Below are 57671 nucleotides of genomic sequence, written 5' to 3'. Positions count from 1 at the left end.
TAAAACACGTTTTTATTCAAAATCCAAATCCCACTCGCCGTCTTTTTTCGAAAATTTTAGCAGTTCGCTGCCGCCGTCGAAATGCAATTTTCCGGCATAGACTGGGCTGAATTTTCCTGCGGAATCCGCCGCGTAAAATAGAATGTGAAATGTTCCCACAAAATCTTCTTCGTGCACAAACGAAAGTTCGCCCGGAAGAACGGTATCGGGAACCCAGACGAGAGTATCTTTTTCGCCGATGACGCAAAGTTTTGCAATCGACACATCCGAAAGATTTTTGAGCTGTAAACGCTCCGTGGAATCGACGACCAAATGCGTGCATGCGGTAAGAAAAATGGCGAAAGTTAGAATGAGAAAACTTTTCATTTTGCTTCCTCCATCACGATGCCTTTTGCGGTAATTTCCTTCGGCGCAGACGGTTTCCGCGTTTCTTGGAAAGCTTTTTCCCGTTCTTCGCGGCGCTTCTTTTTCACGTTGCCGTCGGTATCGATTTCACGAGTCATCATCGGCGTCGAACGCGAACCGTTTAAGCCGACGAATTTATCCAAAATTTTTTCGATTCCCAAATGGAATTGGGCGACAAATGTTCCGCGAAGTCCGAATACATTTTCAATATCGTCTGCGTGATTGTACGCGATGCGGAAAAATGGCATCGTAATGCCGCCGCCCCAAATCAAATCGCCGCCGCGTTTGCGGTAACAAGTCACATCGAACGAAACGACTTTCGACGGATCCGGATAATATTTCAATCCCACCGCCCGCAATGATTTATTCGGAAAATACACGAGCGCTTCGGCGTATAAACGCTGCGCAATTAAATTCTGCTCCCAAAAAAGTCGTAGAGAATCTTTGTCACCGTCGCGGTCAAAAAGGGCGACGTCGATGTTCGGCAAATACGTGAGCGGGCCCGAAGATTTTCCGCCGAGGACTTGCTTTGATTCCAAATTGAGAGTCACGCGGACATGCTTAAAATCCGAATGATGAAAACTCGTTTGCGCAGAAATCGGTCCCCAAACGGCAGCCACCCATTCATAAAGTGTATCGACTTCGGGCTCGTAAATTTTTCCGACATGTTCGGGGTTGACATATTGAATTCCGCCCGCAAATCCAAAATTTTCATGCGGACGCGAAAGGGTAAAGCCCGTCGTTTGAACGCTTCGAATGAGAGAAAATTTACTGTAATGCGGGAAGAGGACAAAGTCTTCGCTGTCCCAACCGTGACGTTCCATCCACCAAAGAATGCCGAGTTTCCATCCGCTTTTTCCAAGGGAATCGGCGAAGTAACCCGCAAAATTTTGCCGCAGAATATAGCCTTCATGTTTGCCGTATTCCGTCGTCAATTTCGATTGACTCGGCAGCGGAAAGTAGTAATAATTCGCGCCTAAATAACCGCTTGTCTGCGGATGAAAAACTTGGCCAATTTCTCGCAGTTGCAAATCGCGCGTAGCGCCACCGCCCGCAGAAACTCCCGCCGTTGTAACGTGCCCTGCAAAAGTCGGCGCAGAAAAAATCGCAAAAAACAATGCACATAAAAGAATGCGCATTGTTTGAATTTGCTTTTTGTGAACCGTTTTTTTCACGGAGAATTTAGTCCAAAGTGTGAACCAAAAGACCGTCGCGAAGTTTCGGTTCGAACCATGTGCTCTTCGGCGGCATGATTTCGCCCGCATCCGCAATCGCCATCAACTGATCGAGAGTTGTCGGATACATGGCAAAAGCGCAAGCACATTCGCCCGAGTTCACGCGTTTTTCGAGTTCACCGAGTCCGCGAATTCCGCCGACAAAGTCGATGTTCTTCGCTGTACGCGGATCGTCCACGTTAAAGAGCGGCTTCAAAACGAGCTTTTGAAGAAGGGCAACGTCCAAGCTATCGACCGGGCCCAAATCATTCAAATATTCCGGTTTGAATTCGCAAGCATACCACTTGCCGCCGATATACATGTTCACCACATTTTGCTTTTCCGGATGTTCTGCGCCGGCGAGTTCCGTGATGGTGAAAATCTTTTTGAGTTCGGCGAAAAGTTCTTCTTGTGTGCGACCGTTTAAATCTTTCAAGACGCGGTTGTAATCCAAAATTTTGAGCTGCGTACTCGGGAAGAGAATCGCCAAATAGCGGTTGTATTCTTCGTCGCCCTTGTTGTTTGGATTTTGCGATGCGCGGTAACCAGCTGCGCGAGCGCCCGCTGCACTACGGTGATGACCGTCAGCGATGTAGCTCACCGGAACCGTATCAAAGGCGCGGCAAATTTCTTCGATTTCTTGATCGTTATCGATGACCCAAACCGTGTGACCAAAACCGTCTGCTTCGGTGACGAAATCATAAACCGGATCGCGGGAAATGATTTTCTTCAACAAATTGAATTGACCGTTGTCGCGGTAAGTGAGGAAGACAGGACCCGTATTCGAATTCGTCGCCAAAATGTGGCGAAGGCGATCGTCTTCTTTGTCTTTGCGCGTTAATTCGTGCTTTTTAATGATATTGTCAAAGTAATCCTTCGCCGGAACCGTGCAAACGAGACCGTATTGTTCGCGGCCATTCATCGTCTGCCGATAAATATAAAGGCAATCTTTTTTGTCAAATGCGATGACGCCTTCGGCGATGAACTTATCCAAATTTTCTTTTGCGTGCGCATAGACCTGCGGGTCGTAAGCGTCAACGCTATCGGGAAGTTCGAGTTCTGCACGGGTGATGCGCAGATACGAATGCGGAAGTCCCGCGGCCATCGCTTTTGCTTCTTCGCGATTCATCACGTCATAAGGCAAAGCGGAAATGTCTTTTGCCTGAGCGGGATCGACAGGACGGAGAGCTTTGAACGGATAGATATGCATGTGTTTTCCTTTTTGCTTAGCTTCTTTAATGATAACTTGATCTTCGGAGATGAGCTCGTGAATGTATTTGTTCTTAATCGCGATATGCTTCCGCTTCCGATACGAAACGATAAAGTATGCAGCGATTCCAAAAGCGAGCCCAAAGATAAATGACACAATCGTAATGCCGAGAAGAAAGGCGAGAACGTGCCCCGACGCTTCCGTCCAAAGTTTTGAAACGACTTCGGTACAGTTGCTAAACGAAAGCCCTTCGAGTTCGTGAAGAAAGTCAAATTTGATTTCTTCGGGAGATAAAATTTGTTTGCCGATGTAATATCCCGACGGATAAAATACGCCGAATTGAGTGAGCGGATTCGCAACGAAAGAAGAAACGACGCCCGGAACTTTGGGTAAACGGAAAAGAGCGCAAGCGGCGACCGTCAAAATAATGGCGATGCCAATCGTCGGCATAATCCCGATGAAAACGCCCAAGAAAACAGAAAGCGCCACTTGCAACGCATCCATCCGCTTCGGAAACATCCGATTAAAATAGACGCGGGAAATTCGCGTTGCGCGGGATTTTTCCGATTTCTTTCTTTTGACTGCCATTCAATCACTCCAAAAAAATTTTTGCAAAAGATAGTTTTTTCTAATTCTTCCGATAACTTCCCGTGAATCCGCTCAGCAGTTTTCGTTGCACAATCAAGAAGAGAACGATGACAGGAAGAGTTGAAAGAGTTGCTGCGGCCATCATCAAATCGTAGCGCGAACCGATTTGTCCAAAGAATAATCGCATGCCCACGGGAATCGTCGCCGAAGCCGAATCCATTGAGAAAACCCACGCAAACATGAGTTCATCCCACGCTAAAATGAAAATGTAAATTCCCGTCGCCAAAATTCCGGGAAGAGCTGTCGGCACAATGATGCGGAAAAATGTTGAAATCGGAGAACAGCCGTCGATCATCGCGGCTTCTTCAATTTCACGCGGAACCGCGCGGAAAAAGTTTTGCAAAATCCACGCCGTCGTCGGAAGAAATACCGCCGAATATAAAAGCGTAAGTCCCCATCGCGTATTCAAAATATGAATGGACGAATGCACTTGCAAATAAGAAGCGATAAGAAACGCAGGAATGAGCAAAAGAATATTCGGAATCATTTGACTCCAAACGAGTCCTGCGCTCACCCAAACGCGCATCCGCCGCGAAACGCGCGAAAGTCCGTAGCCCGCAAATGCGCCGAGGAATAAACAAATCAAAACCGTTGAGCCGCAAATCAAAAGCGAATTGACAAAGAACGTGCCAAATGGAATCATCCGAAGCAAATCTTCGTAATTGCGCCAGTGCAAATAAACGCCGCCTTCGGGCAGTTGATGCATTTCTTTTTTCTGAGGATTTTTGAGAGGAATTTTCGCAATGCGTCCGCCTTGCATTCCCGCAAATAAATTCACATCTTGGAAAACTAAACTCGTCGCGGTTCCTTCGGTTTCTATCGTTTTTTGTTCGCGCACTTCGCTGAGCAAATCCCACAAATTCATTTCGACGATGCCGTTTGAAAGTCCAAAGAAAATGCGCCCGTTAACGCTTTTCACCGCCGAAATGTCCGATTGGAAAAGATCCGAATCTGCGTAAAGCCTTTTAATCGCACGCCCTGCGCGGAAATCAAAGAAGACGATTTGCCGCCCGCACGCAAAAAGCATTGCACTCCGGCTCACAATCGAAAGTCGCAAATCGCGTCCGTTGTAATAAGGAAGCCCGCCTTCGCCAAAGAGATAATTCGCTTTCACCCGCTGCGTTTTCACATCGATAAGCGAGAAGCCTTGATCGTGCGCTGCGAGAATTTCTTCGTTCGAAACGCGCAAAAGTCGCTGCACCGAACTCGAAGGCAATCCCGCTTGCGAATTGATCCAAGCAATTTTTCCCGTTTTGCGATTGACAAATGCAATGCCCGGAAATTGTTCCCACCACATGGCGACGCACAAATAATCGCCCGCATTCACAATCGAAACACCGTGATCGCTTGCGGGAACGCGATCGACCCAAATCGGCGTCCACAGAATTTGACGATAAAAAGTGAGCGGCGTCGGCGCAAGTTCTGCTAAGCACCAACGGAAAAGTCGGCGATTATCAAGAGGCGTTCGCTTTTTCTTTTTGAAAAGACGGCGAATCGCTGGGTTTACCCAATCGGATTTTTGCTTCCAAACCGAAAGGACGCTCGCCAATTTTTCTTCGGAATTCAAAATTTTATTCAGCTGAAAAATAATCGAAGAATCGCGCGCAAACGAAATTTGCAAAACATTCGCAAAAGTTTTTGAAGAATTTTCAATGAGCGGAATAGAATCTAACAATGCCCCGAGACGCTGAAATTCGCTCGCGGGCATTTGATTTTTCACATATAAAAATTTGGTAAAATCACTTTGCGAATACGATTCTTCAAACGCATTCATTCCCCAACGATTTTCCACTTTGAATTGATTCGGGTCAATTTGCAAAAGTCCTTCATCGGGAGAAAATGCGTAAAGGTTGGAATCCGCCATCGTATAATTGACAGAAACCGCAAACAAGTCCAATGTGCGGCGCGTTTTTTCGTCAAAATTTCCATTTTCAAAACGATAAATTTGCCCGTGTAATGTCCCCGCAAGCCATTTCCCGCCCGCGATTTTTTCTAAAAAGACGACATCATTCGGATACGGTTCCGGGAAAATTTTTCCTTGCTGAATTTCGCTTGAGCCTAATAGCGAACTCCACACCATCCACAAAAGCGGAAAGAGATTGAGAAGCGCAAATGCCCAAGCAAAATACTTAACCATTTTGCAAATCCTTCGCAAAATTGCGGAACCAAATCGAAACGCAAATAAGCATTAAAAGCATCGTCAATGTGCCAAGGGCTGCGCCTGCGCCAAAATTCCACGTTTGAAATGACATGCGATATAAGAATGTCATTATCAAATCTCCCGATTTTCCGGGGAAGCCAGAACCGTTGCCAAACATCATCGCGACAAGGTTAAAGCTATACATATTGATGACTAAACTTTCGAGAATGACCACTGCAAAAATCGGGCGCAGAAGCGGTAACGTAATATGCAAAAATCGTTCGCGCGAAGAAACGCCGTCAAGCGCTGCGGCTTCGTAAATATCCCGCGGAATAACGGCAATCGCCGACAAGAACATCATCATACAAAACGGCCAATTTCGCCAAATCGATGGCACGATAATCGCCCAAATCGTATTCGGTCCCGTGAGCCAATTCGGTTTAATCAAAGTGCCGTCTGCTGTATATTTCCAAACTGCGCCAAAAAGCCCCGAGATTTTATCCCAATGCAAATAATCGAAGAGAATCATGTTGACAATGCCTTCGTCTTGCTGCCACATAAATCCCCAGAGAAGTCCGACGATATACGTTGGCACAACCCACGAAAGCATCATCAGTCCGCGGACAATTTTTGCCGACGGAAATTTTTGCGTTACCGTCACCGCACCAAAAAGCCCGAAGACTAAACTTCCGCCCGAAACGCAAACCGTATAAATGACCGTATTGCGAATCGCATCGAAAAGTCCAGTTCCTGCGCCCGATGAAACCGCCTGCAAAAAATGGGTGACGCTGAAATTTCCGTGGAAAGCGTTCTGCAAATCCGGTGGGAAAAACGGTAAAATAATTCCAAAGAGAACTGGAATCAAAAGAAATATCGACGCAAAAATGAGCATCGGAAGCACAAACAAATAACGCGTTTTCATTTGCCACGCTCCCGTTCTCGCCGAATGAATCGATTGATTTCACGATCTGCCGAGCGGATTTCTTCTAAAATTTCTTTCGTCGGCCACGCATTTTGCGGACTCGATGTAATCAAATCAAAAATATTTCCGAAGCGGCGAAGCAAAATTTCCGTTTCAATTTCGCCCCAATACGAAACCGCGGGGTAAGCGCGCAAATGCGGAATCATCTGTTGGAAAATGCCGCGATTTTCGTCTTCTTTAAAATACGGATATTCATACGCCGAAAGTAACGTCGGCAAAAATCCTGCGACGCGCGAAAATTCCAACTGCACATCGGGACGCGAAGTAAGATAACGGACAAGCGCCATCGCAGACCGTTTGTGCTCCGTATATTTTGAAACCGCTAAATTCGAACCGCCCGCAAAATAATAAGTTCGTTTGCCCTCGGGCGATGACGGCGGAAGCATCACCGAATAATTTCGCGCCGTCACATTTTTCGATGAACCGCCCAAGAATCGCGGACTATCCAAGTACAAAGTTTTATTTGTTCCGTCAAACCAAAACGCAAGACGTCCTTCATCAAAATCCATACTCACTTGCGTCGTATTTTTTGTCAAATTTTTCCGGCTGTTAAAACCGTCGCGGACAAGGCTCAAATAAAAAAGAATTCCATCGATGCTTTCTTTTGTCGCGAGTCTGCTTTCGCTTCCCGTCGAATCGAGAAAGTCTCCGCCCGCACCCCAAATCCACGGGGCAAAATTATGAATCACATTCCAGTCGTGCTTTCCCGGATATCCAATCGGCGAAATCACTTGGCCTTCAATCGTCAAATTCGCCTGCTGAATTTTTAAAAGCGCTGCCCGAAAATCATTCCAATTTAAAACCGTCTGCGGACTAATTCCCGCTTCCGCAAGCACATCGCGGCGATAAAAAAGCGGCCGCACATCGACAAACCAAGGCACCGAAGTCGCAACCGTTCTTCCAATCGGCCGAGCAAATTTCATCGAAACTTCTGCAAACGCCGAATCGCCGCCCGAAGCGAGAATTAGCGAATCCATCGGCATAAGCGCATCCATCGCAGAAATTGAAGCCGCCCAAGTCGTCGGCATTTGCACCACATCGGGTCCGCTGTGCGTTGACGCTGCCGTCGTAATTTTCGTCCACGCAACGCTCCAATCGAGAACAGTTACGTGCACTTCAATTCCCGGATTTTCCAATTCAAAATTGCGCAGCACATGCAACATATCCGCCGCGGGATCTGGACTATTCGGCATAATCCAAAGCTGCAAAATTTCTTTTTCGTCATCCTCCGAACGGCAGCCCGTCAAAGAAAACAGGCCGAGAAATATCGCTAAAAATAAAAGCGTTATTCGGAGTTTCAAAGAATACATTCTCCCGTTGAAATATCAAAAAGGTGAATGTTTTTTTCGTCGAGAGACAAATAAATTTTTTCGCCCACGGCAAAAGATTCTGTCGGCGGAACGCGTAGCACAAAACTCTGCGCATTGTTCTGCGCATAAATTAACGATTCAAATCCCAAGCGTTCGACCACTTCGACCGTCACCGCAATCGACGAAGGCGAAGCCTGCGAAACGACAAAAAATTCTGGGCGCACGCCGACTCGTAAACGCGGAATTTGCGAAAAGCGATTTCGAAATTCTTCGGACACAGGAAATGTAAACGCTGCCTTTTCAAAAAAGAGACCGTCTTTTGTCCACTGCGCAGCAAAAATATTCATCGGCGGAATTCCGATAAAGCCCGCGACAAATTCATTCGCCGGATGCGTGTACAATTCCATCGGCGTTCCGACTTGCTGAATTTTTCCTTCCGAAAAACAAACGACGCGGTCACCCATCGTCATCGCTTCATTTTGATCGTGAGTCACAAAAACCATCGTCGCTTGCAAGCGCGAATGCAAACGCCCTAATTCCACGCACATCTGATTTTTCATCCGCGCGTCTAAACCCGAAAGCGGTTCATCAAAAAGGAAAATTTTGGGCTTGCGAACAAGAGCGCGTCCGAGCGCAACCCGCTGTTTTTGTCCGCCCGAAAGATGCTTTGGCTTACGATCTAAAATCGTTTCGAGCCCGAGCATTTCCACGGCTTCGCGGATACGTTCTTGAATTTCTTTCGCCGAATAAATGCCGCGGATGCGTAATGCAAATTCCAAATTTTCGCGGACCGTCATGTGCGGATAAAGCGCATGCGTTTGAAAAACCATCGCAATATCGCGATCTTTCGGTTCGAGATTTTCTGCATCGCGTCCGTGCAAAAATATTTTGCCCGCTGTCGGCGTTTCTAAGCCAGCGATCATCCGCAGAACCGAGGATTTTCCGCAGCCCGAAGGCCCCACTAAAACGATAAATTCGCCTTCGCGAATCGAAAGCGAAATATCTTTTACCGCATCTTCTTCGCCCGGATAGGCTTTGGAAACATGCGACAATTCAATCGCTGATTTGGCTTCTGCCATAAATCAGTCCTTGAGATCATCCTCATCAAAAGAATCTTCATCCGATTCGGATTCGGCATCTGTTTCTTCGTCTTCGGCCTTTGGCTTTTCAATTTCGAAAAGTTTGCGAAGCGGTTCGATGCGGTAGCGGTTCCGTTCTTCGGGGAGAGTGAACGGCGCTAAATTGAGTGCCACGAGAATGGAATTCGGATAATTATTGACCTTTTTCACAAATTCCGATTCCGAGCAACCTTCATTGTAAAAATCGACGACAAATGTATCCCACAATTCTTCATCGAGTTTTTGAAGAGCTTCGGCTTCGGTTGCAACGCCTTCGACAAAGGCGCCCGTGAGCAAAGTGGAAATCACTTCCAAGGCGTAATTGCGACGATTTTCGTCCCCTTCCCAAAGAAGAATGCGACGAGAACTGTAATCGCGCGGTTTCATCGCACTTTCAATATTATCTTCATTCGCTTGATCCATCGGAATCGAGCTGAATTCGTCATCATCATCAATACGAGCCATAAAATTGCATTCCTTTATTTTTCAATAATTTAGAAAAATCAAGCCCGCGAAAAGCACGCGCTCAATTCATCAAAACTTTTTAGCGCTTAATTTCTAAAAAATGTCGCCGCATTTTCCGAAAGATTGCAAAGCGCATCCAAGAAATAAAGCTGCATCGTTCCGTTGCCTTTTGCGGTGAGGCCTGCGATTTCGCCCGCAATTCCCATCGCGGTCATTCCAAAATACGCTGCGTCAAATGCATTCTTTTCGACAGCAGCAAACGCAGCCAAAATCGCCGTAGCCGTGCATCCCATTCCGGTGACGCGTCCCATAAGCGGGTGCCCATTCAAAACGCGTTTCACATTTTCACCGTCCGTGATGACATCGACTGCGCCGCTCACGACGACGATTGCGCCCGTTTCTTTCGCTAAAATTTTCGCCGAAGTAATTGCATCGTCCGCCGAATTCGTGCTATCGACGCCTTTCGTCTGCACATTCACCCGAGCAAGGCTCATAATTTCCGAAGCGTTTGCGCGGATAATCGTCGGTTTTACGTGCTGCAAAATTTCTGCCGCTGCCTGCGAACGATACGGCGTAGCACCCACTCCCACGGGATCAAATACGACGGGAATTCCCTTCGCATTTGCCGCTTTCCCTGCGACAATCATCGACTGCACCCAATCATGTTCAAGAGTTCCCATGTTGATGACAAGAGCCGAAGCGATTTTCACCATATCGGCGACTTCTTCAATTGCATGCGCCATCACCGGCGAAGCTCCGATAGCAAGAAGAGCGTTTGCAGTATTATTCATCACCACAAAATTCGTGATATTATGAATAAGCGGAGCTTTTTCGCGGATAAGCTCCAAATCCTTTTGAAAAATTTCTCGTGTTTGCATAGCGCAAAGGTAGAAATTCTTTTGAAAAATCAAGCGCGGGATTTTTCGGAGCGTTTTTTTTTGACAAAACGTTTCATTTTGAAACAAAACATGAAACACTTTTCTTAAAAATTGTAAAATTTCACCATTTTCGCGGGATTTTTCAAATTGGCACGATTCTTGCATAGAAAACGGGCGAAGAAAATCCGCATTTGCGGTAAAAATTTCAACAATGAGGTAACATAGTTATGATTAAGCCACTTGCAGATAGAGTTCTCATCGAACCCGCTCCCGCTGAAGAAAAGACCGAAAGCGGTCTCTATATTCCGGATAATGCAAAAGAAAAGCCGATGCAGGGCAAGGTAATCGCTGTTGGTCCGGGCAAGAAGGACGAAAACGGTAAAGCGATTCCGATGGAAATCAAGGTTGGCGACCAGGTTCTTTACGGCAAGTACAGCGGAACCGAAGTTTCTGTCGAAGGAAAGGATTATTTGATCGTCCGCGAAAGCGATGTTTTCGCAATTCTCTAATCGGAAAAGTTTTAATTAGGAGATTACTAAAATGGCTAAACAGTTGAAGTTTGATGTTGCAGCTCGTGAAAGTTTGATGAAAGGTGTTGACCAACTCGCTAATGCGGTGAAGGTCACGCTCGGACCGAAAGGCCGTAATGTGATGATCGGCAAGTCTTATGGCGCTCCGACTGTCACAAAAGACGGTGTTTCTGTTGCAAAAGAAGTTGAACTTTCGGATACTTACGAAAATCTCGGCGCTCAAATGGCAAAAGAAGTCGCAAGCAAGACTAGCGATACCGCTGGCGACGGCACCACAACAGCAACCGTTCTCGCTCAAGCGATTACCCGCGAAGGCTTGAAGAACGTCGCAGCTGGTGCAAATCCGATGGACATCAAGCGCGGTATGGACGCAGCTGTTGCTGCTGTCATCGAAAAGCTCGGCAAGATGGCTGTCAAGATTAACGGCAAGGAACACATCGCTCAGGTCGCAACCATTTCTGCGAATAACGATTCCGAAATCGGCGATCTTTTGGCAGATGCGATGGAAAAAGTCGGTAAAGACGGCGTCATTACCCTCGAAGAATCGAAGACTGCAGAAACCACCCTCGAAGTGGTTGAAGGCATGCAGTTTGACCGCGGTTACCTTTCTCCGTATTTCGCAACGAACACCGATACGATGGAAGTCAACCTCGAAAATCCGTTCATCTTGCTCTATGACAAGAAGATTTCTTCGATGAAGGATTTGCTTCCGATTTTGGAACAAGTTGCAAAGCAAGGCAAGTCTCTTCTCATCGTCGCCGAAGATGTGGACGGTGAAGCTCTCGCCACTCTCGTCGTGAACAAGATTCGTGGCACTTTGAAGGTTGCAGCCGTCAAGGCTCCGGGCTTTGGCGATCGCCGTAAAGCAATGCTTCAAGATATCGCAATTCTCACCGGCGGTGCACTCGTTTCCGAAGAAACCGGTGCAAAGCTCGAAGACGCTCCGATTACCGTTCTCGGTCGCGCAAAATCGGTGACCATTACCAAAGACAACACAACGATTGTCGAAGGTGCTGGCGACGCTGCTGCGATTAAGGCTCGCGTGGGTCAAATCAAGAAGCAAATCGAAACGACGACAAGCGATTACGACCGCGAAAAGCTCCAAGAACGCTTGGCAAAGCTCGCTGGCGGTGTCGCTGTGATTAAAGTCGGTGCAGCAACCGAAGTCGAAATGAAAGAAAAGAAAGACCGCGTGGACGATGCCATGCACGCAACACGTGCTGCTGTCGAAGAAGGCATTGTTCCGGGTGGTGGCGTAGCACTCATCCGCGCTGCAGACGCAATCGATGCGCTCAAGTTCAACAATGCAGATGAACAGACCGGTGCAAAGATCATTCGTCGCGCTATCGAAGAACCGCTTCGTCAGATTGTGAAGAACGCGGGTCTCGAAGATTCCGTGATCGTGAACAAGGTCAAGGAAGGCAAGGACGGTTTCGGTTATAACGCAAAGACCGATGTCTACGAAGACTTGATCAAAGCGGGCGTAATCGACCCGGCGAAGGTGACGAAGACCGCTCTCAAGAACGCCTCTTCTATCGCTTCGATGCTCCTTTCTACCGACTGCGTCATCGCAGAAAAGAAAGAAGACAAGCCTGCTCCGATGCCGCAAGGCATGGGCGGCGGAATGGGCGGCATGATGTAATTCATCCTACTCCGTGGAAAAAAGCGTCGCATTTTATGCGACGCTTTTTTTGTTTCTGCAAAATCGCAGACATTATCCGCAAACGCGCCCCTGCGGGGCGCGTTGTTTCAGAATTAAACGTTTTATTTTCAAAATAGACCGATTTCGCACGAATTGAAATTGGCACGCATTTTGCTTTTTATTTCTCGTAAACTTTAAACTAAACAAGGCAGAATATGTCTGAAGAAAAGAAAAATCCAGAAAACGAAGATATCATGAAGGCTGCAGAAGAAGTCATCCATTCTGCAGAAAAGTCTAGCGAATCCCCCGCTCCGACAGAAGCCGCAGCGGAATCCGCAGAAAAAAAAGACGAAAAGCCCGCAGAAGCATCCAACGCAGATGCAAATGCCGAACTGACCCAAGCAAAAGCCGAAATTGAATCGTTAAAAGCGCAACTAGCCGAAAGCAAAGACCGCTACGTGCGTTTAATGGCTGAATTTGATAATTTCCGCCGTCGCACCGCCAAAGAACAACTGGATTTAATCGAAACGGCAAATGCCAAACTTCTCGAAAAACTTTCCGAAGTTCTCGATAATTTTGAACGCGCCGCGCACCCCGATAATAATAAGCAGAAAGATTATGATTCCTTTGCCAAAGGCATTCAAATGATTCACGATCAATTTGCAAAAATTTTGAAAGAAGCGGGATTGGAACAGCTCAATCCTGTCGGCGAACCTTTTGATCCAAATGTCCACGAAGCGTTGATGAATCAGCCTTCGGATACAATTCCCGAATCGCATGTCGTTCAAGTTTTCCAAAAAGGCTATAAGCTGAAGAACAAACTTATCAAAACCGCCAAGGTAATCGTTTCATCCGGTCCTGCTTCAAAATGAAACACCCGCAAAATGAATTGGCGAAAAACATCAAATTTGGACGTTTAGTAAAAATGGCACACTTTTTGCTTTACTAAGCGCAGAAAAAAATGAAGGAGAATCTACTATGAGTAAGATTATTGGTATTGACTTAGGTACGACAAACAGCTGCGTCGCCGTGATGGAAGGCGGCAAGCCGGTCGTTATCGCAAACGCGGAAGGTTTCCGCACAACTCCGTCCATTGTCGCATTTGGCAAGAACGGTGAACACTTGGTGGGTCACGTGGCAAAACGCCAAGCGATTACCAACCCGGAAAACACAATTTATTCTATCAAGCGCTTTATGGGTCGTCGCGCAGGCGAATGCAGCGATGCCGAAAAGCACATGCCGTATAAGCTCGTCGGAACGGGTAACGATCCGGTCCGCGTGAAAGTCGGCGACAAGGAATTTGCTCCTCCTGAAATTTCTGCAATGGTGCTTCAAGCGATGAAGAAAACCGCAGAAGATTATTTGGGACAGCCGGTAACTCAAGCGGTGATTACTGTTCCTGCTTACTTTAGCGACTCGCAACGTCAAGCGACGAAGGATGCGGGTAAAATTGCAGGCTTGGACGTTCTCCGTATTGTGAACGAACCGACTGCAGCAGCACTCGCTTACGGTTTGGATTCGAAGAAGAGCGAAAAGGTTGCCGTGTATGACCTCGGCGGTGGTACTTTCGATATTTCCATCTTGGAAATCGATGACGGTATGTTCAGCGTGAAGGCGACGAACGGTGATACAATGCTCGGCGGTGATAACTTCGACGAAGTCATCATCGACTGGATTAACGATGAATTTAAGAAGTCGAATCCGGGCATTGATTTGAAGAGCGATAAGATGGCTCTGCAACGTTTGAAAGACGCCGCAGAAAAGGCAAAAATTGACCTTTCTGCAACGACTTCGACAAACATCAATTTGCCGTTCATTACCGCAGACGCTACAGGTCCGAAACATTTGGATTTGACTCTCACCCGTGCAAAATTCGATCAGATTACCGCACACTTGGTCGAACGCACCATCGGTCCTTGCGAAAAGTGCTTGAAGGACTCGGGACTTAGCCTCTCGGAAATCGACGAAGTGATTCTCGTCGGCGGTTCTACCCGTATTCCGGCTGTGCAAGCGAAGGTGAAGGAATTCTTCGGCAAGGAACCGAACAAGACAGTGAACCCGGATGAAGTCGTGGCAATCGGTGCTGCAGTTCAAGGAGCCGTGCTCTCGGGCGATTCGTCTGTGAAAGACGTCTTGCTTTTGGATGTGACTCCGCTTTCTCTCGGTATCGAAACTCTCGGCGGCGTGATGACGAAGCTCATCGACCGCAATACGACAATTCCGACCAAGAAGAGCCAAGTCTTCTCGACCGCAGAAGATAACCAATCTGCAGTGACCATTCACGTGCTCCAAGGTGAACGTACTTACGCTCGCGATAACCGCACCCTCGGTCACTTTGACCTTACGGGTATCAGCCCGAAGCCACGTGGAATCCCGCAGATTGAAGTTACCTTCGACATCGACGCAAACGGCATTGTGCACGTTTCTGCAAAGGATAAAGAATCCGGCAAGGAACAATCGATTAAGATTACTTCTTCGAGCGGACTTTCTGAAGAAGAAATTGAACGCATGAAGAAAGATGCCGAAGCGAATGCCGAAAAGGATAAAGCAGACCGCGAAAAAGAAGATGCGAAGAACAAGGCAGAACAAATTGTCTATCAGGCAGAAAAGCAGTTGAAGGAAGTCGGCGATAAGATTCCTGCCGACACCAAGAGCCAGCTCGAAGCCGCTATCCAAGAAATCAAGGATAAGAAGGACAATGGTTCGAAGGCCGAAATCGATGCAGCTGTTGAAAAACTCCAGAACATGCTCGGTTCGATGGCCGGTGCCGCACAAGGCGCTCCGAACGCAGGCGCATCTTCTGCTCCGCATAGCGAAGCTCCGAAGAGCGAAAGCAAGAAGGGCGACGGTCCTATCGATGCAGACTATACTGTCGTCGATGACGACAAGAAGAATTAATGATTCTCCTTGGTTGAAAACACAGGATTTTTCCCTCTCCAGAGGGGAAAATCCTTTTTTGCTCATTTTGAATTTTAATTTTGAATTTCACAAGAAGAGAGTTTGATTATGGCTGAGAAAAGAGATTACTACGAAGTTTTAGGCGTTGCCAAAGACGCCAGTGCTGAAGATATTAAGCACGCGTACAAGAAGCTCGCCATCAAGTATCATCCGGACAAAAATCCGGGCAACAAAGAAGCCGAAGAAAAATTCAAGGAAGCGGCGGAAGCTTACGAGGTCCTTTCGGATCCGAAGAAGCGTGCTCAGTACGATCAATTCGGACATGCGATGCCCGGTGGCGCAGGCGGTCCTGGAGGATTCGGCGGCGGATTCAGCAACTTCGAAGATATTTTCAGCCAATTCGGCGATATTTTCGGCGGAGGCTTTGGAGGCTTCCATTCTTCATCGCGCGGCAGCCGCAGACAAGGTCCACCTCGCGGTCAAGATTTGCAGATTAAAATCGCCCTTTCCTACAAAGAAATTCTTTCGGGCACGACGAAAAAAGTGCGCTTAAAACGCTATGCACCGTGTACGGAATGCGCAGGCAAAGGCGGCGAAGGCGTTGAAACTTGCCCCACTTGTAAAGGCTCGGGCGTAGTCCGTCATGTCACCCGATCGTTCTTCCAGATGGTGAGCGAATCGCCGTGTACAAATTGCGGCGGAACTGGCGAAGTCATCGCAAAGCCGTGTGCACATTGTCATGGAGAAGGTCGCGTTCTCGAAGAAGAAACGATTTCGATTAAAATTCCGGAAGGAATTGCCGAAGGACAATATCTGAAACTCCGCGGAGAAGGTCATTGCGGACCGCGCGGCGGAGCTTCGGGAGATTTGCTCGTCGTCATCGCTGAAAAGAAAGACGACTTTTATATGCGCGAAGGTTCCGATTTGCATTGCACAATCGAAATCCCCGTTTATAAACTCGCCCTCGGCGGAACGCAACGCATCCCGACTTTGGACGGTGGCGAAGTTTCGATTAAAATTTCTGCAGGAACGCAACCCGGTGCCGTTTTCCGCTTAAAGGCTCAAGGCCTTCCGGAATTAAATGGTGGCGCAAGCAGCCGCGGAAATCTTTTCGTCGAAGTGGAAACGCAAATTCCAACGGATTTAACTTCGAAAGAAAAAGATCTTTACAAGCAACTCGCCGAACTCCGCAAAGACAAGGATACGGCAAAAGACGATAGCCTTCTCGAAAAGGTGAAAGGTCTTTTTAGTTAATTGATTTTAGGAAAGTCGAGCAATTTTTGCTCCCTTTCCTTTTTTATTTCTCGTTTTACATTTTTTGCAAAATTTTATAGATTATTTGCAATAAAAACAACTTTTACTTCACGGTTTTGATGATGAAAGTGAAAATTCTTCCTCAACCCGATGACGTCACTTGTGGGCCAACAAGCTTACACGCCATTTATAATCATTATGGCTACAAAATTTCTTTGCCCAAACTCATTTCCGAAATTGAAATGCTCGAAGGCGGGGGCACGTTAGGCGTATTTTTAGGGCTTGACGCTTTAAAACGCGGATTTGATGCCACCATTCATTCGGTGAACCTGGAAATTTTTGATCCGACTTGGGTCGATTTGCCGATGAATGAATTGTATCATAAATTAGAACTTGAATATACTGCGAAAAAGAAAGTCAAATTGCGCATCGCCATCAAAGCGTATTTGCGTTTTATCGAAGCGGGCGGAATTGTCAACTTAAAAGATTTTAAGCCCGGACTTTTTGACAGATATTTCAAAAAAGATATTCCTTTAATCACAGGAGTTTCGACGACTTTTTTGTATCAAAGCAAACGTGAATATACAAACGAAAAAAATATGTCTGTTTACGATGATATTCACGGTGAACCGATGGGACATTTCATTGTTGTCTATGGCGAGAACGAAGAAAAAAAATTCTTAATCGCTGATCCCGATAGCACAAATCCTATCGCCAACAATAACTATTACGCTGTTGAACGCAACCGACTTGTTCACAGTATTTTACTTGGAATTTTAACCTACGACAGTTTAATACTTGCCGTACAACCGAAGAAAAAATGAAAAAGATTATCGTTGTCAATAACCCGAAAAATTGGAAGTTTCACGTATCTGAAGTCAACATCGTTTCGGCAAAGGATTACCTCACAAACACCGATTACACGAAAATGCGAAATGTCCGCGTTTTTAATTTGTGCAAAGATTACAGCTACCAAAGCAAAGGTTATTACGTTTCGCTTTTAGCAGAAGCCCGCGGACACAAAGTGATTCCGAATGTAAAAAGCATTCGCGATTTTAAAGCGCCTGCAGTCGTCAAAAATATCACCGATGAAATTGATGATTTGATTCAGCGCAGTTTAAAAAAATTGACGAGCACCGAATTTACTTTGTCCATTTATTTTGGACAAAATGTTTCGCCGCATTATTTGGAACTTTCGCAGGAACTTTATCGACTTTTCCAAGCGCCCCTTTTGCGCGCCCATTTTGTGTTCAAACAAAAATGGTTTATCCAAAGCATTCGCCCGATTTGCGTGAACGAAATTCCCGAATCGCATTTGGAAATGGTCGATGAATTTGCAAAAGATTACTTTGATAAAAATCGATTTGCGTCGCCTCATAACGATGAATATTTATACGATTTAGCAATTCTTGTAAACCCCGAAGAAAAAGAACCGCCGTCCAATGCCAAGGCGATTCAAAAGTTTATTAGCGCCGCCGAAAAGACAGGCTTTCGCGTGGAACTGATTACGAAAAAAGATTATCACCGCGTCGGCGAATTTGATGCGCTCTTCATTCGTGAAACGACAAATGTGAACCATCATACTTACGCTTTTGCACGTCGCGCTCAATCCGAAGGCATTGCGGTCATCGATGATCCCGATAGCATTTTGCGCTGCTCAAATAAAGTGTATTTGCAAGAACTTATGACCGTTGGAAAAATTCCTGCGCCGCATACGATTATTGCACATTCCGAAAACCGCCACGAACTTTCGAAAGAAATCGGATTCCCGATGATTTTAAAAGCGCCGGATTCGAGTTTTTCGATGGGCGTTGTAAAAGTCAAAGACGAAAAAGAATTGCAAGAGCAACTCGATAAAATGTTTGAAGGCAGCGATTTGATTATCGCACAAGAATTTACGCCGACAGATTTTGACTGGCGAATTGGCATTTTGGACGGTCGCCCATTTTACGCTTGCCGCTATTACATGGCAAAAGATCACTGGCAAATTTACAACTGGAATTCGAAAAATAAAGACGATGTCTGCGGACTTTACGACTGCGTGCCGCTCGATGAAGTTCCGCACGGAATTATCAAAGCCGCGTTGCGTGTCGCTTCTTTAATCGGAAACGGGCTTTACGGAGTTGATTTAAAAGAAGTCAACGGAAAGCCGATGGTGATTGAAGTCAACGACAATCCTAGTATCGATGATGGCGTCGAAGATCAACTCGGCGGCGAAAAACTTTATTTGACGGTGATGCATTCGCTTCGCCATCGAATTGAAGAACGCATGAATTCGGCGCAGCAGCGTTTATTACAACATCACGGAATTGATTCGTACATTATCTAAGAGGTTTAAGCTTTATGGACTCTCCTTTTCATTTATTTGAACGCTTTGGGCTTGAACTCGAATACATGATTGTTTCCAAAGAAACAGGCAAAGTAAATCCTTGCGTCGATGTCGTTTTAGGAAAAGACGAAAAAGGCGAAAATTTATCGGACTTAGAACACGGCGTTGTCGGACTTTCGAATGAACTTGTCGCCCATGTTTTGGAATTTAAATGCGCCGAACCCGCAAAGAGTTTTGTCGGTTGGTCTAAAAAATTTCACGATGAAATTTTAGCCGCGAACGAAAAATTAAAAAGTGTAAACGCAGAACTTTTGCCAACAGCAGCGCATCCGTTTATGGATCCGATGTGCGAAACAAAACTTTGGCCTTACGATTGCAACGAAATTTACGAAGCGTATAATCGTATTTTTGATTGCCGCGGACACGGTTGGGCAAATTTACAATCGACGCATTTGAATGTGTCTTTTCAAGGCGATAAAGAATTTGGAATTTTACACGCAGCGATTCGTTTACTTTTGCCGTTAATCCCAGCGATTGCTGCATCGAGCCCGTATTTAGACGGAAAATTTACCGGTTATAAAGATGCGCGCATCGAAACGTATCGTCACAATCAAGAAAAAATTCCGAGCATTACTGGGCAAGTGATTCCCGAAGCGGTCTTTACCGAAAGCGATTACAACAAAGTGATTTTTGAAAAAATCAAAAAGGACATTGCGCCTTTTGATACCGATCATTTGCTGAATCATTTCTTCTTAAATAGCCGCGGAGCCATCGCCCGCTTTGACCGTGGCGCCATTGAAATTCGCTTAGTCGATATTCAAGAATGCCCGAAAGCAGATGTCGCCATCGCCGAATTTGAAATGGCATTTTTAAAAGCCTTTGCAAACGGAATTTTTGCGAGCGAAAAAGAGCAGCAAGCTTTTGAAACAGGACGCTTGGTGAAAATTTTATTTGCAACTGTAAAGGATGCCGAAAGCGCAGAAATTTCCGACAAAAAATATTTGCAATTATTCGGCATTCAAAAAGATTCGATGAAAGCGTCGGAACTTTTGAAATTTATTTTCAATCGTGTGCGCGAAAATATTTCTAAAGAATCGCAAAGCGTTTTAGAAAAAATTTTATCGCGCGGCACTCTCGCTTCTGCGTTAGTGAAAAAATTGGGTGCAAATCCAAGTCGCGAAAATTTCATTCTTGAATATTCGAAACTCGCGAAATGCCTTTCTGAAAATTCACTTTATGAGTAGCTTAAACAAAAGTGTTTTCTTAAGCTGCGAGCACGCTTCAAACGCCATTCCAGATTATCTATCTGCGAAATTTCAAAATGATTCTGCGCAAGAAATTTTGAAAACTCATCGCGGATACGATATCGGAGCGCTTGAAGTTTTTTTTGCGCTTCAAAAAATTTTAGCTCCGAAATTTTCAATCGCCGGAAAATTTTCTCGCTTAGCAATTGACTTGAACCGCAATTCCAATCGCAATCATCGCTTTTCGGAATTTAGCGAAGACGAGCCTTTAGAAATCAAACAAAAACTCAAAGAATATTTTAACGAATACCGCGGAAATTTTTTGCAGTCAATAAAAAATGAATTAGAAAATCCGAACGCTGAAATTTTGCATTTATCGATTCACAGTTTTACTCCCGAATTAAACGGTGAAATTCGAAACGCCGATTTGGGAATTTTATACGACCCGAGCCGAAAAGAAGAATCTGCTCTTGCCAAAAAAATTCAAAAAAATTTAATTCTCATTGCGCCTGATTTGCGCGTTCGAAAAAATTATCCGTATCAAGGGAAAAACGACGGACTCACGACCGCTCTTCGAAAAATTTTTCCGCCCGAAAAATACATCGGCTTTGAAATCGAAATGAATCAAGCGTATTTGCAAAAAATATCGCCACAAAAAATGGCGGGAATTTTGATGGAATCTTTGTTTTGATTTTGAAATGAAGTATTCATTCCCGATGAAATTTTAGATATTTTACAATCGGAAATTGCAATCAATTTATTCTGCCAAAAATTCTTTTGTTAAATTTTCTCTATGGCATTTTCTTGTAAAAAAATTTTATTCGGAATTTTTCTCTGCGGCATCGCTGTATGTCTTTTGAACTGCGCAGCATCGCGGAAAGTTCAAGCCGCAAGCATTCTTCGCCAATGTAAATTAGAACTCCGCGGCGCCTCTTTTGATTCCGCACAAGTTCATCTGGAAAAATTTTCAGGCGGTTCTCTCGGCGGCATCGTTCCGAATCCAAAAATGATTTTGCTCATTCAAAATATCGCAAAAGGCATTCTCCCCGATAGTCTCGGCGTTCTGTATTTTTCGTTAGAAACAAAAGTTCAGAATCCTTCGACAGATACGATTTGGCTGCGTTCCGCTCACGGCGAAGCGAAATTAAATAGCCTCGCTGCGTTACCTTTTGATTGGAAAGATTCTGCGCTCGCCATTTCTCCGGGAGAAACCGATTTGCAGCTGCATTCTCATTTAGAAATCGGAAAAAATCTGTTGCAGATTTTATCGGCCGATACATTACGCATCCGCGGCGATCTCGTATTCGCCCTTTCTCCTGACGGTGAACCGATTCCCTTTTCTGTGAATCAAGAAAAAATTATTCGCCCCGAAGAACGCACCGCCTTCGTCGATAAAATTCGAACCGAAATTCTTTCGCGGCTTACCGAATCGTGGGCGGCAACTCTCAACCGATAAATTTTCTAATTTTATTTTGTGAAACGCATTTTTCAAAGCATCCTTTTTCTTTTGGCATTCACTGCCGTTTCGGCGTTTGCACTTGACCGCATTTGGGATACGCGTTACACATTCGGCCCCGAATTTATGACCCGCGACCGCATGTCTCTCGGCGCAGGATTTTACACGAATTACGAAGAAGACGCTTACTTGCCATTAAATGCGCAACTAGCGATTAGCGATTATTGGGAAATCGGCGGAAAACTTTTATTTGACACCGAAGACGATTTGGAATCCGTGCAAAGTTATATGACTCTCGGCACAAAATACCGCGTCTTTGAATACTCCACCATCGAAGCAGATTTTTTATTTGGCATTGGCACCGACCGCGGTTCGGGACTCGTCTTTTCGTATGCGACGTTGCAACCGGTCTCTCGGATTTTTTCCACCCTTTACGAAGTGCGTCTTGGATTTTTTGATCGCATCGTAAGCGATGGCGGTGGCGCAGAATTTGCATTTGGCATTACACCGCAATTCAAATTTACCAAAGCGATTCTCGCGATGATGGGAATTGAATCGTCGGGAAGTTTTGGCAATATGAAGCAAGATTTTATGGTGGATCTTGTCCCGCGCGTTCAAATGGGAATTCTTCCGAATTTGCAAGTTATGGGCGAAATCGCCATCGGCATTTTGCAAGATAAAAACAATGACCGCGTCCGCGTCGGCGCTTATACAATCATGGGATTTTAATTTACCAACGAATCAACTGCGCAATGCGGCGAAAAATTCCCGCTTTTAAAAATCCATTTTGCGCAAGAAATTTCCAACGCAAAATTTTTTTCTGCGATGAAATTTTGGAAAATTTCTCCAAGATTCTTCTTTCTTTTTCGGGCAATTTTTTTTCAAAATATTCAACAAAAAATGCGGCAAAATTTTCGGCCCGCAAGAAATCGCTGCGCTGTTTTTGAAAGCGTTCTGCGATATGCGACACTTGCGTTACCGCTTGAACGCCGAGAGAATTTTTCGCATGTTTGCGGTATTTGAGTAGCGGCGAATGGACAAAAATAATTTTTCCGAATTCGGCAGCCGTTACCGCGAGAAACGCATCGTGCATTGGAACGAGCGATAAATTTTCGGTCAATTTTTTTTCATCGTGCAACGCCAAATTTTTTAATGCCGCATTAAAAAGCATGACACAGCCCGAGATATTATTTTGCACAAAATAAAAATGCGGCGGAAGCACTTTCTGCGGCAATTTTTCGAGCTTTAAAAAAGAAGGAGCAAGCAAATTTCCCGAAGCATCGATGACGCTCATGTCCGAGAAAACTAAAAGCGGCTGCAAATTTTTTGCATTATTTTCTTCGTAGGCGGCGAGCAATTTTTGCAGATGATTTTCTTCCCAAATATCATCTTGATCCGCAAAAAGATAAATGTCCGCGTCCACATACGCAAGCATTTGCAAGAAATGGGCACAAGCGCCACCGCTTCTTTTTTCAAGATGCAATAGGATAATTTTTTCCGGAAAATTTTTCGCAAATTCTTCTAAAATTTTCGGCGTATCGTCCGACGAATCATCATCGGAAATGTAAAGTGTAAACGCAGATTCTTTTTGCGCTAAAATCGAATGAATAAGCTCGCGCAAATAGGCTGAGCCGTTAAATGTCGCCAAAAGAATTGCAATTTTTCTTTGCATAATTTAAAAATAAAAAAGACCCGGATTTCTCCGAGTCTTTTTCGTTTTTTCACTGAGAATTTTTGCCTTATGCGATGACGAAATTTCCATTTTGGAAATCGACCGTACAAGGAACATCCGGCTTCACTTCCCCGCTGATGATCGCGCGAGAAAGTTTGCGTTCCACTTCGTGTTCGAGGAAACGTTGAATCGGACGTGCGCCAAATTCCGGATTATACGATTTGTCTGCGATGGCGTGCAATGCGGCATCGGTCGCTTTGACGATGAATCCTTCGCGGGCTGCGCGCTTTGCCAAGTCTTTGAATTTGAGTCCCGCAATGCGGAAAATTTCTTCTTTCGAAAGACTCTTAAAGAGCAGCACTTCGTCTAAGCGGTTCAAAAATTCCGGTCTGAAGAATCCTTTGAGCCGCGGCATCACATCGTCTAAGGTGACGTTGTTTGCACCGTTTGCAAACAAGTCCGAGCCGAGATTTGACGTCATCAGAATGAGCGTATTCTTGAAATTGACCGTGCGGCCTTTTCCATCGGTTAAACGCCCGTCATCCAAAACTTGGAGAAGTGCGTTGAACACATCGGGATGCGCTTTTTCCACTTCGTCGAGAAGCACGACAGAATAAGGCTTCGTGCGAACAGCTTCCGTGAGCTGACCACCTTCTTCGTAGCCCACATATCCTGGAGGCGCACCGATTAAACGCGACACAGAATGCTTTTCCATGTATTCGCTCATATCGATACGAATCATCGCACTTTCGCTGTCGAAGAGTTCTTCGGCAAGAGCTTTTGCAAGTTCCGTTTTACCAACGCCTGTCGGCCCGAGGAAGAGGAAACTTCCGACCGGTGCGTTTTCCCGCGAGAGTCCGCTACGATTCCGAAGAATCGCTTCCGAAACCGCGGACACTGCAGCGTCCTGCCCGATCACGCGTTCGTGGAGACGTTCGTCCAAATGCAAAAGTTTTGCACGTTCCGTTTCACGAAGCCGCGTCACCGGAATTCCCGTCCAACGGCTCACCACTTGCGAAATCGTTTCTTCGGTAACTTCTTGAGTGAGTTCACCATTTTCCGAATCCTTGCGCGAAGCTTCTTCGAGTTCTCGCACTTTCTTTTCCAAATTGACAATCGTGTTGTACTTGAGTTCCGCAGCCCGATTCAAATCGTAACGCGATTCCGCTTGTTCCATTTCTTCGCGGGCTTTGTGAAGACTTTCCTTCGCATTTTTCAATTCGTTAAATTTCGCACGGCGTTCTTGCCATTTCGATTGCATCACCGAGACTGCAGCCGATGTCGTCGTCAGTTCCTCTTTGAGTTCTGCAAGACGCTTCTTGCTTTTCTCATCCGATTCTTTGGCTAGCGCTTGCTCTTCGATTTTTAACTGCAACTCTTTGCGCTGCAGATTGTCCAATTCTTCGGGCACTGTATCGAGCTGCGTTTTCACCATACTTGCGGCTTCATCGATTAAGTCGATTGCTTTATCCGGCAAGAAACGGTCGGCGATGTAACGATTTGAAAGTTTCACGGCGGCGACAATCGCATCATCGTGAATGCGCACACCATGATGCGATTCAAAACTTTCTTTCACGCCGCGCAAAATGGAAATCGCTTCATCCGGACTCGGTTCAAAAACAGAAACCGGTTGAAAACGACGTTCAAGCGCCGCGTCTTTTTCGATGTAACGACGATATTCCTGCGTCGTCGTCGCACCGATGCAGTGCAATTCTCCGCGGGCAAGTTTCGGCTTGAGCATATTTCCAAGATCCATACTGCCTTCGGTTTTTCCAGCGCCGACAATCGTGTGCAATTCATCGATAAAGAGAAGAGTATTGCCATCTTCTTCCAAAGCGGTTAACACATTTTTCAAGCGTTCTTCAAAATCGCCACGGTATTTTGCGCCCGCCATCAAAGCCGACAAATCGAGCGAGAAAAGTTTTTTGCCTTTTAACGCATCGGGAACATCGCCCTTGTGAATACGCATCGCAAGCCCTTCGACAATAGCGGTTTTGCCCACGCCCGGTTCCCCGACGAGAACAGGATTATTTTTCGTTTTCCGCGAAAGAATTAAAATCACCCGACGAATTTCTTCTTCACGCCCGATGACCGGATCGAGTTTTCCTTCTTCGGCAAGCGAAACAAGTTCACGCCCATAAAGTTTTAAAGGCGATTCTTCTTCGGCGACTGCCGCTGCACTCATCGGATCCGAAAGCCACGTTTCCACGACTTCGGCGCTACCGAGTGCGTCTTCAAAAATTTTTGCAACGCGACGTTCTTCGGCAAATCGCATGAGCGAAATCAACATATCGCTCGGGCTTGCCGCCTGCGACGTTTTACGTCCCTCTTGAATTGCTGCGCGAAGCACACGCGAAAGATCATTGTCCGGGCGACCTGCATCCGGATTGACTTCAACCAATTTCGGAACCGAATCGATGAAAGGCGCCAACTTTCCTTCCATCTCTTTGATGTTTGCTTTTTTCGCCCGATATAAATTTTTTAATCGCGCATCCGGCGCTTCCAAAAGTCCATACGCCAAATGAACCACGCCCAAATACGAGTGCGATTTTTTGTCCATCAATTCTTGCGCTTTGGCAAGAACCTTTTGCGAATCATTTGAAAATTCTTCCATAAAAACCTCCCGAGCCCGAACGGACTCGACTCAAAATTTTCCACGCCTTCTTTTGCAAAAGCCATGCCATCGCATAAAATTTTTGAAAATTCCGCAAATTTCGGCATTTTTTCGAAAAGCGTTTCAATTTGAAACGGAAATTTGAAATTTTTCCGTTTCTTCTTGGACTTTTATCCAAGTCTTCTCACTTTTTATCCAAAAATTCCTCTTTCGCAAAGGAAATTTTCTACATTGACTTCTGTCTAACGAAACGGCGTAGCAATACGCCACAACTAAAACGAGGTAAAACAATGGCAGTTTCTTACAAGGAACTCGGCTTGGTTAACACCAAGGAAATGTTTGCAAAGGCTGTGAAGGGTGGCTATGCCATTCCGGCTTTCAACTTCAACACAATGGAACAGATGCAGGCTATCGTCCAAGCAGCTGTTGAAACCAAGTCTCCGGTGATCATGCAGGTTTCGAAGGGCGCACGTAACTACGCCAACGGCACCATCCTCCGCTACATGGCTCAGGGCGCAGTGGAATATGCCAAGGAACTCGGCTGCGCTCATCCGCAGATCGTTCTCCACCTCGACCACGGCGATACCTTTGAACTCTGCAAGGATTGCATTGACAACGGTTTCTCTTCTGTGATGATCGACGGTTCTTCTCTTCCGTACGAAGAAAACATCGCCCTCACCAAGAAGGTTGTTGAATACGCTCACAAGTTCGACGTGACCGTCGAAGCAGAACTCGGTGTTCTCGCTGGCGTGGAAGACGAAGTTGCTTCTGAAGTTTCTCACTACACGAAGCCGGAAGAAGTGATTGACTTTGCAACCCGTACTGGTTGCGATTCTCTCGCTATCTCCATCGGTACTTCTCATGGTGCATACAAGTTCAAGCCGGAACAGTGCACTCGTAACGCTCAGGGCAAGCTCGTTCCTCCTCCTCTTGCTTTCGACGTTCTCCACGCAATCGAAAAGAAGCTCCCGGGCTTCCCGATCGTTCTTCACGGTTCGTCCTCTGTTCCGCAAGAAGAAGTGGATACCATCAACGCTCACGGCGGCAAGCTCCCGGATGCAGTTGGCATTCCAGAAGAACAGCTCCGCGAAGCTGCAAAGTCTGCAGTTTGCAAGATCAACATCGACTCCGACTCTCGTTTGGCGATGACTGCTGCAATCCGCAAGTACTTTGACGAACATCCGGAACACTTTGACCCGCGTCAATATCTCAAGCCGGCTCGTGAAAATATGAAGAAGATGTACATCCACAAGATTATGGATGTGCTCGGCTCCAACGACAAGCTTTAATCGATTTTCGATTTGAGTCAGAAAACGCCCGACGAAGTCGGGCGTTTTTCATTTTACTTTTTTGAATATAGAAGAATTTTTTTGCGAAAATTTGAATGGAAATTTTGAAAAATTTTTTCGGCTAAATTTTCTTAAACTTCATTATCCAAATCGATAAATTTTGCGGGAATTTTTAATTCTGCAGAAATTTTTTCGGCGAGAGCGCGGACTCCAAAAATTTCTGTCCGATGATGTCCGCAACTCACTAAATTGAATCCCAATTCTTCGCAGGTAATCGGAACCGCTTCTTTGATTTCGCCGGTGATGAAAGCGTCGGCGCCCAAACGAATCGCTTCGTCAATTCCGTTTGCCCCGCTTCCGCTGCAGATAGCTACCCGCTGAATTTTCTCGTTTCCGAATAAAAAAGAATGCTGATAACCGTGAGCAAATCCCGCTTGGATGCGGTCTAAAAATTCCGATTTAGAAAGTGGCGCTTCGGCATCGGCGATGATTCCAATCGTCCGCTCGCCTTCTTGCATAAAGCCTTGAACGATTTTAAGTTTTAATGCTTTTGCAATTTGCGCATTATTGCCGATTTCAAAATGTCCATCGAGCGGCAGATGAAAACCGTAAAGCGAAATGCCATGCGTAAAAAGTTTCTGCAAACGTTCCGCAAAATGTCCCACCGGAATTTGCGATTCACTTTTCCAAAATCCGTTCGGATGATGCACGATGATGCAATCCGCTTTTTCTTCGATGGCGCGGTCGATTAAACGGTCGCGAAAGCTTACGCCGGTCACTACGCGGGAAACTTCTGCGGAAGCTTCGACGCAAAGTCCATCGACACAATAATCCCGAAATGCCGCGGGCACGAGCAGCGCATCTAACCAATTTGAAAATTCTGCGAGTTTCATATCCGCAAAATAGAAAATGCAAAAACTAGAATGCGTAAAAAATGAATGGCAAAAACATTTTACGTTGCCAGACTTTATGCATTTTTCTATATTTATGCATAGAATTAAAAGAAAGGAAAACCATGGCTCATTATCTTTTTACCTCTGAATCCGTTTCGAAAGGTCACCCGGACAAGGTCGCAGACCAAATTTCGGATACCATTTTGGATGCCGCCCTCGCCGCTGATAAAGACAGCCGCGTCGCTTGCGAAACCCTCGTGAACACGGGTCTCGTCGTTATCTCGGGCGAAATCACAACAAAAGCCGAACTCGATTACCAAACTCTCGCCCGCAAAGCGATTGAAAAAATCGGTTATAACAATCCGGATTTAGGATTTGACTCGAAGAGCTGCGCCGTTATCGTCGCCGTGGATAAGCAATCGCCGGATATTGCTCAAGGAGTTGATGCGAAAGCAGCCGTCGGTAAAAAAGATGACCAGCAAGGCGCTGGTGACCAAGGAATGATGTTCGGTTACGCAGTGAACGAAACGCCGGAACTTATGCCGCTTCCGATTTCTCTTGCGCATAAACTCATGGCGAAGATTCAAGATCTCCGCGAATCGGGAAAAATCAAATGGCTCCGTCCGGATGCCAAGAGCCAAGTCACCGTGGAATATGACGAAGAAAATAAGCCAGTCCGCGTGGACACTGTCGTCATTAGCACGCAGCACGATCCGAAGGTGAACGGCAAAGAACTCACCCATGCGCAAATCGAAAAGACGATTATCGAAGAACTCATCAAGAAAGTGATTCCGGCAAAACTTCTCGACAAGAAGACTCGCTTCTTGGTCAATCCGACCGGCAAATTTGTCGTCGGCGGTCCGCACGGTGACTGCGGTTTAACCGGCCGCAAAATCATCGTCGACACTTACGGCGGTATGGGACGTCACGGCGGTGGCGCTTTCAGCGGAAAGGATCCGAGTAAAGTCGATCGCTCCGGCGCTTACGCTGCCCGCTATGTGGCAAAGAACATCGTCGCAGCAGGAATCGCAGACCGCGCCGAAGTGCAAATCGCTTATGCGATTGGCTATTCCAAACCGGTTTCTGTTCTCGTCAACACATTCGGAACTGGAAAAATCGCCGATGCAAAAATCGAAGACATCGTGCAGAAAGTCTTTGATCTTTCGCCGGCTGGTCTTATCAAGATGCTCGATTTGAAGAAACCTGGCTACGTCGAAACCGCAGCGCTCGGACACTTCGGTCGCGAAGGCAAACGCTTCACTTGGGAAAAGACCGACAAAGCGGCTCTTCTCAAGAAATTGGCAAAAATCTAATCCGATTTTACAATGCAAAAAGTCCCGCGCAAGCGGGACTTTTTTTATGCAAAATTTTCAAAATAAATTGAATTTGAAAAATGAAATTCTAAATATGAACGGGATTCGTAGTCGCATTTTGATTGCGAATAAATTCGACAAAAGCGTGCGCTTCTAACGGTTTTGAATAATAAAATCCTTGAATTTTATTTGCGCCCGCTTCCAAAACCATTTCTAATTGTTTTTGCGTTTCAACTCCTTTTTGCACAACGTCAAATCGGAATTTTCTCACCAAGTTCGTAACTTCAAAAAGGAGCTGTTTCATTTCGGGTTGCTCCGCGTTTTGCAAGAGCGATTCCGAAAGTTTTAAATGCTGATATTGCTTCTGAATGACTTGGATTAAATTCGCGTAGCCCATCGCAAAATTATCGAGCGAGAATACAAATCCAAGTTCGCGCAATTTTTGATAATGCGCTTGCACAACGGCGTCTTCGCTAAACATTTCCGAATCGCAAATTTCCAAATGAATTTGATCTGCGGAGATGCCATTTTTACTCATCACATTTTTAAAAAGAATATCGGTATTTTCCAAGTAAAGTTGGAAGACGCTCAAATTGACGTCCACATATTTTAAGCCAAATTTTTTGGGCTCCGCAGCGCGTAAAAATTCGCAGACTTTACTGAAAACGATGCCGCCGATTTCGCCAATCATGCCGTTTTGTTCTGCGATGGGAATAAATTCTCGCGGAGAAATGCTTCCGTTATTCGCATCGAAAAGGCGCACCAAAGCTTCGGCGCAATCGAACATTCCCGTTTCCGCATTCCAAATCGGCTGATAATAAACTTCGAACGATTTATTCTGAATCGCTTTTTGCAAAATCTTTTCGATTTCGACGCGGCGTTTTACTTTTTCAATATGCTCTTCGCGGTGTAATAAAAATCCCGAATTTACCGAACCGCGATCTTCGTCGCCAAGTTCTACCAAAAGTTCAACGCTATCGATTTCACTCGGCACCGAAACGATGTCGATGCTTGTCGAAAGCACAAGAGATTTGTCTTCAAAGAAATTTCGCGATTGCATCATCGCACGGAAATTTGCCGCAAAATTATCGCATTCTAAACGGCTCGCCGTCGTAATCACCGCAATGCGATCTTGCTCAATGCGATAAACCGTTCCTTGGATATTTCTCATCACCCAAAAAACAATTTCGCGAACTGCATCATTTAAACTTTCGCCGTTTACCATGCGCAAAAACATTTTAAAATTCGCGAGGGTAATGACCATCACCACGTACTTGCGCCCTGATTGAATGTGCCGTTTATTGTCGGCGATAAACATTTGCCGATTGTAAACGCCCGTCATCACATCGGTATGCGCATCTTCTTTTTCAATTAAAAGGAGAACTCCCAAAAGCGAAAGCGCTTCAGCGAAAAGTTCAAGCTTAAACCACGGGCAAAAAAATTGAACCGCAACGCCAAAGCACGAGCACGCGATAAAAAAGCAAAGCGCCACAAAATTGCTTTTGATTAAAACCGCTTTATAAATTAAAATCTGGCGAACCGTAAACGCTAAATAGCCCACCGCTTCGGCGTAAATCAATAATTCCATCGGGCCGCGCGTAAAAATCACATTGTCTTGATAATAAAAGACGAAACCCGTCAGCGGATTGGTGAGCACAAAAATTTCGAGGAAAAGCGCAGGCGAAATAAATAAAATCATTCCCTTTAAACTTTTCAACTCGCCCCAGTTATTGACGAGAACCACATAAAGCGCAAAGAACGGCGCAAGCAACGAATGAAAAACAAAATAACTCGTCAAGAAAAATTCTTGCATATAATTAAAGAAATTTTCTTCGGGCGAATGAAAGAAATCGAGAATTTCGCATACGAGCGCAGAAATCGATGCGAAGAGCATATTGAACATTAAAATTTCAAAAACGCGGCTGCGTGCCCTTTGCGGAGATTTTCCATTGTAATAATAAAAGACGCAGTACAAAAGCACTGCAATCGTGCAAATAAAAAAGGAAATATCGGACGTTAGTATATTCATATTCCACTCAATTCTTCACAAAAATAAAAATAAAATACGGTTTCTCCCATTTTTTTGCAAACATTTCTTGAGTAAATTGCAAATCATCACTTTTTCCGAAAAATTCACCGCTGATTTTCTATTTTAAACGCAAAATAAAATGACCTAAAAAAGGATTCTGTATGCGCATTTCAAAAGAAGAAGCTTTGGATTTATTTTTGCATTCGCCGCTCGAAGAGCTTACTACCCGCGCCAACGCCGAAAAAGAAAGCCGACACGGAAAAAATGTTTTTTGGGTTAACAATCGCCAAATCAATTATACGAATGTCTGCATTTTGCATTGTTCTTTCTGCTCGTTTTCAAAAATCAAAAAGACCGATGCGAACGCATACGATTGGACTTTGGAACAAGTCGAAGAAAAAGCCCGCGCCGCAGTCGATCAAGGGGCAAAAGAATTGCATATCGTCGGTGGACTTCATCCCGATCATCCGTTTGAATATTACTTAGAAATGCTTGCATCGCTGCGGAAAAAATTCCCCGGTGTCAATTTAAAAGCCTTTACCGCGGTTGAAATTTGCCATTTTGCAAAACTTTCGAATCGCCCGGTTCAAGCGGTGTTACAAGATTTGAAAAATGCAGGACTCGACGCGCTCCCCGGCGGCGGCGCAGAACTTTTGGGCGAAGAAATTCGCCATAAAATTTGCGGCAAAAAAGAAACGGGAGCTGAATGGTTAGAAGTTCATCGCCAAGCGCATAAAATGGGAATCCCGACCAATGCGACTATGCTTTTCGGGCATATTGAAAAAATTGAAGATCGCCTCGATCACATGGAAATGCTCCGCAATTTACAAGACGAAGCGCCGGGATTTTTTGCATTTATTCCTCTCGTTTATCATCCCGATAAAAATGCTCTCGGTTTAAAAGTCAAGCAGAAAACTTCCGAAGAAGATGTGCTCCGAACGATTGCCGTTTCGCGACTTTTCTTGGACAATTTTCCGCATATCAAAGCATACTGGATTCAGACCGGAATTCCGACCGCATTAAAAGCGCTCCACGCGGGCGCATCGGATATGGACGGAACGATTATGGAAGAAAAAATCACGCACGCCGCTGGCGCTGATACCGCAATCGGCATGAGCCCCGAAAGAATGCGACAACTCATCCTCGGCGAAGGCCTTGTCCCCGTAGAACGCGACGCCTTATACGACGTCATTCAGCGGTAAATGAATTGGCGATAGTAACTCCCAAGAAATCCAAATAAAAAACTCGTTTCCACAATCCGTGGTAAACGAGTATGCATTCGATCGATTTTTTAATTCATAACGGTTTGACAAGTCTCGCTCTTTTATCGTCAAATCCTTCTAAAGAGCCTTTTTCTTTTAGATACGCCTGAAGAAGGCGCTTATTTTTGATTAAACGCGGAATGTTTTCAATTATCTTTTTTACATCTTCTTTCACCATAAGAACCATCCTGTTAAAGGACTCAATCAATATAATAATTTTGATCCATTTGCCAAGTTTAAAAAAGAAAAACCGACAATGATTTGCATCATTGTCGGTTTTCTGAGCTAAGAAGGGCTCGAACCTTCGACCCACGCCTTAAAAGGGCGTTGCTCTACCAACTGAGCTATTAGCCCGACGCAACCAAATATATAAAACTTTTTGAATTTTGTAAATTATAACCATGATTTTTTTAAAAAAAAGTTTGACTTTTTTACTTACAATGCTCATTTTTGCGAGTTCAGCCTCGGCTTACTTCAAAAAAAATGACTCTGGCGAAGAAGCATTCGCCTTTTTAGGCTCTTTTTTCAGTGCGCGAAGCGCAGCAATGGAAAACGCAAACGCAGCAATGCCTTCTTCAAATCCGGGCGACGTACTACAAAACCCCGCCGTTATCGTTCTCGATTCCAATCATCGGAATGCCGTTGCCTTTTCGTGGCAAACCGGAGAATTTGCCGATAACCAAGGCTATCTCGCTTACGCACGGCGCTTCGGTTCGATGGTCGTACAAGCGAGCTACGGCTGGATTCGCTACGGAGACGTCGATGGCTACGACGACGCGGGGAACGAAACCGGCGACACTTATCATCCGCAGAGTTCGGTCACCTCTCTCACTCTTGCGCTTCCGCTTCCCCACTTTCAATTCGGTTCGACGATTAAATTTGCAACCGATCTTTTATCGGGCGAATCCGACGACCAGACTGCGATGGCTCTCGCTTTTGATTGGGGAATTCTTTGGCAGTCGTCTTCTCGTAAATTCGGCTTCGGTTTAGCAGCGAAAAATTTTGGAAAAATGCTCCGCGCTTATGTAAAAGACGGCGACACCGATTACGGCTTAGAAGAAACCTTTGACATTTCGGGATTTTACATTCCGGGAATGCTTCCGCGTTTAACGGTTCACGCCAAATCGACCTTTCCACGATACGCAGAACCCGCGCTTTCTTTGGGCGCAGAATATGCCATCGGCACTAGTCTCTTTGCGCGTCTCGGTTTTTCGCGGACGTGGCTCGACCTTTCCCGCGATGCGAAAGAAATTTTTTCTTCGAACGATCGCCCCGACGAAACCAATGACGCTCGCCTTTTCAGCGCGGGCTTAGGTTATGCGAGCAATCGCTTTTCTCTCGACTACGCCTTTTCGTATCTCGCACAAGATTTGGGAACAGAACATCGCGTAGCACTCGGACTTAAATTCTAATGCAGCATCAATTTGATATTATCGTCCTCACGCATGAATCTTTTCAACCGCCGATTGAAGACAGCGCACTCGGTTGGTTCTTTGCCGAAAATTTTTCGGAAGTCATCCCGAAGCTCGATGCCGAATGGACGATTTGCATTCAACCGCAAATTCAAATCACAAGCGAATTTTTAAACGCAGCCGCAGACCTTTGTCTCGAATTTCCTTTTGCCGATGCCTTCGCCCCGCGGATTCTTTTTCAAGGAAATTGCATTTCTTCGGGATTTCTTCTCGAAAGGAAGCGCGGACTCATCAAAGAATTCAAAAAAAATCCCGCGAACGAATTTCGAAAAATCGCAAGTCTCCCCGCGGAATGCGGCATTTATTCGACGCGATTACTGCAAGCGCTCGGCGACTTCGACGATGAATTTAAAACCGATTTGAAATTTTTTGATTTGGGCTTACGCGCTTTGCATTTAGGCGCAAATCTTTTTGCAACGCCGCAATTACAAATTGCCATTTTAGAAAAAAGAAAAAATTCAATCGACAACAAAGAACTCGCCCGCATTTATTTCAAAGATTTAAGTCTCGGGCATTTTCTGCATTTTACGCTGCATCATCCTTTGACATTTTTTGCCATCTTCAAAAATCGAAAAGAGCTCGAAGAAAAATCTTTAGAAGTCACGGAAATTTCAAAGCTCACCGAAGAAACTCTAAAAGAATTGCGCGTTTAAATTTTCAATTATTCCTGCGCCGATTGGACAGCGCTAATCGCCTTCTTTAAAATTTCAGCGCCCGCTCCTTGCGCAGCCCCTTCGGACAAAATTTGCCGATACTTGCGTCCGCCCGGAAGCCCTGCGAAAAGTCCGAAAAGATGCTTCACCAAAATGGAAAGCGGACAACCCGCAGCGAGTTCTTTCTCAACGTAAGGCGTAAAAAGTTCGAGCAATTCTTCGCGCGTTTCGGGAGCGGAATTTTCTTTGCCAAAAATTTCTGCATCCGCTGAATGTAACATCCACGGATTCGCATAAACCGCGCGCCCCATCATCACGCCATCGACGCGTTTCAAATGCTCTTTAGCTTGTTCTAAATTTTTGATGTCGCCGTTAATGCTGATATTTAATTCCGGCCGTTCTTCTTTTAATCGATAAACGGATTCGTATTGAATCGCGGGCTTTTCTCGATTTTCTTTGGGTGAGTAACCGCGCAAGCGCGCCGTCCGCGCATGAATAATAAATGTGTTGCATCCCGCAGCGTGCACAGTATCGATGAAATCTTCGAAGAATTCAAAGGATGTGAGATCGTCTACGCCCAAGCGCGTTTTCACGGTGACAGGAATTTTCACTTGCGATTGCATCGCTTGCACGCATTCGGCGACGAGATTTTTATTCTTCATCAAGATTGCGCCGAACGAACCGCATTGTACGCGTTCCGAAGGGCATCCGCAATTCAAATTGACTTCATCAAATCCCGCGTCTTCGACAATTTTTGCGCATTCCGCAAGCATCTTCGGATCGCTTCCGCCGAGCTGCACCGCAACCGGATTTTCTTCGGCGTTCCGCTGGATAAATTTTTCCGCCGCATGCAAAAGCGCATTCGCCACAATCATCTCAGTATAAAGCAAAACATGCTTCGAAAGCAACCGCAAAAAATACCGTTCATGCCTATCCGTAAAATCGAGCATCGGCGCAATCGAAAGCCGCCGATGAAATTGAAGCGCAGAAGAATCCATGGCGGCAAATTTAATAATTTCGGGGGGAGGAAGTCCTTTTGATAAAATTTTAAAAATTGTTTTAGAAATTACTAAAAATTTTTCTTATATTACGCTGCGTAAAATAGTGCAGGAGAATGATATTCCATGAGCTCTAAATTTTTTAATAATACCCCAAACAGCAATTTATTTCAAAAATTCTGCGATATTGCGCACCAAATGTGCAACTTTCATACATTCCAAGCGGTGGTCGGGTATTTTAGGTCTTCGGGCTATTTCAAGCTCCGCGCTGAATTTGAAAATGTGAAAAAAATTCAAATTCTCGTAGGGATAGATGTCGATAAATTATTTAGAAAGCAGTCGGAATTTTTCTTTGGATTAAAGATTGATGAAAATGCCATTCGCGAAGCATACTCCAAAAATTTCAGGGAAGAAATAAAAGAAGCCAATTACGACGCCGAAACCGAAAAGGGCATTTTGCAATTTTGCGACGATATTTGTAGCGGCAAATTGGAAATTCGCATTCACAAGTCCAAGGATTTGCATGCCAAGTTTTATTTGCTGCTCCCCGAAAACCATACCGAAAGTTCCGACGGCTGGGTGATTATGGGTTCATCAAATCTTTCAGATTCGGGACTTGGCACCAAGGATGATAACAATCGCTATGAATTGAATGTCGCGATGAAAGATTACGACGATGTCAATTATTGTAAGGAAGAATTTCAAAAACTTTGGGCAGACGCCTTGCCGCTATCGCTAGACGATATGCGGAATATGAAAAACCAGACGCACCTGACCGACGAATTGCCAACTCCATACGAACTTTACATGAAGGTTTTAATCGACACATTCAGCTTGCAGGTTGAAGATGATTTTTCGATGGATTTACCCGATGGAGTCATGAAGATTCGCTACCAGCAAGATGCGGTCATTCAAGGCTACCAAATGCTTTTGCAGCATAACGGTTTCATTCTTGCCGATGTGGTGGGTCTTGGAAAAACGATTGTCGCCACGATGATTGCGAAGCGTTTTATTCACGAAAACGACAACCACCACACCAAAATTTTAGTCATTTACCCCCCTGCCGTTGCCAAAAACTGGAAGGATACTTTTAAACGCTTTAACATTTCAAACTACGCCCAATTTATAAGCAACGGAAGCTTAAGCAAAATCCTTGAAGGAAAGGATAACTTTTTAGAAAAAGAATACTTTGACTTAATCATCGTCGATGAAGCGCACAATTTCCGCAGTGGCTCTGCCTTACATTACGATGAACTCCAAAAGATTTGCAAGTCGCCTAGGAGAAATCGCGGCAAAATCTTCGGACCCAAAAAGGTGATGCTCCTTTCGGCAACGCCGTTAAACAACAAGCCCGACGACATCAAAAATCTGCTTTTGCTCTTCCAGGACGCCCACTATTCAACAATTGAAGGCGTCCAAAATCTCGACACGACCTTTGCTCCGTGGATTAAGGAATACAATAACATTATGAAGGAGCGTCGAAAAGACGAAAGCAACGCAGACTTTGCCGCACGCACCGATGCCCTTTACGAAGAAATCCGCACGAAAATCATCGATAAGGTAACGGTTCGAAGAACGAGAAATAACATTAAAAATGTGCCTGCCTACAAGGCGGACTTGGGCAAACAAAAAATTGTCTTCCCCGAAATTTTACCGCCAAAATCCTTGGAATACGAGTTAAAAAACGGTTTAAATGAATTGTTTTATGACACGATGTTTATTTTGACCGATACGAAAACGATTGATAATCCCGAAGGAAAAGGTTTACATTATGCGCGCTACCGAGCGATTGAATTTTTAGTGGGCAAAGCAAAAGCAAAGTATAACCACCCCGAAAATATCGCAGCTACTTTGATGGGAGTTTACCGAGTCCATATGGTCAAACGACTCGAAAGCAGCTTTGAAGCGTTTAAAAAATCACTGCATACCTTATTAAAAATTACAGAAGATATGATTCGCATGTTTCAAGAAGACAAAGTCTTTATCGCATCCGAATTAAAGATTAAAGACAAAATCGATAAGGGGTGGGAGCTCGATCAAATTATTGAATATGCGATGGAGCAAGGATTCAATATTGAAGATATTGTCTATAAAGCGTCCGATTTTAACCCAGAATTTGTGAAGATGCTTGAAGAAGATGTCGAAAGGCTTTCGGATTTGTGCTCTAAATGGGATGCGGTTCAAGAAGACCCGAAGCTCGACTTGTTTATTCAAAAAATCAAGTCCGAATTTTTTAAAAAAGTGAACAACCCGACAGGAAAACTCGTCATATTCTCGGAAAGCGTGGATACCGTCAACTATTTGACGGACGCCATTCAAAAGAAACTCAATAGAAACGATGTCATTAACATTTGCGCAAGCAATCGCAAAGCAAATCAAGAAATTCTTCGAACTTGCTTTGACGCAAACGTTCCCAAAGAAGAACAATCTAATGCATTCAACATCGTCATTACTTCTGATGTTTTGGCAGAAGGCGTGAACCTGCACCGCGCAAACGTGATTATCAATTACGATTCCCCTTGGAATGCGACAAGGCTCATGCAGCGCATCGGGCGTGTAAACCGTATCGGTTCTGTTGCGGATAAAATTTACAACTACATGTTTTACCCTTCGCACCAAGGCGACGAACAAATCCACCTTTACAGTAATGCTTTAATTAAACTGCAAGGATTCCATTCGGCTTTGGGCGAAGACACGCAAATTTATTCACGCGAAGAACTCGTGCGCGAATTCCAGCTTTTTAACCCCGAAATCACCGACAATGTCGACAGAAGCTTAAAGCTTTTGGAAGAAGTCCGAGAATTATTCCAAAAAGACCGCGGTTTATACAATAAGATTAAAAACTTGCCGATGAAAAGCCGCACTGTGCGAGACATCGAAAATTGCGCTGCCCAAAAAGTGCAAACGCAGTCGACTCTTGTCTTTTTATCGTCGCCCAAAAAAGTGGAATACTACTTGGTGAACCAAAATGAAGTTTCGAACGTTGCCTTTTTAGATGCAATGGATATGATGCGCGCCGATGTTTCTGAAAAGCCAGAGCCGATGCGCAAAGCAGAAAGTTTCCATTATACACAAGTCAATTTGGCAACCCAGCAGTATAAAACAGAATCAAATGAGCAAGTACATCCCGATTCGATGAACGCCCGCAAAAACGACCCGACGACATCGAAAGCATTGAGTTACATTCGAGCCCTAATGCGTGCCCTTTCTCAGTATTCCGACATCAAGGAAAAACTAGAAGTGTTGCGGCAACTTGTTGAACAGGGAACGTATGCCCAGCTGCGAACGAAACTGAATAAGTTTGCCAAAGACGAATCCAAAGAGCATATCAATGCAAGCGAAGCGGAAAAACGCCGCATCGAATTTATCGATAAGCTTTACAAGGAATATTCTTCGAGCGAAGAAATTTCAAAAGAAGAATCGAACGAACCCATTAAACCGAAAATCATCGTTTCGGAATCATTTATCTAAGGAGAATTTTGAAGATGTTCACCAATAACGAATTTCGCAATCTTTTTCAAAACGCATTTGACCTTGAAGCGTGGAAACGCTTGATGGTCAATTATTTTGATGTCCAGACTACTCTCAAAAATCCTGAACTTTTAGAAGATGATTCCAAAGATTACAAGGCTTATTATTTAGGAAAAACCGAAACCTCCGACGGCTATTCACTTGGATTTTTCAAATACGATATGAAATCTTCAATCGATAAGCGCAAAGTGGGGCTTCGCAAATTGGTCAAATCCTATTTAAAATACGAAGTCGATGCCGCCCTTGTCGTGTTCAATGACAATAATCATTGGCGACTTTCTTTTATTTGCGACATCAAGGGCGAAGAAACCGCCCCCAAGCGTTATACTTATGTTTTTGGAGAAAAGGAAAACTATTACAATACGTCGGTTGCGCGCTTTATCAAATTACAATCCGATGGCATTTCATTTAAAAGCATCAAGGAAGCCTTTGCAGTCGAAGCCTTGACCAAGCAGTTCTACAACGACCTTTTTGCGTGGTATTTGTGGGCAAATGATGTAAAATCGAATGTGAGCTTCCCGAATGACACAAATATCGAAGACGATGACCGCGAAAAATTAGATGTAAAAATTATCCGCCTGATTACACGGCTGATGTTTGTGTGGTTTATCAAGCAGAAAAAACTCGTGCCCAACTGCATTTTTGACGAAACCTATTTGACAAGCATCTTAAAAAATTTTGATCCCGAATCGACAACCGATGGCACTTACTACAATGCGATTTTACAGAACCTGTTCTTTGCCACGTTAAACCGTGCGATTGTCGATGAAGAAGGCAACAAACGTGGCTTTGCCACAAATCAAGGCTACCGCGATGTCAAAACGCTTTACCGCTATGCAGAACTATTTAACATTTCGGAAAGCGAAGTAATAAAGCTGTTTTCGGAAGTACCATTTTTAAACGGTGGGCTTTTCGAATGCCAGGATAAAACAATCAAGCTCGATGGCGTAGAAAAATCCTATAACTTTGACGGTTTTAGCCGCAATAGTGAAAAATTCCGCGATGGTCGCTTTAAATGGAGAGCCGTTGTCCCGAACATTTTATTCTTTGAAAAAGAAAAAGGCTTGCTTTCGATTTTAAACCGCTACAACTTTACCATCGAAGAAAATTCGCCCAACGAACAGCAAGTAGCACTCGACCCTGAACTTTTGGGAAAAGTCTTTGAAAACTTGCTCGGAGCCTACAACCCCGAAACACAAGAAACCGCGCGCAAGGAAAGTGGTTCTTTCTATACGCCTCGCGAAGTCGTAAACTACATGGTCGACGAAAGCTTGCAGGCTTATTTAGGAGATTCCCCCGTTGTAAAATCGGTATTTGACGATGACTTTGAAAAAGATTCTAACTCAGAAAACGAATATAAAGCGATAGCAACAAAACTCCAAGCCATTAAAATTCTTGACCCAGCGTGCGGTTCGGGAGCATTCCCGATGGGACTTTTGAACCGAATGGTCGATATTTTGCAAAAGATTCACCCCCAAAAAAGCGTTTACGATTTAAAGCTTTCGATTATTGAAAACTGCATTTACGGAAGCGACATTCAATGCATTGCCGCCCAAATCAGTAAACTCCGGTTCTTTATTTCGCTGATTTGCGACTGCGAAAAAGATGCCACAAAGCCCAATTTTGGAATTCCGACTTTACCAAACTTGGAAACGCACTTTGTCGCTGCCGATTCGCTTTTGTCGATGAAAAAGCAAAAGAATCAAATCGAGCTTTTTGAAGACCCCGAAATCGAACCGACAAAGCAAAAGCTAAAAGAAATCAGGCACGAACATTTTTCGGCAAAGTCTGCTGCCGAAAAAATGCGCCTGCGCAAAGAAGACACCGAGCTGCGCAACAAATTGGCGAAGCTTTTAATCAAAAACCAAAGTTTTGCCCCCGACGACGCCAAGCAACTCGCCGGTTGGAACCCTTACGACCAAAATGCCGTGGCGGAATTTTTGGATCCTTCGTGGATGTTTGGCGTAAACGATGGCTTTGATATTGTAATTGGAAATCCACCGTATGTTCAGCTACAAAACAATGGCGGTGCACTTGCCAAGCAATATGAAAAAGAAAGTTATAAAGTCTTCGCAAAAACGGGCGATATTTATTGCCTGTTCTACGAACGCGGTGCCCAATTGTTAAAGCCGCACGGACACTTGTGTTTTATTACATCGAATAAATGGATGCGTGCTGGTTACGGCGAAAAAACGCGCGAATACTTTACCACGCAAACAAACCCCAAATTGCTTGTGGATTTTGCCGGCGTAAAAGTCTTTGAAAGTGCAACGGTTGACACAAACATTCTGCTCTTTGAAAAGGCTAAGAACGAGCACAAAACCATCTGCGCGGTAACTTCAAAAGAGAATAAAGACAGCATAAAAAATTTGAGCGTTTTTTTGAGCCAGAATTTCAGTGTAAACAGCTTTAATGGCTCAGATAGTTGGGTTATTCTTAGCCCGATAGAACAAAGTATTAAGGCAAAAATTGAGAAAGTAGGCACTCCATTAAAGGACTGGGACATCAATATCTATCGTGGCGTTCTTACCGGTTGTAATGAAGCATTTATTATTTCAACCGAAAAACGCAACGAAATCCTTGAAAACTGTAAAAATGAGGATGAGCGGAAACGCACGGCGGAACTAATTAGACCAATTCTTCGCGGACGCGATATTAAGCGTTATAGCTACGATTGGGCAAATTTGTGGTTAGTCTATATTCCCTGGCATTTTCCGTTGCATTTGGACAATTCTATTCAGGGGTGTTCAGAAAAAGCAGAAAAAGAATTTCAAAAACAATACCCAGCAATTTATAATCATTTGCTTGGATATAAGAAACAACTTTCAGCTAGAAATAAAGTAGAGACTGGTATTCGCTATGAGTGGTATGCCTTACAGCGGTGGGGCGCAAATTATTGGGAGGATTTTAGTAGGCCAAAATTGATTTATCCGAATATGACAAAATATCTACCATTTGTATATGACGATAAAAAATTTTTAACTAATCAAAAGTGTTTTATAGTAACAGGAAAAGACATTGAATTTCTAACAGCATTTTTAAATTCATCAATATTTAAGTATTGCTTCCGCGATGCTTTTCCTGAATTATTGGGAGGAACTAGGGAATTAAGCAAGATATTTTTTGATAAAATTCCAGTATTGCAAGTAACAGACAAAACTAATGAAAAATTTAAAGTTTTAATTAAAGATATTCAAAACGAATATACAGAACAAAAAGCAAAAGAAATTGATAAACAAATTTTTGAATTATACGGATTAAACGAAGGAGAAATCTATGCGATTACAAAATGATTGTCATTATAATGGTGGAGGATTTTCAAGAACCGAAAATTATGTGGAAAAGAATAGGATCTATTATTCGATTTAGCTATGATTCAAATAAATCTTTTGGTCTTGATAGTACCTGTTTTGCTACAGGCAAAAATATTGAATTTATTTGCTGTGTGTTAAATTCACCAATGGGGCATTATCTATTAAAAGATGCCCCAAAAACAGGAACCGGCGATTTATTGATAAGCGTGCAAGCTGTAGAACCTATTAGAATTCCTAAAATTTCGGACTCTAAAAATTCAAAATTTGCAAAGCTTTTAGAAAAAATTGTAAAAAATACTGATTCTAATGCGGAGAAATGTATAGATGAGGAGATATTCAAAATTTATGGTCTTGAAGAAAATGAGTGTGTCTACATAAAGGAAAATTTTAGCTAGGCTATTGGATTGAGGAGGATTTCTTTAAGCCAAAAATTATGTACGCCGAAATCGTACAAGAGCCAAAGTTCTATTTAGATAAAAAGAACTTTTTACCGGAAGCTACAAGTTTTCTTTTGACTGGAGAAAACTTAGAGTATTTGGTAAAAGTTTTTAATTCAAAAATTACTGCATATTTATTCAAAACATTTTATGCAGGCGGAGGACTTGGCGAAGCTGGTTTTAGATATAAGAAAGCATTTTTTGAAAATTTGCCAATTCCAAGAATTGACAAGCAACAAATACAAAGTGTCGAAAAATCAAATAATGATGAAGAAATTTCAATTCAGTTGGGAAAAATCTATGGTTTTTCTCCAATTGAAATAGATTTTATTGCTAGGAAACTTAAAACTGTTTAACTCCTTCTATTACAGCAATTTCCTCATCTGTTAATTTGTAAAGAGAGTAAATAATTTGATTTGCTTTTCTTTCAAATTCAGATGAATCTGAATCAGTATTGTCTTTTTTTATTTTCAAAATTTTATCGCATAGCGTTGTTAATTGTTGTGCAAAATGGGATGGTATTTGCGCAACTACTGGGATTTTTAAGAAGATATCCTTTTGAGCTATGGTCGTATTTCCGCCAAGAGAATTCATTGAACAGTTTGCATAAAAATTGGCAACCTTAGAGTTTAAAATCATCAAAACGCTTTTTAAGTTTTTAGCATTTATAAAGTATTCATTACTACTTAAAAAGCATCTATTTTCGTCGTAAGCGAACGACATATTCCTAAATTGCCCATATACAATTTTTGGCCTACTAAAATCCTCCAAATAAGCGCAGTTCCGTAGGTTGTACGGAGTGTCTCCTTTGTCGGCTCTGGTGGCAATTCTATCCCAATACTGGTCTAAATGAGCCTTTACAGCAGGATAATCTTCGATTTTAATTCGAGGAATGCGCCCACGAACGCCATTATGTGTGTTGATAAGATACAATCCATTGTCCACATAACCATATCTTTTAATATCCCTGCCGCGCAAAATAGGTCGAATCAATTCAGCCGTTTTTTTGCGTTCTTCTTCGTTTTTGCAATTCGATAAAATTTCATCGCGCTTTTCAGTACTAATAATAAAAGCGTCGTTAAAACCAGTTTTTATTCCGTAATTGATTTGAATATCCCAATCTTTAAGCGGAGTTCCCACGGCTTCAATTTTGCGCTTAATGCTTTGCTCAATTTCGCTCAAAATTACCCAGCTTTCGCCACCTTTGTCAAAACTCGAAACAGAATGCTGTTGCTGAACAAAAACGCTCACTTTCCACTTGCACATTTTAAGAACCTCGCTAAGGTATTTCTATCGACTTTACATATCTTGGCAATTTTTCGCTGGCTCACACCATGCGCTTGGAGTTGGGCAATAAATTCCTCCTTGCCATAAAGTTTGTGTTTTTCGGGAGCGGTGCGTTTCCCCTTGGGGCGCCCCAGCACCACACCTTCCGCCTTTTTCCTCGCCAGCGCTTCCTTAGTCCGCTGGCTAATCAAATTCCTTTCAATCTCTGCGCTAAGCCCAAAGGCAAATGCCAGCACCTTGCTCTGGATGTCATCACCTAGCCGGTAATTGTCCTTAATCGTCCACACCTTGCATTCCTTAGTCATGCAAATATTCAGGATTTCCATAATCATGAACAGGTTTCGCCCAAGGCGCGAAAGTTCTGCGCATATAATTAAGTCGTCTTTTTTGACCCATTGCAAAAGCTTGCCAAGCTCTCGCTTGTTATAGCTTTTGGTGCCGCTGATGGTTTCCTCTATCCAGCCGTCAATCTTTAAGTTTTGCCTCTTGCAAAAGTTGTTGATTTCAAACCGCTGGTTTTCTACTGTCTGCTTGTCGCTGCTTACGCGAATGTATCCGTATATCATGAAAGGAAAGTTAATGAGGATTTGCATACGAATCCTTTAATATGACTAATTTGAAAATGAGAAATTAGCGCACCGCTTTGCGGTGCTCCTAGCCTCAAAAGTTTCAGATGGACACTTCAAATGAAATTTCCAGCGTCAAAAGTTTTATATGGAGAGATTTCCGAATAGAAATTGCCGCAAAAGTTTCAGATGGAACGCACCGCTTGTGCGCGGGGTTTTGAGAACTTAGTGCTGAGAACTTTGAACTTAGAAATTCTAAACCATAAGCTCTAAACTCTAAGATCTAAGATTTTGCATTTCCCCGCGCAGCAAAGCCGCACCATGATAACATTCCTAATTCCTCATTGCCTGCGCAGCAGGCTTTCCCTTTGGCGGACGCAAAAGGGAAACTCATTCCCCATTTTTTGCCGTGGACACTTCAAATGAAATTTCTTGCCATTATTTTTTCGGATGGAGGGTTCAAATCAAATTTCCAGCCAATATTTTTTGACGCCGGGAACTCATTTTTAAAAATTTTTGGAGACATTTTGACCGCGGGAACTCACTTTTAAAAATTTTGGGGCACATTTTGGCTGCGGGAACTCACCTTTAAAAATTTTTGGGCAAATCTTGAACGAAAAATATCTTCTTTTAATTTTTAACGCTGAAAATTACTGCTAGATCCGTTCACTTCGCCTTCGGCTCCGTTCAGGATGACACGGCGGATGTGTCTGCGGCGCGCTTGTTATAAATAGCAGCGAAGCTGCCTAACTTTATAATTGTTAATTGTGAATTATCAATTATGCATTATTATCCAATGCATAATTAACAATTAACAATGCACAATTGGAAATAATGGCGGCGAAGCCGCGCGGGGAAAAGTGCGAAGTTCTAATGCGGTAAATTTTTGATGTTTTCGCGCGAAGCGCCTAACTTTTGAATTGTTAATTATCCATTGTGAATTATGCATTGATTTCAACTTTTTTCGTTTTTAAGTAAAATCTTCTTTACTTTTGGAAAATTTTTACTGATTAAAACGTTTAAAGATAAAGGCGTCATTTTGAAAATTTTAAGCAGAAATGTCTCTGTTTGAAACTCTATGGAGAACAAAATGACAAATAAAAATTCTCGTCGCAGTCACGATGCATTTTTCCGCTGGCTTTTTGCCGATGAAAATCATTTGCGGGCGTTGTTGAAACTTTCTGCGAAATCCAATTTGGAGATTCAGCAATTTTTGGCAGCGGTTGATCCGAATACATTTGTGCGCATTCCCGATTCCTATTCGAATGTGGACGAAACGGGCGAAGCCGATTTGGCTTTCCGTGTGAATGCCTCTTCGGGCAATCACGCACTCGTCGGCGTTTTGCTCGAACACAAATCCGGTCCCGACTCAAATACGTTGGAGCAAATGGAAAAATATGTCAATTCGGTGATGAAAGCGTACGCACAATCGCACTCCGCAACGCGAATTCCGACAGTCGCCATTCTTTTTTACAACGGCAAAGGCCCGTGGGACCCATTTAAAATTTTGCGTAAAAATTATTCCGATTACTTTTTTAAATCTGTGTTGCCTTATCAATGCCATTTCATCGACATGAAAATGATTTCGGACGAAGATTGCATCGGCTGCGATGATGTTGCAACGGCAATGGGTGTAACCGCAATGAAATATGCGTTTAACCGGAAAAAATTGTTGGCGATTCTTCCCAAATTTCAAAAAGCCTTAACGCAGATTCCTTACGATGAAGCGAAAAACTTGCTCGAAAAAATTAGTGTATATTTGAAGGAGTATTTGGGCGAAAGCATCCTCAAGGAGTTAGATATGGCATTCGTAAGCATCGGACAAAAGTACGGTTTCGTCAGCGCCGGCGATGTCTTTCGCCAAAGGCTCGCTGCAGGTAAAGCTGAGGCGCTTGCGGAAGGAATTTCCAAAGGTCGTAAGGAAGGCCGTGCAGAAGGACTTTCCAAGGGGCTTTCCAAAGGCCGTGCAGAAGGAATTCGCCAAAATACTCTTTCCCTCGCCAAAACTTTCCGCAATAAAGGTTTTCCTTTAGAAGCAATTGCAGATGCAACCGGCCTCACGATTGACGAAATCAAAGCACTGTAAAAAAGAACCCTTCGGGGTTCTTTTTTTAATGAGAAATTGCAAAACAAGCGCGATAAACCAAAAGAAAAACCCGCCAAATTATTCAAATTCAGCGGGTTTCGTGGAACCTCCGGGACTTGAACCCGGAACCAGCGGGTTATGAGTCCGCGGCTCTAACCGATTGAGCTAAAGTTCCTAAGGCAAAATGCAATATAGTATTTTTTGAAAAATTTTTCTTTTGCCTTTTTAGAAAGGGGAAATTTTTCGCGAATTCTTCGCAAAAAAATTTCACTTTGTCATTTTCATTTGTAATTTTGTCGCTTTTCCAATTTTTGCAAAAGTATTTTACGCATTTGTCATTTTTCAAATTTTGCTTTTCAAATTCGTCAAATGAAAATCATTTTCTTTTTATCGAAAATGGTTATCGCAAAATGCCTTTAGTTATTTTGACTTTAGACACGAAAAGGAAAGGTTCGTATGACTACTGCAAACATTAAAGAACTCACAGACAGCCGCGATACGGTGAACAAGTGGATGGAACGTTTCGGAGTTCGCTTCGGCGTTTATAAACACGGAGTTTTTAACGAACAGCTCTTTCCTTTTGATTCGGTGCCGCGGATAATTTCCAAAAGCGATTGGGAATATTTGGAAGTCGGATTAAAGCAACGCGTTACCGCTTTGAATTTATTCTTGTGGGATATTTACCACGAGAAAAAAATTGTAAAAGACGGCGTCATTCCCGAAGAATTTGTCTATTCGTCAAAAGGTTATATGCCCGAATGCGAAGGCATTTCGCCGTGCGAAAAAGTGTATGCGCATATCGCAGGGATTGACCTTGTCGAAGGCAAAGACAATAAATGGTATGTGCTCGAAGATAATTTGCGAATTCCTTCGGGCGCAAGTTATCCGATGATCGCACGAAACATTACGCGGAAAGTTTCTCCGGGAACTTTTGCGACGAATGCGGTTGCCGATAACCGCGATTATACCGATATGCTTCGCGATATGATGAGCGAAATGTGCGAAGGTAAAGGAATCGCTGTGATTTTAACGCCTGGCCGTTATAATTCAGCATTCTTTGAACATTCGTATTTTGCAGAAAAGACTGGTGCAACTCTTGCGTATCCGGGAGATTTATTTGTCGAAGATGATAAAGTTTATTATGCGGGCATGTTCAAAGATAAAACGCGAGTCGGCTGCATTTACCGCCGCGTTTCCGATGAATATATGGACCCGATGACTTTTGAATCTTCGTCTCTTCTCGGCGTTCCCAATGTGATGCAAGCTTACAAAGCAGGAAATGTCGCACTCATCAATGCGATTGGAAACGGCGTCGCAGACGATAAAGGCATCTATTACTTTGTGCCGAAAATGGTCGATTATTATTTGCACGAAAAATCGATTTTGCAAAATGCGCCGACGTATTTGCCTTATTTCAAAGAAGATTATGATTACGTGCTGAATAATCTTCAAAAGCTCGTGATTAAAGATGTGTGCGAAGCAGGCGGTTACGGCGTTTTGTTTGGCTCAGAACTTTCGCCAGAAAAACTTGCCGAAATGAAAGATCTCATCGTCAAATTTCCGCGGCGATGGATTGCTCAAGAGGTGATTGACTTTAAGGATTTGGAACTTTTGGAAGACGATAAACTCGTGTGGCGTAAAGCCGATTTGCGCGCCTTCGTCGTCACAGGCAAAGAAACAAAAGTTTGGAAAAGTGGGCTCACGCGCTTTTCGAGAAACCCCGATTCATTTGTCGTGAATTCGTCGCAAGGCGGCGGATTTAAAGACACGTGGATTATGACCGAGTAAAATCAACAGAGAGGTTTATATGGTTAGAAGTTTTATTATTTCTCCTACGAAAGCGGATCGTTTTTACTGGCTTGGACGCTACGAGATGCGCGTTTATTTGACTCTTCATCAATTAAACAAATGCTACGATAAAATGATCGACGGCGAGCCTGACGATTACATTTACTTTTGGCAAAAACTCGATGTTGTCGGCCACTACAAAACCAATGCGGAATTTACTCTCGGGATGCTTTACGATGAAGAAAATCCGTCGAGTGTAATTTCGGCTCAACGCTTTGCAATGGACAATGCGATGATGGTCCGCGAAGACATTATGAGCGAAACGCTTAGCTATTTAGAGATGAGCGTTGCCCTGATGAAAAAGAAAAAAGCCGAAGGCGTTACCAATACAACAGAACTGCAAAGTATCATCGATTGGTCGCTTGCTTTCTGAGGCTCTGCGGAACAACGCATTCAAAATCATAAAGCGTTAAACATCATTATGCTTGGACGCAATGTCGAAAACATCGATATGAAAATTCGTTTCGGCTATTCGTTTGAACGGATTGCTTTAGCGTTCGAATCGCTTCTGCGTTACACCGATGTTTTAGCGGATATCGTCGATGAAAAATCCATTGAAGAATTAAAGTCTTTGGTTGTTGCCGATAAATTCAACTTAGACGATTCCGAATACAAATCAAGAATTCTCTACTTGATCAATCATTTGGTGCTTGTATGAAACAATATTTGTATAACTATCAAACCATCGTTTCGTTTAGCGAACCAGTAAAAAATCATGCCGTCCTTTTGCGTATGGAACCTTACTTGGGGAACTATATGACAATCGATATGGAACGTGTGATTTTTTCGCCGGGATTTAATATCAAACGCGGAATGGATACATTTGGAAACCGCATCGTTTACGGGCTCGATCGCGAATTGCATTCGACTCTTGCCTACGTCAGCACGGGAATTGTATCGATGCAGCCGTATCAAATTAAACCCGATAGGCTTCCGCTCAATATTTATTTGATGGATACAACTCTCACGCGTTTAAAAGCATGCGTAGAATTCGAACGCACAAAAGATGTCGAAGCTGATGCGCTTTTCATTTGCGATAAAGTGCATCAGATGATGGCGTACGAATCTAATTCGACGACGGTAAACACGACCGCCGAAGAAGCGTTCAATGCGAAGAAAGGCGTGTGCCAAGATTTTGCACATGTAATGATTGGACTTTGCAAAAATGCCGAAATTCCTGCGCGTTACGCTTGCGGATTTTTAGAAGGCACAGGGCAAACGCACGCATGGGTCGAAGTTTTTGATGGTTACAACTGGATTGGATTGGATCCGACTCACAATAAAAAAATCGATTACGGTTATTTAAAAATCGCACACGGAAGAGATGCGTCCGATTGTCCGGTAAGCCGCGGCATTTACAACGGTTTAATCGATGAAAAAATTCAAATTCAGGTGACACTTAAAGAATTATGATTAAAACAATTTTATCGACAGAGCTTCCGATTAACGAACGTTTGCTTATCCGCAAAAACGTGTATAAGCATGGCGATTCCAAAAAGCGCATCTGCGTTGTCACAGGCACGCACGGCGATGAGCTCGAAGGTCAAATGGTTTGCTATTTAGTCGCCAAACGTTTAAACGAAGAAATCAAAAATTTAAACGGCAGCGTTGAAATTTATCCCGCTTTAAATCCGCTTGGAATCGATACGATTCAGCGCGGTATTCCGAATTTTGATTTGGATATGAACCGCATTTTTCCGGGCAACAAAAACGGCACGATGGCAGAGCAAACCGCTTATACAATCGTCGAAGATTTGAAAGGCGCCGATTTAGTTTTTGATATTCATTCGAGCAATTTATATTTGCGCGAAACGCCGCAGGTGCGCATCAATGTTTTGGACGAAGAAAAACTCGTGCCTTACGCGAAGCATTTGAATATCGATTTTATCTGGGTGCACGATGCTGCAACCGTTTTGGAATCGACTTTAGCGTATTCGTTAAATTCGACGGGCACAAAATGCTTAGTCGCCGAAATGGGCGTCGGACAACGCATCAATTATAAAATATGCGAACGCTTAGCCAACGGCATTTTTAATATCATGAAAGAAATGCAAATGTGGAGCGGAAAAGTTAAAACCGATGATTTTTCGCGCCCGATTTTATGCAAAGGCGATAAAGTCGAATTTTTAAATGCGAAAACTTCGGGCGTTTTTATTTCGCCATTAAAGTGCGGCATTTATGTGAAAAAAAATCAAGAAATCGGTTTAATCGTTGAACCTTTAACGGGAAATATTTTAGATCGAGTCGTCTCGCCCATCGATGGATTTTTGTTTACGATTCGAGCGTACCCCATCGTTTACGAAGGCTCGTTAATGGCTCGCGTTTACAAAATTTCCGAAGCCGAAAAGAAAGTTGTGATGGTAGGTGAATCGTGAGAGAAGAAATTTTATTCGAAATGAAATCGCCGTATCGCGATAGTTTTAAAATCAAAGGATTTTGGTTTGGCGAAGGCGAAAAAACTGTTGCAATCGTCGGCGCAATGCGCGGCGATGAAATTCAGCAACAATATATTTGTGCGCGCCTCGTCGAATCTTTAAAAGACATTGAACGCCGCGGGCTTTTGGCTGATGATGTTTCTGTTTTAATCATTCCTTCGTGCAATCCGTTTTCGATGAATGTTTCGCATCGTTTTTGGGCGATGGATAATACAGACATTAACCGCATGTTTCCCGGCTACGATAAAGGCGAAACGACGCAACGCATCGCTGCTGCAATTTTTGAAGTGCTGAAAAATTTCAAGTTCGGCATGCAGCTCGCGAGCTTTTATATGCCGGGCGATTTTGTGCCGCATATTCGAATGCTTCAAACCGGATTTGAAGATGTTGAAGATGCAAAACTTTTTGGTTTGCCCTACGTGACAACGCGTAAGCCTTTGCCCTTTGACACGACGCTTTTAAATTACAACTGGCAAATTTGGGAAACGAAAGCGTTCTCGATTTATGCGGGACAAACAAATTATGTAGAAAATGCGACGAGCGCCCAAACCATTGACGCGATTTTACGATTCTTGCAAAAAGTCGGCGTGACGAGTTTTAAATTTCGAAACGCGGGCTACGAATCGATTATTTTGGACGAAGGCGATTTAATCAACGTCACCGCAAGACGCGCGGGCATTTTTTACCGCTTAGTCGGCGCTTCTGCAACCGTTGAAGAAGGTCAAGCTTTAGCCAAAATTTTAGACCCTTACGACGCTTCTATTTTGGATACCGTCAAAGCGCCCGTTTCGGGCACGGTATTTTTTGCCCACAATAAACCGCTCGTTTTAGAACACGCGATGATTTACAGAATCCAGGAAAATTAAGAGTTGAAATGCTGACGCGGCTTCGCCGCGCCATTGTTATATTTTTCTTTTTAACACTTTTGCTACAGTTTTTTAGTTTTCTTGAAAAAGAATTTTACCATTTTTGTTTTGGCAGAATAAATTCTTTTTTGAGGTAGCTTATGTTTCTTTCCCGATTTAAAATTTCGGCGGCAGCCGTTCTTCTCTTTGCCGCGACAAACTTTGCCCAAAATGTTCTCAGCAACGGGAATATGGAATACGGCGACGGCGGTTGGTATCTTTGGAATAATCCCGATGGTCCTGCGAAAGTAGAACTCAAACTCGCTGAACCGGGACTGGGATTTGATGGTTCCCAAGGCGCAAAACTCGTCGTCAAAGAACTGCCGAAAATTTGGTGGGGATTACAACTTCAACCGCCAAAATTCCTCGCGGATTCCGCTTATTACAAATTGACTTTTAAAGCCAAAGGTAATATGCCGATTAACGCAGTCGTTCAAGGTGGCGCTCCCGATTATCGACAAAAAGAAAGCGCATCTTTTGAGCTCACCGATAAATGGCAAACGTATTCGATGACATTCCTCGCCGACCAAAAAGGCTACGGAGTAAATAATGTCACCTTCCACGTCGGCTTAAAAAAAGGCTGGCTGCAAATGGATGATGTTGCAATCGAAAAACTCGGATCTCTCAATTCCGATTGGTATGCCGCAGCAGACTCTCGAATCGATAGCCTCCGCAAAACGAAAATTACCGTCAAAGCAAATCCCGATGAACAAGTTCATTTCAAACTCACAAAGCACGCCTTCCCTTTTGGCACAGCGCTTGCGCTTTATAAAATCGAAGGCAATAGCAAACAAGACAGCATCGAAAAATGGTTCCGCTCCGCAGCAAAAAAATATTTCTGGTACGGCGTTCCCGAAAATCAATTTAAGTGGCCCGAATACGAACCGAAAAAAGGAAAACTCAAAAAAGAAGAATTGCAAGAATACATTTCCTTCGCCGAAAAAAATAAATGGAAACTCCGCGGGCACGCAATCATGTGGGGAATTCAACAATACAATTATGACAAGCATTTTTCCAATCCGACTTCTCCCAAGGAATGCAAAGATTTTGGAAAATATTTGAAGCTCCGCATCGAACGCGATTTAAAAGAATACAAAGGAAAATTTGCCGAATACGATGTGTGGAATGAACCGCTCCACGAAGCTTATACATTTAATATGTGCGGCTGGAACTGGCTCGACAGCGCATTTATTTGGGCGCATCAAGTCGATCCGACGGCGAAACTTTTCATCAACGATTACAATGTCGTCGCTGCGGGTGAAACCGACCGTTATGTGACTCTCATCCAAGGAATGCTCAAACGAAAAATTCCGATTCACGGCATCGGCGTACAATGCCATTTTGGCTTGCGCCCCGTCGTCCCCGAACTCATCCACGAACGCTTGGATAAACTCGCCGCACTCGGTCTCCCGATTGAAGTAACCGAACTCGATTTTGGCGATTGGCAAGTCGGCATGAACGATCCCGAAGAAGTGCAAGCCGAGAAATACGAAACTTTCTTGCGCACGGTTTTCAGTCATCCTGCGGTCTCAGGCGTTCTCCTTTGGGGATTCTGGGATAATCATCATTGGATTAAAAACGGTGGCATTATCGCAAGCGATGGCAGAGAAAAGCCCGCGGCAAAAACCATTTATAATCTCTGGCACAAAACGTGGACGACCGATACCACTGCAACGGCAAACGCCGACGGCATCGCCGAAATCCGCGGATTTAAAGGCGTTTACGAAATCACAATTGACGGGAAAAAGCAATTCATCGGTGTAGAATAAAGGAATGAAAAGTTCTGCGTTTTCAAAGAGCGTAGAACTTTTTCTATTTTATTTTACATCACTTAACGAGGTTTCCATGTTGGAAGAACTTCACGAAGAATGCGGCGTTATCGGCATCTACAATGGCGAAAACGTTGCACGTAACGTTGCGATGGGGCTTTACGCTCTGCAGCACCGCGGTCAAGAAAGCGCAGGTTTTGCTATCACCAATGGCGATAAAATCCGCGTTCGCAAATCGATGGGTTTGGTTTCAACCCTTCTCCGCGAATATAATGTGGACGAATTGCAGGGCTTTGCGGGAATTGGACATGTGCGTTATAGCACTACGGGCTCTAGTACTCTCGCCAATGCGCAGCCGATTTTAGTGAGCTGCAAATGGGGTCAACTCGCCATTGCGCATAATGGTAACCTCACCAATGCTGCAGAACTCCGCGAAGAAATGGAAGAAGCCGGTCATATTTTCCAGACGACTTCGGACTCCGAAATTCTCTTGCACGAAATTGCTCGCACTCAAGCACCCAATGTGAAAGAAGCGATTAAGAAAGCGCTTTCGAAACTCACCGGGTGCTTTTGCATTATTATCATGACGAAAGACACGATGTTCGTCGCCCGCGATGGCTACGCCTTCCGTCCTCTTTCGCTCGCTCGTTTTGGAAATAGTTGGTGCGTCGCAAGCGAAACTTGCGCATTTGATTTGCTCGGCGCAAATTATGTCCGCGATATTTTACCGGGCGAACTGCTCACCATTACTCAAGACGGTTTGCATTCCGAAACCTTTACGAAAAAAGGTCGCCTCGCCCACTGCATTTTTGAATACATCTATTTTGCGCGTCCGGATTCTCGCATTTTCGAACAGATTTGCGATAAAGTTCGCCGTAAAATGGGAAAGCAACTCGCCCGCGAATGCCCCGTCGACGCAGACATCGTGATTCCGGTTCCGGATTCTTCGACGACCGCAGCTCTCGGCTACGCTCGCGAAGCTGGCATTAAATTTGAAATCGGACTTCTCCGCAACCATTACGTCGGACGCACATTCATTGACCCGACACAAAATGTCCGCGCTCAAAAAGTCCGCTTAAAATTCAACCCGATCGAAGGCGTTTTGAAAAACCGCAAAGTCTGCGTTGTCGATGATTCTATCGTCCGCGGCACGACTCTCAAAATTCTTTCGAAGATGATTCGCGATGCCGGCGCTACCGAAGTGCACATTCGCATTGCATCGCCTCCGGTAGCACACGCTTGCTATTTCGGGATGGACTTCCCGAATGCGGGCGATTTAGCGGCTAGCAGCATGACTCCGCAAGAAATCGCCAAAATGCTCGGAGTCGAAAGCTTAGGCTACTTGAGCATTGACGGGATGAAAGAATGCACCGGCGCTCCCGCAGAATATTGCGCCGCTTGCTTCGACGGCAACTACCCCGAATACATCGGGAAAGAAGCTGGAAAATTTAGCTGTGGCTAATTTCAAAAAGCTCCGCTCTCGCGGAGCTTTTTTTTGCGATTCTATCCAAAGAAAAATCTGCGCACGCTTTCTAATTTCTAATTTGATTTTGTGTTCTCTTTACTTCAAAGAATTTTGCGCAGTGCGTTAAAACACCCGAAGCTCGTTCTCTTCGTAGCGCTAGCGATTACGCTACTTTCCATTTATCCGGTGCGGAATTTAAAATGGGATTTGAGAACTATCGACATGCTCCCCAAAACATCGGCGGTAAAGCAAACCAATTCCATTGTCGAAGAAAATTTCGGAGGCTTCGGTTCTCTCATCGCGGTCATTACTTCGCCCGATAGCGCGCGCAACGATCGCCTTGTCCAAGGGCTTGTGCACGAACTCGAAGAAAATCGATTTGTCAATTTTATCGAGTATCAATCCGAAGCGGATTTTTTTGAAAAGAATCGCTTGCTGTATGCGCACACGTCGGATTTGAAAAAAATTCGCAGCCGCATTGCCGAAATCCAATCGCGGTATAAATTTGAACAGAATCCGTTATATGTGGATTTGCAAGTCGGCGATTCATCAGTAAAAATTGTCCGCGATTCCATTGCAAAAGAAATTACCGATTCGTTAACTCTTTTTAAAACCGAAAACGATTACCTGGCGAAATTGCGGAATATGTATTCGAATGCCGACGGAACCGTGCGCATCGTCAGCGTATTTCCAAAGGAACGCGTTTCGGATCTCGCCGCATCTAGGAAACTTACCCGCATCGTCGAAGGCGCTTTTGAAAGTCTTCCCGAAAGCGATAACGCAAGTCTTTACCTCACCGGCAATGTTTACGATACCGCTCGCGAAGGCTGGAAAATTCTCCCCGAAGCGCGATTTACCGGAATCGTTTTAGCCATTCTTCTCTCCATCTTTTTCTTATTCCGCTTTGCAAAACAGCCGACCGTTTTTATTCTTTCCGTCATTCCGATTGCGCTCGTTTTTGTGTGGACTCTTGCCGCAGCGTGGCTTTTCTTCGGGCGCATCAATTTATATTCGCTCATTCTCGCGGTCATTCTTCCCGGAATTTCTTGCCGCGAAATTGTGCATTTGATGACGCGTTACGCCGAAGAACAACGCAAAGGTCTCGGTTACGAATTGAGCTTAGAAAGTGCGCTTTTGGGAATCGGCCCGACGATTGCAGTTTCCACATTTTCTTTCGCCATCGCATTCCTCGGACTTTATTTTGTGCCGCTCACCGGAATGCAAGAACTCGGAATTCTCGGGGCTGTCGGTTCAATTCTCAACTGGTCGCTTTCGAGCCTCGTCTTCCCCGCTCTCATCGAACTCACCGGTCATTACCGCCCATTCCTCGTCTTTGGAAAAATTCAAAGTCGGATGCACGATTTTAAAGAGCGTCCATTCATCGGATTTAAGAAAGCGTTAATTCCTGTCATTCTCATTTCTCTTATTCTTCCTTGCCGCGGAATTTATCCCAAATTCGATTACGATTTTTCGCACACTCTTTACAACCCGAATACAGCAATCGCCGATTCTCTTCTCCGCGAAACCGCTTACTTGCGCTACGATCCAATCGTCGTCATTCTTCCCGATGCAAAAGAAGCGCGCGCCTTTTACAATCGCATTAGCCGCGAACAAAAGCAAAATCCCGAAACCGGAATTCGCGCCGTTACGATTTTTCAAAATTTAATTCCGTCAAATCAGCAAGAAAAAATTTCCATCCTCAACGATATCCGAAACGAAATCGATTTGGAAATGCTCAAGCAAATTAGCCCCGCCGATTCCGAACGATTCAACCGTTTAAATGCGATGAAAATTTCGCCCGTTCTCTACCGCGATTTGCCGCAAAATCTGCGCCGCATTTTTGGGGAAAACGCAAAAGGTTCTATCGAATACGCATTTATCTTTCCCAATTTTGATCCGAACGATGGACTCGCTTGTCGCCGTTTAGCAAAAGAATTAGAGCCCTATCATTACCCGATGACGGGAACTGCTCTCGTCCGCGCCGACCTTTTAAATCGGACTCTTCCACATTTTCACAAGACAATTCTCGCGGGCATCGCAGGCGTCCTTCTTCTCACCCTCCTCTTCTACAAAAAAATTTCCTTTTCACTTCTTACAATTACGCCACCCA

General features: G+C 44.2%; 47 protein-coding genes, 2 tRNA genes and 1 pseudogene (1 of these 50 only partly in view). 31 read left to right on the top strand and 19 right to left on the bottom strand.

The window, feature by feature from the left end; genetic code table 11:
* Window positions 1–12: 12 nt before the first annotated feature.
* From B0H50_RS05460 to thiM, 9 genes are all read right to left on the bottom strand, one after another.
* Window positions 13–366 carry a hypothetical protein gene (locus tag B0H50_RS05460; protein ID WP_106199112.1) on the bottom strand — a complete coding sequence of 118 codons (354 nt, stop codon included), beginning with the start codon at window positions 364–366 and terminating at the stop codon, window positions 13–15.
* Window positions 363–1544 (bottom strand): hypothetical protein, encoded by a 1182-nt coding sequence (locus B0H50_RS05455; RefSeq protein ID WP_146193687.1) that lies wholly within the window; start codon window positions 1542–1544, stop codon window positions 363–365. Before B0H50_RS05455 ends, B0H50_RS05460 begins: the two co-directional genes overlap by 4 nt.
* 43 nt (window positions 1545–1587) lie before the next feature.
* Entirely contained in the window at window positions 1588–3417 is a 1830-nt protein-coding gene (locus tag B0H50_RS05450; protein ID WP_109587375.1) for a DUF1015 family protein, read from the bottom strand.
* 40 nt (window positions 3418–3457) lie between these two features.
* A complete protein-coding gene (locus B0H50_RS05445) occupies window positions 3458–5614 on the bottom strand; it encodes a carbohydrate ABC transporter permease (protein WP_109587374.1) in 2157 nt (718 codons plus the stop codon).
* Window positions 5607–6539, bottom strand: coding sequence for a carbohydrate ABC transporter permease (locus tag B0H50_RS05440; RefSeq protein ID WP_109587373.1), 933 nt, complete (start codon window positions 6537–6539; stop codon window positions 5607–5609). Before B0H50_RS05440 ends, B0H50_RS05445 begins: the two co-directional genes overlap by 8 nt.
* Window positions 6536–7909, bottom strand: a complete 1374-nt coding sequence (locus B0H50_RS05435; protein ID WP_109587372.1) for an extracellular solute-binding protein — start codon at window positions 7907–7909, stop codon at window positions 6536–6538. Before B0H50_RS05435 ends, B0H50_RS05440 begins: the two co-directional genes overlap by 4 nt.
* The gene (locus B0H50_RS05430) at window positions 7897–8988 is read right to left on the bottom strand and encodes an ABC transporter ATP-binding protein (protein ID WP_109587371.1); all 1092 of its coding nucleotides are present in this window, start codon (window positions 8986–8988) and stop codon (window positions 7897–7899) included. Before B0H50_RS05430 ends, B0H50_RS05435 begins: the two co-directional genes overlap by 13 nt.
* Before the next feature lie 3 nt (window positions 8989–8991).
* The gene (locus tag B0H50_RS05425; RefSeq protein WP_106199131.1) at window positions 8992–9492 is read right to left on the bottom strand and encodes a hypothetical protein; all 501 of its coding nucleotides are present in this window, start codon (window positions 9490–9492) and stop codon (window positions 8992–8994) included.
* A gap of 86 nt (window positions 9493–9578) precedes the next feature.
* Entirely contained in the window at window positions 9579–10370 is a 792-nt protein-coding gene (gene thiM, locus B0H50_RS05420; protein WP_109587384.1) for a hydroxyethylthiazole kinase, read from the bottom strand.
* Between the two features lie 227 nt (window positions 10371–10597).
* On the opposite strand from thiM, the gene groES reads away from it, so the two are divergent.
* The 11 genes from groES to B0H50_RS05365 all read left to right on the top strand — a co-directional run bounded on the left by groES (window position 10598) and on the right by B0H50_RS05365 (window position 22452).
* Window positions 10598–10879, top strand: a complete 282-nt coding sequence (gene groES, locus B0H50_RS05415) for a co-chaperone GroES (RefSeq protein WP_106199133.1) — start codon at window positions 10598–10600, stop codon at window positions 10877–10879.
* A 31-nt stretch (window positions 10880–10910) separates the two neighbouring features.
* Complete coding sequence (gene groL / locus B0H50_RS05410) at window positions 10911–12542, top strand: chaperonin GroEL (RefSeq protein WP_109587370.1); 1632 nt, start codon at window positions 10911–10913, stop codon at window positions 12540–12542.
* A 215-nt stretch (window positions 12543–12757) separates the two neighbouring features.
* Entirely contained in the window at window positions 12758–13414 is a 657-nt protein-coding gene (gene grpE, locus B0H50_RS05405) for a nucleotide exchange factor GrpE (protein ID WP_106199137.1), read from the top strand.
* A gap of 106 nt (window positions 13415–13520) precedes the next feature.
* Window positions 13521–15440, top strand: coding sequence for a molecular chaperone DnaK (gene dnaK, locus B0H50_RS05400; RefSeq protein ID WP_106199139.1), 1920 nt, complete (start codon window positions 13521–13523; stop codon window positions 15438–15440).
* 108 nt (window positions 15441–15548) lie between these two features.
* Window positions 15549–16694, top strand: coding sequence for a molecular chaperone DnaJ (gene dnaJ, locus B0H50_RS05395; RefSeq protein WP_106199141.1), 1146 nt, complete (start codon window positions 15549–15551; stop codon window positions 16692–16694).
* A gap of 119 nt (window positions 16695–16813) precedes the next feature.
* The gene (locus B0H50_RS05390) at window positions 16814–17518 is read left to right on the top strand and encodes a cysteine peptidase family C39 domain-containing protein (RefSeq protein ID WP_233244525.1); all 705 of its coding nucleotides are present in this window, start codon (window positions 16814–16816) and stop codon (window positions 17516–17518) included.
* Window positions 17515–19023: a RimK family protein gene (locus B0H50_RS05385; protein ID WP_106199143.1), complete on the top strand. Its 1509-nt coding sequence runs from the start codon at window positions 17515–17517 to the stop codon at window positions 19021–19023. The genes B0H50_RS05390 and B0H50_RS05385 overlap by 4 nt, the downstream gene beginning before the upstream one ends.
* Window positions 19024–19037: 14 nt before the next feature.
* Window positions 19038–20267, top strand: a complete 1230-nt coding sequence (locus B0H50_RS05380) for a glutamate-cysteine ligase family protein (protein WP_106199145.1) — start codon at window positions 19038–19040, stop codon at window positions 20265–20267.
* A complete protein-coding gene (locus B0H50_RS05375; RefSeq protein ID WP_106199147.1) occupies window positions 20260–20958 on the top strand; it encodes an N-formylglutamate amidohydrolase in 699 nt (232 codons plus the stop codon). The genes B0H50_RS05380 and B0H50_RS05375 overlap by 8 nt, the downstream gene beginning before the upstream one ends.
* Before the next feature lie 102 nt (window positions 20959–21060).
* A complete protein-coding gene (locus B0H50_RS05370; protein WP_106199149.1) occupies window positions 21061–21723 on the top strand; it encodes a hypothetical protein in 663 nt (220 codons plus the stop codon).
* A gap of 18 nt (window positions 21724–21741) precedes the next feature.
* A complete protein-coding gene (locus B0H50_RS05365) occupies window positions 21742–22452 on the top strand; it encodes a hypothetical protein (protein ID WP_106199151.1) in 711 nt (236 codons plus the stop codon).
* Window position 22453: 1 nt separating this feature from the next.
* On the opposite strand, the gene B0H50_RS05360 is transcribed toward B0H50_RS05365, so the two are convergent.
* Both B0H50_RS05360 and B0H50_RS05355 read right to left on the bottom strand, forming a co-directional pair.
* Window positions 22454–23395: a glycosyltransferase gene (locus tag B0H50_RS05360; protein WP_106199153.1), complete on the bottom strand. Its 942-nt coding sequence runs from the start codon at window positions 23393–23395 to the stop codon at window positions 22454–22456.
* 67 nt (window positions 23396–23462) lie between these two features.
* On the bottom strand, window positions 23463–26009 hold the full coding sequence (locus B0H50_RS05355; RefSeq protein WP_109587369.1) for an ATP-dependent Clp protease ATP-binding subunit: 2547 nt from the start codon (window positions 26007–26009) through the stop codon (window positions 23463–23465).
* Window positions 26010–26299: 290 nt separating this feature from the next.
* Here B0H50_RS05355 and B0H50_RS05345 point away from each other — a divergent pair, with 290 nt between their 5' ends.
* Window positions 26300–27298, top strand: coding sequence for a class II fructose-bisphosphate aldolase (locus B0H50_RS05345; RefSeq protein ID WP_106199187.1), 999 nt, complete (start codon window positions 26300–26302; stop codon window positions 27296–27298).
* A 131-nt stretch (window positions 27299–27429) separates the two neighbouring features.
* On the opposite strand, the gene B0H50_RS05340 is transcribed toward B0H50_RS05345, so the two are convergent.
* Window positions 27430–28191, bottom strand: a complete 762-nt coding sequence (locus tag B0H50_RS05340) for a Nif3-like dinuclear metal center hexameric protein (protein ID WP_106199157.1) — start codon at window positions 28189–28191, stop codon at window positions 27430–27432.
* A gap of 122 nt (window positions 28192–28313) precedes the next feature.
* Between B0H50_RS05340 and metK the strand changes: the two genes are divergently transcribed.
* On the top strand, window positions 28314–29504 hold the full coding sequence (gene metK / locus B0H50_RS05335) for a methionine adenosyltransferase (RefSeq protein WP_106199160.1): 1191 nt from the start codon (window positions 28314–28316) through the stop codon (window positions 29502–29504).
* Window positions 29505–29592: 88 nt separating this feature from the next.
* Here metK and B0H50_RS05330 read toward each other — a convergent pair whose 3' ends face one another.
* Window positions 29593–31533, bottom strand: a complete 1941-nt coding sequence (locus tag B0H50_RS05330) for a GGDEF domain-containing phosphodiesterase (protein WP_106199162.1) — start codon at window positions 31531–31533, stop codon at window positions 29593–29595.
* A gap of 161 nt (window positions 31534–31694) precedes the next feature.
* Here B0H50_RS05330 and mqnE point away from each other — a divergent pair, with 161 nt between their 5' ends.
* Window positions 31695–32735, top strand: a complete 1041-nt coding sequence (gene mqnE / locus B0H50_RS05325; RefSeq protein WP_106199164.1) for an aminofutalosine synthase MqnE — start codon at window positions 31695–31697, stop codon at window positions 32733–32735.
* Window positions 32736–32829: 94 nt separating this feature from the next.
* Here mqnE and B0H50_RS13300 read toward each other — a convergent pair whose 3' ends face one another.
* Window positions 32830–32973: a hypothetical protein gene (locus B0H50_RS13300; protein ID WP_158256510.1), complete on the bottom strand. Its 144-nt coding sequence runs from the start codon at window positions 32971–32973 to the stop codon at window positions 32830–32832.
* Window positions 32974–33076: 103 nt separating this feature from the next.
* A tRNA-Lys gene (locus B0H50_RS05320) sits at window positions 33077–33149 on the bottom strand.
* Between the two features lie 47 nt (window positions 33150–33196).
* Here B0H50_RS05320 and B0H50_RS05315 point away from each other — a divergent pair.
* Together B0H50_RS05315 and B0H50_RS05310 are read left to right on the top strand one after the other, a co-directional pair.
* Window positions 33197–34207, top strand: a complete 1011-nt coding sequence (locus B0H50_RS05315) for a PorV/PorQ family protein (protein WP_109587367.1) — start codon at window positions 33197–33199, stop codon at window positions 34205–34207.
* Entirely contained in the window at window positions 34207–34920 is a 714-nt protein-coding gene (locus B0H50_RS05310; protein WP_109587366.1) for a hypothetical protein, read from the top strand. The genes B0H50_RS05315 and B0H50_RS05310 overlap by 1 nt, the downstream gene beginning before the upstream one ends.
* Window positions 34921–34928: 8 nt before the next feature.
* Here the strand turns inward: B0H50_RS05310 and dusA are convergent, their stop codons facing one another.
* A complete protein-coding gene (gene dusA / locus B0H50_RS05305; RefSeq protein WP_106199173.1) occupies window positions 34929–35918 on the bottom strand; it encodes a tRNA dihydrouridine(20/20a) synthase DusA in 990 nt (329 codons plus the stop codon).
* Here dusA and B0H50_RS13780 point away from each other — a divergent pair.
* From B0H50_RS13780 to B0H50_RS05285, 5 genes and pseudogenes are all read left to right on the top strand, one after another.
* Window positions 35917–36048, top strand: a complete 132-nt coding sequence (locus tag B0H50_RS13780) for a hypothetical protein (protein ID WP_269843924.1) — start codon at window positions 35917–35919, stop codon at window positions 36046–36048. The two genes, dusA and B0H50_RS13780, sit on opposite strands and share 2 nt — an antisense overlap.
* 68 nt (window positions 36049–36116) lie before the next feature.
* On the top strand, window positions 36117–39389 hold the full coding sequence (locus B0H50_RS05300; protein ID WP_199219612.1) for a helicase-related protein: 3273 nt from the start codon (window positions 36117–36119) through the stop codon (window positions 39387–39389).
* Window positions 39390–39403: 14 nt separating this feature from the next.
* On the top strand, window positions 39404–42742 hold the full coding sequence (locus tag B0H50_RS05295; RefSeq protein WP_109587364.1) for an Eco57I restriction-modification methylase domain-containing protein: 3339 nt from the start codon (window positions 39404–39406) through the stop codon (window positions 42740–42742).
* On the top strand, window positions 42739–43158 hold the full coding sequence (locus tag B0H50_RS05290; RefSeq protein WP_109587363.1) for a hypothetical protein: 420 nt from the start codon (window positions 42739–42741) through the stop codon (window positions 43156–43158). The genes B0H50_RS05295 and B0H50_RS05290 overlap by 4 nt, the downstream gene beginning before the upstream one ends.
* Before the next feature lie 14 nt (window positions 43159–43172).
* Window positions 43173–43457: pseudogene (locus B0H50_RS05285) on the top strand (hypothetical protein); the annotation flags it as partial.
* Window positions 43458–43542: 85 nt separating this feature from the next.
* Here the strand turns inward: B0H50_RS05285 and B0H50_RS05280 are convergent.
* Complete coding sequence (locus B0H50_RS05280) at window positions 43543–44466, bottom strand: TaqI-like C-terminal specificity domain-containing protein (RefSeq protein ID WP_109587361.1); 924 nt, start codon at window positions 44464–44466, stop codon at window positions 43543–43545.
* The gene (locus B0H50_RS05275; protein ID WP_109587383.1) at window positions 44448–45053 is read right to left on the bottom strand and encodes a master DNA invertase Mpi family serine-type recombinase; all 606 of its coding nucleotides are present in this window, start codon (window positions 45051–45053) and stop codon (window positions 44448–44450) included. Before B0H50_RS05275 ends, B0H50_RS05280 begins: the two co-directional genes overlap by 19 nt.
* A 1090-nt stretch (window positions 45054–46143) precedes the next feature.
* On the opposite strand from B0H50_RS05275, the gene B0H50_RS05265 reads away from it, so the two are divergent.
* Window positions 46144–47139: an Rpn family recombination-promoting nuclease/putative transposase gene (locus B0H50_RS05265; protein WP_158275884.1), complete on the top strand. Its 996-nt coding sequence runs from the start codon at window positions 46144–46146 to the stop codon at window positions 47137–47139.
* A 101-nt stretch (window positions 47140–47240) separates the two neighbouring features.
* Here B0H50_RS05265 and B0H50_RS05260 read toward each other — a convergent pair.
* Window positions 47241–47314 (bottom strand) — tRNA-Ile (locus tag B0H50_RS05260).
* Window positions 47315–47595: 281 nt separating this feature from the next.
* Here B0H50_RS05260 and B0H50_RS05250 point away from each other — a divergent pair.
* From B0H50_RS05250 to B0H50_RS05210, 9 genes are all read left to right on the top strand, one after another.
* Window positions 47596–48927: a circularly permuted type 2 ATP-grasp protein gene (locus B0H50_RS05250; protein WP_109587358.1), complete on the top strand. Its 1332-nt coding sequence runs from the start codon at window positions 47596–47598 to the stop codon at window positions 48925–48927.
* Between the two features lie 19 nt (window positions 48928–48946).
* Window positions 48947–49360, top strand: coding sequence for an alpha-E domain-containing protein (locus tag B0H50_RS05245; RefSeq protein WP_109587357.1), 414 nt, complete (start codon window positions 48947–48949; stop codon window positions 49358–49360).
* Window positions 49361–49408: 48 nt separating this feature from the next.
* On the top strand, window positions 49409–49645 hold the full coding sequence (locus B0H50_RS05240) for a hypothetical protein (RefSeq protein ID WP_109587356.1): 237 nt from the start codon (window positions 49409–49411) through the stop codon (window positions 49643–49645).
* Window positions 49642–50400 (top strand): transglutaminase domain-containing protein, encoded by a 759-nt coding sequence (locus tag B0H50_RS05235; RefSeq protein ID WP_106198714.1) that lies wholly within the window; start codon window positions 49642–49644, stop codon window positions 50398–50400. The genes B0H50_RS05240 and B0H50_RS05235 overlap by 4 nt, the downstream gene beginning before the upstream one ends.
* A complete protein-coding gene (locus B0H50_RS05230; protein ID WP_109587355.1) occupies window positions 50397–51362 on the top strand; it encodes a M14 family metallopeptidase in 966 nt (321 codons plus the stop codon). The genes B0H50_RS05235 and B0H50_RS05230 overlap by 4 nt, the downstream gene beginning before the upstream one ends.
* Before the next feature lie 20 nt (window positions 51363–51382).
* Window positions 51383–52288: a M14 family metallopeptidase gene (locus B0H50_RS05225; RefSeq protein WP_199219611.1), complete on the top strand. Its 906-nt coding sequence runs from the start codon at window positions 51383–51385 to the stop codon at window positions 52286–52288.
* Between the two features lie 140 nt (window positions 52289–52428).
* The gene (locus B0H50_RS05220) at window positions 52429–54096 is read left to right on the top strand and encodes an endo-1,4-beta-xylanase (protein WP_106198717.1); all 1668 of its coding nucleotides are present in this window, start codon (window positions 52429–52431) and stop codon (window positions 54094–54096) included.
* A gap of 76 nt (window positions 54097–54172) precedes the next feature.
* A complete protein-coding gene (purF, locus tag B0H50_RS05215) occupies window positions 54173–55558 on the top strand; it encodes an amidophosphoribosyltransferase (RefSeq protein WP_106198718.1) in 1386 nt (461 codons plus the stop codon).
* Between the two features lie 90 nt (window positions 55559–55648).
* Window positions 55649–57671, top strand: the 5' portion of a protein-coding gene (locus B0H50_RS05210; protein ID WP_146193685.1) for an efflux RND transporter permease subunit. Its footprint extends 377 nt past the window's final position; the window shows 2023 of its 2400 coding nt (coding positions 1–2023); the start codon lies at window positions 55649–55651; its stop codon lies off the right edge, out of view.

This window comes from Hallerella porci (assembly GCF_003148885.1).
GTDB classification, from domain to species: domain Bacteria; phylum Fibrobacterota; class Fibrobacteria; order Fibrobacterales; family Fibrobacteraceae; genus Hallerella; species Hallerella porci.
The sequence above is the reverse complement of the archived record's forward strand: the minus strand, read 5'-3'. Positions and strand labels throughout refer to the sequence as shown.

Bases quoted from the DNA above. Each gene is read 5' to 3' on its own strand.
- B0H50_RS05460 (WP_106199112.1), bottom strand. From the start codon at position 366: ATGAAAAGTTTTCTCATTCTAACTTTCGCCATTTTTCTTACCGCATGC.
- B0H50_RS05455 (WP_146193687.1), bottom strand. From the start codon at position 1,544: ATGCGCATTCTTTTATGTGCATTGTTTTTTGCGATTTTTTCTGCGCCG.
- B0H50_RS05450 (WP_109587375.1), bottom strand. From the start codon at position 3,417: ATGGCAGTCAAAAGAAAGAAATCGGAAAAATCCCGCGCAACGCGAATT.
- B0H50_RS05445 (WP_109587374.1), bottom strand. From the start codon at position 5,614: ATGGTTAAGTATTTTGCTTGGGCATTTGCGCTTCTCAATCTCTTTCCG.
- B0H50_RS05440 (WP_109587373.1), bottom strand. From the start codon at position 6,539: ATGAAAACGCGTTATTTGTTTGTGCTTCCGATGCTCATTTTTGCGTCG.
- B0H50_RS05435 (WP_109587372.1), bottom strand. From the start codon at position 7,909: ATGTATTCTTTGAAACTCCGAATAACGCTTTTATTTTTAGCGATATTT.
- B0H50_RS05430 (WP_109587371.1), bottom strand. From the start codon at position 8,988: ATGGCAGAAGCCAAATCAGCGATTGAATTGTCGCATGTTTCCAAAGCC.
- B0H50_RS05425 (WP_106199131.1), bottom strand. From the start codon at position 9,492: ATGGCTCGTATTGATGATGATGACGAATTCAGCTCGATTCCGATGGAT.
- thiM (WP_109587384.1), bottom strand. From the start codon at position 10,370: ATGCAAACACGAGAAATTTTTCAAAAGGATTTGGAGCTTATCCGCGAA.
- groES (WP_106199133.1), top strand. From the start codon at position 10,598: ATGATTAAGCCACTTGCAGATAGAGTTCTCATCGAACCCGCTCCCGCT.
- groL (WP_109587370.1), top strand. From the start codon at position 10,911: ATGGCTAAACAGTTGAAGTTTGATGTTGCAGCTCGTGAAAGTTTGATG.
- grpE (WP_106199137.1), top strand. From the start codon at position 12,758: ATGTCTGAAGAAAAGAAAAATCCAGAAAACGAAGATATCATGAAGGCT.
- dnaK (WP_106199139.1), top strand. From the start codon at position 13,521: ATGAGTAAGATTATTGGTATTGACTTAGGTACGACAAACAGCTGCGTC.
- dnaJ (WP_106199141.1), top strand. From the start codon at position 15,549: ATGGCTGAGAAAAGAGATTACTACGAAGTTTTAGGCGTTGCCAAAGAC.
- B0H50_RS05390 (WP_233244525.1), top strand. From the start codon at position 16,814: ATGATGAAAGTGAAAATTCTTCCTCAACCCGATGACGTCACTTGTGGG.
- B0H50_RS05385 (WP_106199143.1), top strand. From the start codon at position 17,515: ATGAAAAAGATTATCGTTGTCAATAACCCGAAAAATTGGAAGTTTCAC.
- B0H50_RS05380 (WP_106199145.1), top strand. From the start codon at position 19,038: ATGGACTCTCCTTTTCATTTATTTGAACGCTTTGGGCTTGAACTCGAA.
- B0H50_RS05375 (WP_106199147.1), top strand. From the start codon at position 20,260: ATGAGTAGCTTAAACAAAAGTGTTTTCTTAAGCTGCGAGCACGCTTCA.
- B0H50_RS05370 (WP_106199149.1), top strand. From the start codon at position 21,061: ATGGCATTTTCTTGTAAAAAAATTTTATTCGGAATTTTTCTCTGCGGC.
- B0H50_RS05360 (WP_106199153.1), bottom strand. From the start codon at position 23,395: ATGCAAAGAAAAATTGCAATTCTTTTGGCGACATTTAACGGCTCAGCC.
- B0H50_RS05355 (WP_109587369.1), bottom strand. From the start codon at position 26,009: ATGGAAGAATTTTCAAATGATTCGCAAAAGGTTCTTGCCAAAGCGCAA.
- B0H50_RS05345 (WP_106199187.1), top strand. From the start codon at position 26,300: ATGGCAGTTTCTTACAAGGAACTCGGCTTGGTTAACACCAAGGAAATG.
- B0H50_RS05340 (WP_106199157.1), bottom strand. From the start codon at position 28,191: ATGAAACTCGCAGAATTTTCAAATTGGTTAGATGCGCTGCTCGTGCCC.
- metK (WP_106199160.1), top strand. From the start codon at position 28,314: ATGGCTCATTATCTTTTTACCTCTGAATCCGTTTCGAAAGGTCACCCG.
- B0H50_RS05330 (WP_106199162.1), bottom strand. From the start codon at position 31,533: ATGAATATACTAACGTCCGATATTTCCTTTTTTATTTGCACGATTGCA.
- mqnE (WP_106199164.1), top strand. From the start codon at position 31,695: ATGCGCATTTCAAAAGAAGAAGCTTTGGATTTATTTTTGCATTCGCCG.
- B0H50_RS13300 (WP_158256510.1), bottom strand. From the start codon at position 32,973: ATGGTGAAAGAAGATGTAAAAAAGATAATTGAAAACATTCCGCGTTTA.
- B0H50_RS05315 (WP_109587367.1), top strand. From the start codon at position 33,197: ATGATTTTTTTAAAAAAAAGTTTGACTTTTTTACTTACAATGCTCATT.
- B0H50_RS05310 (WP_109587366.1), top strand. From the start codon at position 34,207: ATGCAGCATCAATTTGATATTATCGTCCTCACGCATGAATCTTTTCAA.
- B0H50_RS13780 (WP_269843924.1), top strand. From the start codon at position 35,917: ATGGCGGCAAATTTAATAATTTCGGGGGGAGGAAGTCCTTTTGATAAA.
- dusA (WP_106199173.1), bottom strand. From the start codon at position 35,918: ATGGATTCTTCTGCGCTTCAATTTCATCGGCGGCTTTCGATTGCGCCG.
- B0H50_RS05300 (WP_199219612.1), top strand. From the start codon at position 36,117: ATGTGCAACTTTCATACATTCCAAGCGGTGGTCGGGTATTTTAGGTCT.
- B0H50_RS05295 (WP_109587364.1), top strand. From the start codon at position 39,404: ATGTTCACCAATAACGAATTTCGCAATCTTTTTCAAAACGCATTTGAC.
- B0H50_RS05290 (WP_109587363.1), top strand. From the start codon at position 42,739: ATGATTGTCATTATAATGGTGGAGGATTTTCAAGAACCGAAAATTATG.
- B0H50_RS05280 (WP_109587361.1), bottom strand. From the start codon at position 44,466: ATGTGCAAGTGGAAAGTGAGCGTTTTTGTTCAGCAACAGCATTCTGTT.
- B0H50_RS05275 (WP_109587383.1), bottom strand. From the start codon at position 45,053: ATGATATACGGATACATTCGCGTAAGCAGCGACAAGCAGACAGTAGAA.
- B0H50_RS05265 (WP_158275884.1), top strand. From the start codon at position 46,144: ATGACAAATAAAAATTCTCGTCGCAGTCACGATGCATTTTTCCGCTGG.
- B0H50_RS05250 (WP_109587358.1), top strand. From the start codon at position 47,596: ATGACTACTGCAAACATTAAAGAACTCACAGACAGCCGCGATACGGTG.
- B0H50_RS05245 (WP_109587357.1), top strand. From the start codon at position 48,947: ATGGTTAGAAGTTTTATTATTTCTCCTACGAAAGCGGATCGTTTTTAC.
- B0H50_RS05240 (WP_109587356.1), top strand. From the start codon at position 49,409: ATGCTTGGACGCAATGTCGAAAACATCGATATGAAAATTCGTTTCGGC.
- B0H50_RS05235 (WP_106198714.1), top strand. From the start codon at position 49,642: ATGAAACAATATTTGTATAACTATCAAACCATCGTTTCGTTTAGCGAA.
- B0H50_RS05230 (WP_109587355.1), top strand. From the start codon at position 50,397: ATGATTAAAACAATTTTATCGACAGAGCTTCCGATTAACGAACGTTTG.
- B0H50_RS05225 (WP_199219611.1), top strand. From the start codon at position 51,383: ATGAAATCGCCGTATCGCGATAGTTTTAAAATCAAAGGATTTTGGTTT.
- B0H50_RS05220 (WP_106198717.1), top strand. From the start codon at position 52,429: ATGTTTCTTTCCCGATTTAAAATTTCGGCGGCAGCCGTTCTTCTCTTT.
- purF (WP_106198718.1), top strand. From the start codon at position 54,173: ATGTTGGAAGAACTTCACGAAGAATGCGGCGTTATCGGCATCTACAAT.